The sequence below is a fragment of the Mesorhizobium sp. M1322 genome (genome assembly GCF_040318085.1).
GTDB lineage: Bacteria > Pseudomonadota > Alphaproteobacteria > Rhizobiales > Rhizobiaceae > Mesorhizobium.
In genome coordinates, this window is the sequence record NZ_JAMYLP010000018.1 from 1 (window position 1) to 55,928 (window position 55,928).

Annotated in this window: 49 protein-coding genes and 5 pseudogenes (1 of these 54 running past the window's edge); 23 read left to right on the forward strand and 31 right to left on the reverse strand. The window is 63.2% G+C overall.

Going from position 1 to position 55,928, the window contains the following annotated elements:
• Positions 1–377 precede the first annotated feature (377 nt).
• Positions 378–1,376 carry an aldo/keto reductase gene (locus NKH12_RS09455; RefSeq protein ID WP_352952862.1) on the reverse strand — a complete coding sequence of 333 codons (999 nt, stop codon included), beginning with the start codon at positions 1,374–1,376 and terminating at the stop codon, positions 378–380.
• A gap of 96 nt (positions 1,377–1,472) precedes the next feature.
• On the opposite strand from NKH12_RS09455, the pseudogene NKH12_RS09460 reads away from it, so the two are divergent.
• From NKH12_RS09460 to NKH12_RS09480, 5 genes and pseudogenes are all read left to right on the forward strand, one after another.
• Positions 1,473–2,361 (forward strand): annotated as a pseudogene (locus NKH12_RS09460) (LysR family transcriptional regulator).
• A gap of 46 nt (positions 2,362–2,407) precedes the next feature.
• Positions 2,408–2,986, forward strand: coding sequence for a cytochrome b (locus NKH12_RS09465; protein WP_352952863.1), 579 nt, complete (start codon positions 2,408–2,410; stop codon positions 2,984–2,986).
• Between the two features lie 70 nt (positions 2,987–3,056).
• Entirely contained in the window at positions 3,057–3,635 is a 579-nt protein-coding gene (locus tag NKH12_RS09470) for a YceI family protein (RefSeq protein WP_352952864.1), read from the forward strand.
• A 242-nt stretch (positions 3,636–3,877) separates the two neighbouring features.
• Complete coding sequence (locus NKH12_RS09475; RefSeq protein WP_352952865.1) at positions 3,878–4,864, forward strand: Gfo/Idh/MocA family protein; 987 nt, start codon at positions 3,878–3,880, stop codon at positions 4,862–4,864.
• Positions 4,865–4,963: 99 nt separating this feature from the next.
• A pseudogene (locus tag NKH12_RS09480) lies at positions 4,964–5,125 on the forward strand (FAD-dependent oxidoreductase); the annotation flags it as partial.
• 97 nt (positions 5,126–5,222) lie between these two features.
• Here the strand turns inward: NKH12_RS09480 and NKH12_RS09485 are convergent.
• The 7 genes from NKH12_RS09485 to bcoG form a co-directional block, all read right to left on the reverse strand.
• A complete protein-coding gene (locus NKH12_RS09485; RefSeq protein WP_352952866.1) occupies positions 5,223–6,164 on the reverse strand; it encodes an alpha/beta hydrolase in 942 nt (313 codons plus the stop codon).
• 219 nt (positions 6,165–6,383) lie between these two features.
• Complete coding sequence (locus NKH12_RS09490) at positions 6,384–7,166, reverse strand: carnitinyl-CoA dehydratase (RefSeq protein ID WP_352952867.1); 783 nt, start codon at positions 7,164–7,166, stop codon at positions 6,384–6,386.
• Positions 7,159–9,237 carry an acetate--CoA ligase family protein gene (locus NKH12_RS09495; RefSeq protein ID WP_352952868.1) on the reverse strand — a complete coding sequence of 693 codons (2,079 nt, stop codon included), beginning with the start codon at positions 9,235–9,237 and terminating at the stop codon, positions 7,159–7,161. Before NKH12_RS09495 ends, NKH12_RS09490 begins: the two co-directional genes overlap by 8 nt.
• A 3-nt stretch (positions 9,238–9,240) precedes the next feature.
• A complete protein-coding gene (locus NKH12_RS09500) occupies positions 9,241–10,404 on the reverse strand; it encodes an acyl-CoA dehydrogenase family protein (protein ID WP_352952869.1) in 1,164 nt (387 codons plus the stop codon).
• Between the two features lie 4 nt (positions 10,405–10,408).
• Positions 10,409–11,482: a carnitine 3-dehydrogenase gene (locus tag NKH12_RS09505; protein WP_287099694.1), complete on the reverse strand. Its 1,074-nt coding sequence runs from the start codon at positions 11,480–11,482 to the stop codon at positions 10,409–10,411.
• A complete protein-coding gene (locus NKH12_RS09510; RefSeq protein ID WP_352952870.1) occupies positions 11,479–12,108 on the reverse strand; it encodes an HD domain-containing protein in 630 nt (209 codons plus the stop codon). Before NKH12_RS09510 ends, NKH12_RS09505 begins: the two co-directional genes overlap by 4 nt.
• A gap of 28 nt (positions 12,109–12,136) precedes the next feature.
• Positions 12,137–13,048: a 3-dehydrocarnitine:acetyl-CoA trimethylamine transferase BcoG gene (gene bcoG, locus NKH12_RS09515; protein ID WP_352952871.1), complete on the reverse strand. Its 912-nt coding sequence runs from the start codon at positions 13,046–13,048 to the stop codon at positions 12,137–12,139.
• A 125-nt stretch (positions 13,049–13,173) separates the two neighbouring features.
• Here bcoG and NKH12_RS09520 point away from each other — a divergent pair, with 125 nt between their 5' ends.
• Positions 13,174–14,154, forward strand: coding sequence for a GlxA family transcriptional regulator (locus NKH12_RS09520; RefSeq protein ID WP_352952872.1), 981 nt, complete (start codon positions 13,174–13,176; stop codon positions 14,152–14,154).
• A 61-nt stretch (positions 14,155–14,215) separates the two neighbouring features.
• Here the strand turns inward: NKH12_RS09520 and NKH12_RS09525 are convergent, their stop codons facing one another.
• On the reverse strand, positions 14,216–14,467 hold the full coding sequence (locus tag NKH12_RS09525) for a hypothetical protein (protein WP_352952873.1): 252 nt from the start codon (positions 14,465–14,467) through the stop codon (positions 14,216–14,218).
• 143 nt (positions 14,468–14,610) lie between these two features.
• Positions 14,611–15,936 carry a xylose isomerase gene (gene xylA, locus NKH12_RS09530; protein ID WP_352952874.1) on the reverse strand — a complete coding sequence of 442 codons (1,326 nt, stop codon included), beginning with the start codon at positions 15,934–15,936 and terminating at the stop codon, positions 14,611–14,613.
• Positions 15,937–16,049: 113 nt separating this feature from the next.
• On the opposite strand from xylA, the gene NKH12_RS09535 reads away from it, so the two are divergent.
• Entirely contained in the window at positions 16,050–16,412 is a 363-nt protein-coding gene (locus tag NKH12_RS09535; RefSeq protein ID WP_352952875.1) for a nuclear transport factor 2 family protein, read from the forward strand.
• A 29-nt stretch (positions 16,413–16,441) separates the two neighbouring features.
• On the opposite strand, the gene xylB is transcribed toward NKH12_RS09535, so the two are convergent.
• The 3 genes and pseudogenes from xylB to NKH12_RS09550 form a co-directional block, all read right to left on the reverse strand.
• A complete protein-coding gene (gene xylB / locus NKH12_RS09540; protein ID WP_352952876.1) occupies positions 16,442–17,896 on the reverse strand; it encodes a xylulokinase in 1,455 nt (484 codons plus the stop codon).
• Between the two features lie 80 nt (positions 17,897–17,976).
• Positions 17,977–19,298, reverse strand: a pseudogene (locus NKH12_RS09545) (tetratricopeptide repeat protein).
• A 10-nt stretch (positions 19,299–19,308) separates the two neighbouring features.
• A complete protein-coding gene (locus NKH12_RS09550) occupies positions 19,309–19,932 on the reverse strand; it encodes a LysE family translocator (RefSeq protein WP_352952877.1) in 624 nt (207 codons plus the stop codon).
• A gap of 208 nt (positions 19,933–20,140) precedes the next feature.
• On the opposite strand from NKH12_RS09550, the gene NKH12_RS09555 reads away from it, so the two are divergent.
• The 5 genes from NKH12_RS09555 to NKH12_RS09575 all read left to right on the forward strand — a co-directional run bounded on the left by NKH12_RS09555 (position 20,141) and on the right by NKH12_RS09575 (position 24,671).
• Positions 20,141–20,908 carry a L,D-transpeptidase gene (locus NKH12_RS09555; RefSeq protein WP_352952878.1) on the forward strand — a complete coding sequence of 256 codons (768 nt, stop codon included), beginning with the start codon at positions 20,141–20,143 and terminating at the stop codon, positions 20,906–20,908.
• A 117-nt stretch (positions 20,909–21,025) separates the two neighbouring features.
• Positions 21,026–22,192: a diphosphate--fructose-6-phosphate 1-phosphotransferase gene (locus NKH12_RS09560; protein ID WP_352952879.1), complete on the forward strand. Its 1,167-nt coding sequence runs from the start codon at positions 21,026–21,028 to the stop codon at positions 22,190–22,192.
• 33 nt (positions 22,193–22,225) lie between these two features.
• Positions 22,226–22,951, forward strand: a complete 726-nt coding sequence (locus NKH12_RS09565) for an MBL fold metallo-hydrolase (protein WP_352952880.1) — start codon at positions 22,226–22,228, stop codon at positions 22,949–22,951.
• Positions 22,952–23,316: 365 nt separating this feature from the next.
• Positions 23,317–23,928 (forward strand): molybdopterin-dependent oxidoreductase, encoded by a 612-nt coding sequence (locus NKH12_RS09570; protein WP_352952929.1) that lies wholly within the window; start codon positions 23,317–23,319, stop codon positions 23,926–23,928.
• A complete protein-coding gene (locus NKH12_RS09575) occupies positions 23,925–24,671 on the forward strand; it encodes an FAD-binding oxidoreductase (protein ID WP_352952881.1) in 747 nt (248 codons plus the stop codon). Before NKH12_RS09570 ends, NKH12_RS09575 begins: the two co-directional genes overlap by 4 nt.
• A gap of 118 nt (positions 24,672–24,789) precedes the next feature.
• Here NKH12_RS09575 and NKH12_RS09580 read toward each other — a convergent pair whose 3' ends face one another.
• Together NKH12_RS09580 and NKH12_RS09585 are read right to left on the reverse strand one after the other, a co-directional pair.
• Positions 24,790–25,905 carry an FAD-binding oxidoreductase gene (locus NKH12_RS09580; RefSeq protein WP_352952882.1) on the reverse strand — a complete coding sequence of 372 codons (1,116 nt, stop codon included), beginning with the start codon at positions 25,903–25,905 and terminating at the stop codon, positions 24,790–24,792.
• A gap of 23 nt (positions 25,906–25,928) precedes the next feature.
• A pseudogene (locus NKH12_RS09585) lies at positions 25,929–26,891 on the reverse strand (SRPBCC family protein); the annotation flags it as partial.
• A gap of 328 nt (positions 26,892–27,219) precedes the next feature.
• Between NKH12_RS09585 and NKH12_RS09590 the strand changes: the two are divergent.
• From NKH12_RS09590 to NKH12_RS09600, 3 genes are all read left to right on the forward strand, one after another.
• The gene (locus tag NKH12_RS09590; protein WP_352952883.1) at positions 27,220–27,423 is read left to right on the forward strand and encodes a DUF680 domain-containing protein; all 204 of its coding nucleotides are present in this window, start codon (positions 27,220–27,222) and stop codon (positions 27,421–27,423) included.
• 93 nt (positions 27,424–27,516) lie between these two features.
• On the forward strand, positions 27,517–27,741 hold the full coding sequence (locus NKH12_RS09595) for a DUF680 domain-containing protein (RefSeq protein WP_352952884.1): 225 nt from the start codon (positions 27,517–27,519) through the stop codon (positions 27,739–27,741).
• A 72-nt stretch (positions 27,742–27,813) separates the two neighbouring features.
• Positions 27,814–28,032, forward strand: coding sequence for a DUF680 domain-containing protein (locus NKH12_RS09600; RefSeq protein ID WP_352952885.1), 219 nt, complete (start codon positions 27,814–27,816; stop codon positions 28,030–28,032).
• A 97-nt stretch (positions 28,033–28,129) separates the two neighbouring features.
• Here NKH12_RS09600 and NKH12_RS09605 read toward each other — a convergent pair whose 3' ends face one another.
• From NKH12_RS09605 to NKH12_RS09625, 5 genes are all read right to left on the reverse strand, one after another.
• Positions 28,130–29,242 carry an ABC transporter ATP-binding protein gene (locus tag NKH12_RS09605; RefSeq protein ID WP_352952886.1) on the reverse strand — a complete coding sequence of 371 codons (1,113 nt, stop codon included), beginning with the start codon at positions 29,240–29,242 and terminating at the stop codon, positions 28,130–28,132.
• Between the two features lie 25 nt (positions 29,243–29,267).
• Complete coding sequence (gene bglA / locus NKH12_RS09610; RefSeq protein ID WP_352952887.1) at positions 29,268–30,932, reverse strand: beta-galactosidase BglA; 1,665 nt, start codon at positions 30,930–30,932, stop codon at positions 29,268–29,270.
• A gap of 4 nt (positions 30,933–30,936) precedes the next feature.
• The gene (locus NKH12_RS09615; protein ID WP_352952888.1) at positions 30,937–32,091 is read right to left on the reverse strand and encodes a carbohydrate ABC transporter permease; all 1,155 of its coding nucleotides are present in this window, start codon (positions 32,089–32,091) and stop codon (positions 30,937–30,939) included.
• A 1-nt stretch (position 32,092) separates the two neighbouring features.
• Positions 32,093–33,106 (reverse strand): carbohydrate ABC transporter permease, encoded by a 1,014-nt coding sequence (locus NKH12_RS09620; protein ID WP_352952889.1) that lies wholly within the window; start codon positions 33,104–33,106, stop codon positions 32,093–32,095.
• A gap of 237 nt (positions 33,107–33,343) precedes the next feature.
• Positions 33,344–34,699, reverse strand: a complete 1,356-nt coding sequence (locus NKH12_RS09625) for an ABC transporter substrate-binding protein (RefSeq protein WP_352952890.1) — start codon at positions 34,697–34,699, stop codon at positions 33,344–33,346.
• Positions 34,700–35,060: 361 nt separating this feature from the next.
• Here NKH12_RS09625 and NKH12_RS09630 point away from each other — a divergent pair, with 361 nt between their 5' ends.
• Positions 35,061–36,083 (forward strand): substrate-binding domain-containing protein, encoded by a 1,023-nt coding sequence (locus tag NKH12_RS09630; RefSeq protein WP_352952891.1) that lies wholly within the window; start codon positions 35,061–35,063, stop codon positions 36,081–36,083.
• A 277-nt stretch (positions 36,084–36,360) separates the two neighbouring features.
• Entirely contained in the window at positions 36,361–37,251 is an 891-nt protein-coding gene (locus NKH12_RS09635) for an ankyrin repeat domain-containing protein (RefSeq protein ID WP_352952892.1), read from the forward strand.
• Positions 37,252–37,813: 562 nt separating this feature from the next.
• Here NKH12_RS09635 and NKH12_RS09640 read toward each other — a convergent pair.
• The 6 genes and pseudogenes from NKH12_RS09640 to NKH12_RS09665 form a co-directional block, all read right to left on the reverse strand.
• Entirely contained in the window at positions 37,814–38,653 is an 840-nt protein-coding gene (locus tag NKH12_RS09640) for an alkaline phosphatase family protein (RefSeq protein ID WP_352952893.1), read from the reverse strand.
• A gap of 8 nt (positions 38,654–38,661) precedes the next feature.
• A pseudogene (locus NKH12_RS09645) lies at positions 38,662–40,315 on the reverse strand (ABC transporter ATP-binding protein).
• Positions 40,315–41,139: an ABC transporter permease gene (locus NKH12_RS09650; RefSeq protein WP_352952894.1), complete on the reverse strand. Its 825-nt coding sequence runs from the start codon at positions 41,137–41,139 to the stop codon at positions 40,315–40,317. Before NKH12_RS09650 ends, NKH12_RS09645 begins: the two are co-directional and overlap by 1 nt.
• A gap of 10 nt (positions 41,140–41,149) precedes the next feature.
• Complete coding sequence (locus NKH12_RS09655) at positions 41,150–42,109, reverse strand: ABC transporter permease (RefSeq protein WP_023796836.1); 960 nt, start codon at positions 42,107–42,109, stop codon at positions 41,150–41,152.
• 16 nt (positions 42,110–42,125) lie between these two features.
• Positions 42,126–43,715 carry an ABC transporter substrate-binding protein gene (locus NKH12_RS09660; RefSeq protein WP_352952895.1) on the reverse strand — a complete coding sequence of 530 codons (1,590 nt, stop codon included), beginning with the start codon at positions 43,713–43,715 and terminating at the stop codon, positions 42,126–42,128.
• Positions 43,716–43,872: 157 nt separating this feature from the next.
• On the reverse strand, positions 43,873–45,858 hold the full coding sequence (locus NKH12_RS09665; protein ID WP_352952896.1) for a CocE/NonD family hydrolase: 1,986 nt from the start codon (positions 45,856–45,858) through the stop codon (positions 43,873–43,875).
• Between the two features lie 186 nt (positions 45,859–46,044).
• Here NKH12_RS09665 and NKH12_RS09670 point away from each other — a divergent pair, with 186 nt between their 5' ends.
• On the forward strand, positions 46,045–46,293 hold the full coding sequence (locus tag NKH12_RS09670) for a BrnT family toxin (RefSeq protein WP_352952897.1): 249 nt from the start codon (positions 46,045–46,047) through the stop codon (positions 46,291–46,293).
• Positions 46,280–46,591, forward strand: a complete 312-nt coding sequence (locus NKH12_RS09675) for a BrnA antitoxin family protein (RefSeq protein ID WP_352952898.1) — start codon at positions 46,280–46,282, stop codon at positions 46,589–46,591. The genes NKH12_RS09670 and NKH12_RS09675 overlap by 14 nt, the downstream gene beginning before the upstream one ends.
• 10 nt (positions 46,592–46,601) lie before the next feature.
• On the opposite strand, the gene NKH12_RS09680 is transcribed toward NKH12_RS09675, so the two are convergent.
• From NKH12_RS09680 to puuE, 4 genes are read right to left on the reverse strand one after another with little or no spacing between them, the layout of a single operon-like run.
• Positions 46,602–47,195: a nucleoside deaminase gene (locus tag NKH12_RS09680; RefSeq protein WP_352952930.1), complete on the reverse strand. Its 594-nt coding sequence runs from the start codon at positions 47,193–47,195 to the stop codon at positions 46,602–46,604.
• A complete protein-coding gene (locus tag NKH12_RS09685; RefSeq protein WP_352952899.1) occupies positions 47,195–47,698 on the reverse strand; it encodes an ureidoglycolate lyase in 504 nt (167 codons plus the stop codon). Before NKH12_RS09685 ends, NKH12_RS09680 begins: the two co-directional genes overlap by 1 nt.
• Positions 47,695–48,543 (reverse strand): bifunctional allantoicase/(S)-ureidoglycine aminohydrolase, encoded by an 849-nt coding sequence (locus NKH12_RS09690; RefSeq protein ID WP_502910772.1) that lies wholly within the window; start codon positions 48,541–48,543, stop codon positions 47,695–47,697. Before NKH12_RS09690 ends, NKH12_RS09685 begins: the two co-directional genes overlap by 4 nt.
• A 45-nt stretch (positions 48,544–48,588) precedes the next feature.
• Complete coding sequence (gene puuE, locus NKH12_RS09695; RefSeq protein ID WP_352952901.1) at positions 48,589–50,022, reverse strand: allantoinase PuuE; 1,434 nt, start codon at positions 50,020–50,022, stop codon at positions 48,589–48,591.
• Between the two features lie 174 nt (positions 50,023–50,196).
• Here puuE and uraH point away from each other — a divergent pair, with 174 nt between their 5' ends.
• The 4 genes from uraH (at position 50,197) to xdhC (ending at position 55,465) form a co-directional block, all read left to right on the forward strand.
• Positions 50,197–50,571 carry a hydroxyisourate hydrolase gene (uraH, locus tag NKH12_RS09700; RefSeq protein WP_352952902.1) on the forward strand — a complete coding sequence of 125 codons (375 nt, stop codon included), beginning with the start codon at positions 50,197–50,199 and terminating at the stop codon, positions 50,569–50,571.
• Positions 50,572–50,574: 3 nt separating this feature from the next.
• Positions 50,575–52,056 carry a xanthine dehydrogenase small subunit gene (xdhA, locus tag NKH12_RS09705; protein WP_352952903.1) on the forward strand — a complete coding sequence of 494 codons (1,482 nt, stop codon included), beginning with the start codon at positions 50,575–50,577 and terminating at the stop codon, positions 52,054–52,056.
• A complete protein-coding gene (xdhB, locus tag NKH12_RS09710) occupies positions 52,056–54,404 on the forward strand; it encodes a xanthine dehydrogenase molybdopterin binding subunit (protein ID WP_352952904.1) in 2,349 nt (782 codons plus the stop codon). The genes xdhA and xdhB overlap by 1 nt, the downstream gene beginning before the upstream one ends.
• A 65-nt stretch (positions 54,405–54,469) precedes the next feature.
• On the forward strand, positions 54,470–55,465 hold the full coding sequence (gene xdhC / locus NKH12_RS09715) for a xanthine dehydrogenase accessory protein XdhC (RefSeq protein ID WP_352952931.1): 996 nt from the start codon (positions 54,470–54,472) through the stop codon (positions 55,463–55,465).
• A 57-nt stretch (positions 55,466–55,522) separates the two neighbouring features.
• Here the strand turns inward: xdhC and NKH12_RS09720 are convergent, their stop codons facing one another.
• Positions 55,523–55,928: the 3' end of an LLM class flavin-dependent oxidoreductase gene (locus NKH12_RS09720; RefSeq protein WP_352952905.1), read on the reverse strand. It continues 860 nt past the right edge of the window; only the last 406 of its 1,266 coding nucleotides appear in the window; its start codon lies off the right edge, out of view; the stop codon is at positions 55,523–55,525.

Sequence of the window (55,928 nt, forward strand, 5' to 3'; positions counted from 1 at the left end):
ATATCAACCGATCCATTACACCCAAGGCTGCCTCCAAAAGCAGTCTTGAATCATGCTACGGTCAAAAAGGGAATCCTAAGAGTCCACACCACCTAAGGCGATGGACCATAGAGGCCTGACATGTTGGCGGGACAGCGCCCCCCTCTGTCCTGCCGGACATCTCCCCCACTTGGGGGGAGATTGGCAGCTTCGCCGTCTGGCTCATCTTACAGCGTTGGTAGTTGGCGAAAGCGGAGGAGATCTGATCTCCCCCCTTGTGGGGGAGATGTCCGGCAGGACAGAGGGGGGCGCTGTCCCGCCAACATCTCGCAATCTTCTGCACCGCCGTATTCGAAAAAGAGACGCCGAAGTGCCCTCGGTTGTCTCTGAGTCGCCGTTTATCCGTTGACCAGCGCCAGCATCTCTTCGGTGTAGCGCTTGCCGGTGACCTTCTCCGGCGACAGGGCGTCGCCGATGGCCGCCACCTCGGCCTGGCTCAGCGCAATCTGTGCCGCTGCCGCATTCTGCTCGAGATGGCGGATCTTGCGGGCGCCTGGGATCGGCACGATGAAATCGCCCTGATGCAGCACCCAGGCGAGCGCCAGTTGCGCCGGCGTCACGCCCTTCGCCGCCGCCATTGTCTCCAGCGTGGCGATAACAGCCGCATTGGCCGCCATGGCGTCGGCCTGGAAGCGCGGCAGAGTGAGGCGCCAGTCGCCGGCGCCGAGAACCTCTGGCTTGTCGATGGTGCCGGTCAGCAGGCCGCGGCCGAGCGGGCTGTAGGGGACAAAGCCGATGCCGAGCTCGCGGCAGACGGCAAACACCTCTTCTTCCGGATCGCGGCTCCACAGCGAATATTCGCTCTGCACGGCTGATATCGGATGCACGGCATGCGCCCGGCGGATGGTCGCCGCACTCGCCTCCGAAAGGCCGAGCGCGCGCACCTTGCCTTCGCGCACCAGCTCGGCCATGGCGCCGACCGTATCCTCGATCGGGACATTGGGATCGACGCGATGCTGGTAATAAAGGTCGATCACCTCGGTGCCCAGCCGCTTCAATGACGCTTCGGCCACCACCGCCTTGACGTGTTCGGGGCGGCTGTCGACACCGGCCATCCGCTCGACGCCGTTGCGCTCTTCGAGAATCTTGAAGCCGAATTTCGTCGCGATCGTCACCTGGTCGCGCACCGGCTTCAACGCCTTGCCGAGCAGGATCTCATTCTCGTACGGGCCATAGACCTCGGCGGTGTCGAAGAAGTTGACGCCGATATCGACGGCACGGTGCAGCGTGGCGATCGCATCCGCCTCCGGCTGGCCGCCATAGCCGAAGCTCATCCCCATGCAGCCGAGGCCGACCGGATAGACGTCAAGTTCATTTCCAAGCTTGCGGGTTTGCATCACGCGTCTCCTTGTTGTGATGCGGCAGAGATAGCGCCTTGCAACGCGTTCGATAATCGGCTCTCATCCGCACGGGCTGTTCTAAAGAATAGATCAATGAGCCGAACTCACCTCTCACAGCTTGCAGTGTTGGCAACCGTCGCCCAATGCGGCAGCTTTCGCGGCGCGGCCAGGGAACTGGCCATTGCGCCCTCCGCAGTCAGCCACGCGGTTTCAAACCTGGAAGCGCGTCTTGGCGTGCGTCTGCTGGCGCGCAGCACGCGCAGCGTCGCCCCGACCGAGGCAGGCGCGCAGCTGCTCGAGCGGCTGAGGCCGGCGCTGTCGGAAATCGATCTGGCGCTGGAATCGGCGGTCGAGGCGCGCGACCGGCCGGCCGGCAACCTCAGGCTGACCGTGCCGCGCACCGCAGCCCATCTGGCACTGACGCCGCGGCTCGGCGCCTTTGCATCGGCCTATCCGGACATCGTGCTGGAGATCGTCATCGAAGACCGCTTCACCGACGTAGTCGAAGGCGGCTTCGACGCCGGCGTGCGGCTCGGCGAGAGCCTGCAGCGCGATATGATCGCGGTGCGCATCGGGCCAGACCTTCGCGGCGCCGTCGTCGGCGCGCCATCCTATTTCGCAACCATGCCCAGGCCGCACCATCCGCACGATCTCGCCGGTCACCGTTGTCTCCGCTTCCGCTTCTCCAGCGGCATTCTTTACCGCTGGGAATTCGAGAAGGACGGCGAGGAGATCGAGATGGCGGTGCAAGGGCCGCTGATCCTCGACGAGGACCATCTGATCGCCTATGCGGCGGTCGACGGCGCCGGCCTCGCCTTCGTGTTCGAGGATTATGTTCGCGATGCCATTGCCGCCGGCAAGCTCATTCGCGTGCTGGAGGACTGGTGCCCGCCGTTCGACGGTTTCTTCGTCTACTATCCAAGCCGCCGCCAGATGCGGCCGGCGCTCAGGGCCTGTCGATTTCTTCAAGACGGCGGGATAGACTGTCGGCAGTGGAAGAAAGCCGGGGCCGCGATCGTTTGCTGGCCATGCCCGCATTGATCACAAACGACACCACCCGCTATGGCTGGGCGGCAATCGTCCTTCACTGGCTGATCGCCGCGATCTTCATCGGCCAGTTCGTGCTCGGCGTCGTCATGATGCGGCTGTCCAGCCAGCGCACCGCCTTCGAACTGATCCAGCTGCACAAATCCTTCGGCTTTCTGCTGCTCGGGCTGGTGATCCTGCGCATCGCCTGGCGTGTCGGCAATGCGGTGCCGGCGATGCCGCGCTCGGTCGGACCTTTCGAGCGCCGCGTGGCGCCACTCGTCCATTTCGCGCTTTACGGCTTTCAGCTCGCGCTGCCTCTGTCCGGCTGGGCGCTGGTGTCGGTGTCGATGCTGGAGATCCCGAGCATGCCGTTCAACCTGTTCGTCATGCCGGACCTGCCGCTCGCGGAATCGGACCCGGCGGAAAGCTTCTGGAGCTCGGCGCATTGGTATCTCGCCTATGCCGGCATCGGACTTGTCGCCTTGCATATCGCCGCGGCGCTGCGCCATCATTTCTCGCTGACGGACACGGTGCTGACGCGCATGATCACGCCTTCGTCGGATCACAGCGCGGAATAGGGTGGGCGGTTCATTCGTTGATGGAGCGAGGGCGCTAAAAAAGCGTTGCCTCCAAAAAAGGGTCACGCCCATGGTTGCGCGCATCTTCGGATTTGCGGCGGTCGCCACCTGCCTTGCCATGCCCGTTTTCGCTGCGGTGGCGCTCAGCGACGCTGCCGGCAGCTACACGATCAGCCCGGCCGGTTCCAGCATCCGTTGCTCCGTCGGCAAGGTCGGCGGCGGCGGCGGGGTCGCCGGCGCCTTCGCCCGCTTCAAGGGCAGCATCCGCATCGACAACAGCAATGTCGGGCGCTCCCAGGTCAATATCACCATCTTTCCCGAAAGCGTCGGCACCGGCCAGAGCCGCGTCGACGCCTTCCTTCGCTCCGACGCGGTGTTCGACGCCGCCAACAACCCGGAAATCCAGTTCCGCTCGACCAGCGTGAAACGCACCGGCGACACGTCAGCCGTCGTCACCGGCCGTTTGACGGCGCGCGGCAAGACCTTTCCGGAAAAATTCACGGCCGAGCTCGCCGGCCTCAAGGCTGGCACGATCAGATTCCACGTCACCGGCAAGGTGCTGCGGTCGCGCTACGGCATGGATGTCGGCACGCCGATCTATTCGAACGTCGTCGACTTCGACATGACGCTGACCGGCAGGCGAGGTTAGCTTCACCTTCGCGATTGGCAGAGACACCTCTCGCATCGTCATCCTGGGGCGGAGCAAGGAGCGAAGCGACGCGGCGCAGACCCCAGGATCCATGCCGTTACGACAAGGCGTTGCGACGGCCCAGAATCGTTCCGCCGCACGCCTTGGCGACGGTCGACTCGCGGAAAAACTAGCGTCTCTGATTGGCTTTTCCCCGGATTTCAGGCAAACCTCGTCGTCTGCAATCGAGAGGGAGAAGCCTGATGTTCCGATGGGGTGTTTTGTCGACGGCCAAGATCGGCCGCGAGCATCTTTTGCCTGCAATGGTCGAAGCGGAGAACGGCGTGCTGTCGGCGATCGCCAGCCGCGACCTGTCGAAAGCCCGTGCCTTGGCCGACCGTTTCGGCGCGCCCCATGCCTTCGGTTCCTATGACGAGCTGCTCGCATCCAAGGACGTCGATGGCGTCTACATCCCGCTGCCGACTGCGCAGCATGTCGAATGGACCGCCAAGGCGATCGAAGCCGGCAAGCATGTGCTGGTCGAGAAGCCGCTGGCGCTCGATGCCAAGGACATTCCGCCGCTGATCACGCTGCGCGACGCCAAAAACGTGCTGGTCTGCGAAGCCTTCATGGTCGTCTACCACCCGCAGTGGATCAAGGTTCGCGAGCTGATCGCCAGCGGCGCCATCGGCCGGCTGCGCCATGTCCAGGGCGCGTTTTCCTACTACAATGTCGATCCCAAAAACATGCGCAACCAGCTCGACCTCGGCGGAGGCGCGCTGCCCGACATCGGCGTCTACCCGACGGTGTCGACGCGCTTTTCGACGGGCAAGGAGCCGCTGCGCGTCCAGGCGACGATCGAGCGCGACAAGACGTTCGGCACCGACATCTATTCTTCGATCCGCGCCGATTTCGGCGACTTCGAATTGTCGTTCTATCTGTCGACGCAGATGGCGGCGCGGCAGGTGATGGTGTTCCACGGCGAGAAGGGTTTCATCGAGGTGCTTTCGCCGTTCAACGCCGGAATCTATGACCACCATCGCGTCGAGCTGCACAACCAGAACCATAGCGAGGCGCAAGTGTTCCGCTTCCCCGGGATGCAGCAATACCGGCTCGAGGTCGAGGCGTTCGTGCGGGCGGCACAGGGCGGCACTGACCGCGTCTTTACGCTGGAGGAATCGGTGCTCAACCAGAAGGTAATCGACGCCATTTTCCGCGCCGGCGAGAAGGAAGGCTGGGAGGCGGTCTGACAACCAAGCAGGTTCCGCAAAAGTGTCCCGCGGTTTTGCGACAAGAACCTGCGACAAACCAAAGAATCAAAGCCGGGAGGAGAGCCGGGGGAGGAGAGAATGGCTGACAATGCCGATGTGATCATTGTCGGTGCCGGCCTTGCCGGCCTCGTCACCGCGGCGGAACTGGCCGAGGCAGGCAAGAAGACCATCATCGTCGACCAGGAGCCGGAACAGTCGCTCGGCGGCATCTTCCTTGTCGATTCGCTCATGGTACGCCGCGCTGGAAGGCACGTTTCTTGGCGGCTGCATTTTTTCCGGCCGCAGCGCCGGCCGGGCGGCCGCGCGTGGAGCAGCGTGAAACTTGGATGGCTATCCCTCACCAGATCCATTCGCCCCGTCCCAGAGCCGACACCGCGTCGACGATCCGGGCAAAACTCGAGCGCGCACGACCGACCGTGTGTCGGGCCCTGAGATAACCATGCACCAGTCCCGGCTCTTCGAACCAGTAGCCGTGGCCGTCCGCCGCGACGACGCGGTCGCGATACGCCTCGCCGTCCGACGACAGCGGGTCGCATTGCGCGGTGATCAGCACGGTCGGCGGCAGATTGGCAAAATCGGCGTCGGCCAGCGGCGACAGCGTGAGGTCGCCGGTGCGGTCTTCGCCGCCGGTCCTGATATTCGTGTAGAAATCGAGGTCGCGCACGGTCAGCATCGGCGCCTCGGCATGGGTCACGTAAGAGCCTTGCGAGCGGTCGCCGCCAAGGCCGGGATAGATCAGCACCTGGCCGATCGGCTTTCGTGCATGGCCGCGCGTTGCGTGGCTGACCGCAGCGGCGAGATTGCCGCCGGCGCTGTCGCCGCAAAGCAGGATCGGGCGCTTGTAAGTCGTCGCCGCCCATTCGAAGGCGCTGATGGCATCGTCGAAGGCGGCCGGATGAAGATGTTCCGGCGCCAGCCGGTAGTCGACCGAAACCACTTCATAGCCGGTGCGGGCGCAAACCTCGGCGCAGACGTCGTCATGGCTGTCGAGCCCGCCGAGGATAAAACCGCCGCCATGGAAATAAAGCACCATCGCCGCCGCTTCCGGCGCCGGGATGCGATAGATGCGGATCGGGATGGGATGCGAGGGCGTGACAATGGCGGTGGTTTCCGCCGTAACGTTGTCTGGGTGGCCGACAGAGAATTCACGGCACATGCGGTCGTAGATGTCGCGCTGCTGATCGATCGTGTAGTCGATCGTATCTGGCGGATAGTAGGAGTTGGTCCGCTCGATGAAGGCCCAGGTCTCGGCGTCGATCAGGGTTATGTAGTCTGTCATGAGTGCTGGACAAGCTGCCAAGGTTGAGCCCAGGCACCCCCCTCTGTCCTGCCGGACATCTCCCCCTCAAGGGGGGAGATTGGCAGCTTCGACCTTGCAGCCCATCTTGCAACGTTGGAGATTGGCGAAAATCGAAGCGACATCCGATCTCCCCCCTTGAGGGGGAGATGCCCGGCAGGGCAGAGGGGGGTGTGAAGGAACGCCATCATCTCAGCAGTGTCACTTCCCCTTCCATATCGGCTCGCGCTTCTCAGCAAAGGCGCGAAAGCCCTCGAGATTGTCCTCCGAGCCGTACAGTGCGTCAACCGTCGGCAACTGACGCCGCGTCACCCGGTTCATCGCGTCCTGGAAGGTGAGCGATTCGGCGACCCGCGCCGTCTCCTTGATTGCTGCGAAGACCAGCGGCGGCCCGCCGGCCAGCAGCCGGGCGATCTCCCAAACCCGGTCCTCCAGCCTGTCCTTCGGCAGCACCTCATTGACTAGGCCCCAGCGGTGCGCCTCGGCGACATCCATCCAGCGGCCGGTGAGCAAAAGGTCCATGGCGACGTGATAAGGGATGCGCTTCGGCAGTTTGATCGTTGCCGCGTCAGCCAGCGTGCCGGCACGGATTTCGGGCAGCGCGAAGGAAGAATGATCCGACGCGTAGATGAGGTCGCAGGACAGCGCCAGCTCGAAGCCGCCGCCGACTGCCATGCCGTTGACGCAGGCGATGACCGGCTTGTTGAGATCGCGCAATTCCTGCAGTCCGCCGAAGCCGCCGACGCCATAGTCGCCGTCGACCGCATCGCCGCCGGCCGCGGCCTTGAGGTCCCAGCCGGCGCAGAAGAACTTGTCGCCGGCAGTCTTGACGATGGCGACCCGCAGATCCGGATCGTCGCGGAACGCCTTGAACGCTTCGCCCATCAGCCGCGAGGTTTTCAGGTCGATGGCATTGGCCTTGGGCCGATCGAGCGTGACTTCGAGGATCGTGCCCTCGCGGCGGGTGGTGATGACGTCAGACATTCTTTTTCTCCCCAAGCACCAGCAGCGCGTCGGCGATCCAGGCGCCTTTGCCTTGCGCGCAAACGATCAGTGGGTTGATATCGAGTTCTTCGATCTCGCCGGCATTCTGCTGCACGAAGGCGGCAATTCCCGCGATGGCCTCGATGGCCGCCGCGACATCGGCCTTGGGCCGGCCGCGATAGCCTTCGAGCAGCGGGAACAATTTGAGCCCGCGCAACGTCGCCTCGATGTCGTCGCGCGTCGCAGGCAGCATCAGCGTGACGCTGTCGCGCAGCAGTTCGACCAGCACGCCACCGGTGCCGAGCGTCATCACCGCGCCGAACATCGGGTCGCGGGTGAAGCCGACGAGCAGCTCGGCGACGCCGTCGCGCACCATGCGCTCGACATAGAGGCCGGTGCCGAGCGCATCGAGATCATGGGCCGCGGTGCTGACGGATTCGGCATCCCTGAGGTTGAGCCGCACCGCGCCAAGCTCGGATTTGTGGGTGACGCCCAAAGCCTTCAGCGCAACCGGAAAACCAAGCGCCATCGAGGAGATGACCGCCTCGACCGCATTGCCGGCGCGTTCGCCTCTGGGCACGGGGAGCCCGGCCTCGATCAGCCGCGCTTTCGCCTCGGCCTCATCAGGCGTGACATGGTCGCCGGCAGGCGCCCCGGAAGCGGAGGTGTCGATCGGCTGCGCCTGCGGCTCGCGCCAGGCCCAGCCGATGAAGGCTGCCGCCTGGGCGGCTTCCATGGCTTCGGAAATGCCGAACAGAGGCACCATGCCGCGTGCCATCAGCCCAGCGGTGTATTCCTCGGGCAGGTTCTCTGGCAGCGAGGACACGATCGCGCCCTGCGCCTTGTTGGTCTTCAGCGCCGATTCGAAGGCGCGCAGGGTCGTCCACCAGTCGGTGTCCGAGCAGCGGTCGGGACGCGGGAAATCGAGCACCAGCATGTTGAGGTCGAAACCGCCCGACACCATGGCGGTGAAGGTGGCGGTCATCGCCGGCTCGTTGTTCCAGATGAAGGTGTGGTAGTCGAGTGGGTTGGCCACCGCAACCAGCGGCCCGAGCGTCGATTTGACGTGGGCGCGGTGCGTGTCGGTCAGCGCCGGGAAATTCACCCAGCGGCTTTCGGCGCTGTCGGCCATGACGGACGCTTCGCCGCCCGAACAGCTCATCGACGACAGCCGGTAGCCGGGCAGGGGGCCGGTGACGTGCAGCAACTTAAGCGCCTCGATGAAGGCCGGGATGGAATCGACGCGGGCGATGCCCAGCCGCCTCAGGAAGGCGCCCGAGGCGGCATCCGACCCGGCCAGCGATGCCGTGTGCGAGACGGTCGCTTGCCGCGCCTGCTCGGAGCGGCCGACCTTCATGGCGATGATCGGTTTCTTCAACTCACGCGCCCGCGCCGCTAGTTTTTCAAAGCCGGCTACCGCATCGAAGGCCTCGATGTGCAGGCCGAGCGAAGTGACGCGATCGTCCTCGATCAGGCCGAGCGCCATTTCGGAAAGGCCGGTCTGTGCCTGGTTGCCGGCGGTCATCAGAAAGGCGATCGGCAGGCCGCGCTTCTGCATCGTCATGTTGATGGCGATGTTGGACGACTGTGTGATGATGGCAACGCCGCGGCCGCCCTCGGCAAGCCTGATGCCGCCATGCTGGTCGGGCCACAAAAGCGCGCCGTCGGCATAGTTGATCAGGCCGTAGCAGTTCGGCCCGATGATCGGCATCCGGCCCGCCGCGGCGACCAGTTCGGCCTGCAGCCGCTCGCCATGCTCGTCATAGGCCTCGGTTTCGAGGTAGCCGGCGGCAAAGCAGACGGCGCCGCCGGCGCCGCGTTCGGCCAGCGCCTTGACCACCTCGATGGTCAAATGCCGGTTGACGCCGACAAAGGCGGCGTCGGGGGCGCCGGGTAGATCGGCTACCGAACGGTAGGCCTTGCGGCCGGCGACTTCGTCTTTGCTCGGGTGCACCGGCCAGATCTCGCCGGCAAAACCCATCTTGATCGATTGCGCGACGACGGCAGCCGCCTGCGCGCCGCCGAAGACTGCAATGGAGCGTGGACGCAGGAGACGTTCAAGTCTGTGCATTGATCAGGCTCCGAACGGGCGCAGCAGCGCCCGCGAAATAATGTGGCGCTGGATTTCCGAAGTGCCTTCCCAGATGCGCTCGACACGGGCGTCGCGCCAGATGCGTTCAAGCGGCAGGTCGTCCATCAGCCCCATGCCGCCATGGATCTGGATTGCCTCGTCGGCGACGAAGGCAAGCATTTCGGTGGCCTTCAGCTTGGCCATGGCCATGTCCTGATCGGTGACGGTGCCCTGATCGTACTTCCAGCCGGCTTCGAACACCATCAAATCGGCAGCCTTCAATTCGGTCGCCATGTCGGCGAGCTTGAACGACACACCCTGGAACTTGCCGATCTGCTGGCCGAATTGCTGGCGCTGCGCGGCGTACTCGATGGCATGGCCAAGCGCCCGCTCGGCCCGGCCGAGACAGGTGGCGCCGACCTGCAGGCGGGTTGCGCCAAGCCACGAATTGGCAACGTCGAAACCCTTGTGTACTTCGCCGAGCACTTGGGCTCCGGGCAGCCGGCAATCGTCGAATTCAAGGATGGCGTTGGTGTAGCCGCGATGCGAGACGTTGCGGTAGCCGTCACGCACCATAAAACCCTTGGTGCCCTTGTCGACAAAGAAAGCGGTGATCTTCTTGCGCTTGCCGCCCGGCGACTCCTCTTCGCCCGAAGCCATGAAACAAATCGCGAAATCGGCAAGGTCGGCATGGCTGATGAAATGCTTGGTGCCGTTCAGCACCCAGTCGTCGCCGTCCTGCACCGCGGTCGCCTTCATGCCGCGCAGATCGGAACCGGCGCCCGGCTCGGTCATCGCCAGGCAATCCCATTTCTCGCCGCGAATGCAGGGATAGAGGTATTTCTCGCGCTGCTCCGGCGTGCCGGCCAGAAGGATGTTGGAAGGCCGCGCCACGCAGGTCCAATGCAGCGCGTAATTGGCGCGGCCGAGCTCCTTTTCGTAAAGCAGCCAGGTCACCGTATCGAGCCCGGCGCCACCGACTTCAGTAGGCATGTTGGCGGCATAGAGGCCGGCTGCGATCGCCTTGGCCTTGATCTCCTCGATCAGCTCGCGGCGCAGCACGCCGGTGCGCTCGACCTCGCGCTCATGCGGGTAAAGCTCATTCTCGACGAAGGCGCGCGTCGTCTCGACGATCAGTTTCTGTTCCTCGGAGAGCCCAAAATCCATGGTCTCAGCCTTTCTTCTTTTTCTTCGGCTTTTCAGCCTTGGCCTTTTCGGCCGCCTTGGAGGCGGTGGGCTTTTTTGCCGCAAGCTTGGCGAGTTGCTTGGTATAATCCTTGTGCAAGGCGCCGGCGCCCCAGCCCTTGCCTTTGTTCTGCTTCGACAGCGCCTCCATGATCGCGACCAGATTGTCGTCGCGGATCTTTTCGAGCTCGCGGATCGACAGCCCATGCGCCTGGTCGTCCGACTGGGTGGCGATCAGGTCGACCAGCTCGTCGTTGAATTCCGGCACATCCATCAGCTTGGTCCATGGCCATTTCAGGCACGGCCCGAACTGCGCCATGAAGTGGCGCATGCCGGCCTCGCCGCCGGCGACGCGGTAGACCTGGAACATGCCCATCTGCGCCCAGCGCAGGCCGAAGCCATAGCGCATGATGTCGTCGAGTTCCTCGACCGTGCAGATGCCGTCCTTGATCAGCCACAGCGCCTCGCGCCATGCCGCCTCCAGCAGGCGGTCTCCGACAAACGCCTCGATCTCCTTGCGGATCACCACCGGCTTCATGCCGATCGAGGCGTACATCTCCTTGGCGACTTCGATCGCCTCGGGAAAGGTCTGCTCGCCGCCGACGATCTCGACCAGCGGCAGGAGGTAGACCGGGTTGAACGGATGGCCGACGACCAGCCGCTCCGGATGCTTCTTCATCGCGACCTGCATGTCGGTCGGCTTGATGCCGGAGGTCGAGGAGCCGACGATGGCATTGGCCGGCGCATAAAGGTCGATCTCGGCCAGCACGCGATGTTTCAGGTCGAGTCTTTCAGGCACGCTTTCCTGGATGAAATCGGCATCGGCGACGGCGTCGGCGATGGTCTTGGCAAAGGTCAGTTTGCCCTCTTTTGGGAGGCCGTCGGGCAGCATCTGCTTGTAGGCGCGGCGCGCGCCTTTCATCACTTCGCCGACCTTGCGCGCGGCTTCGGGGTCGGGGTCGAAAATCGACACGTCGATGCCGTTCAAGAGCAGCCGCGCCACCCAGCCGGCGCCGATGACGCCGCCGCCGATGGCAGCCGCCTTGGTGATGATGCTCATGCGGAGGCTCCGGTTCTTGTCCTGGCTACCTCCAGGTCGATGAGAGGCACGCGCTCGCCGGCGCGGATCACGGTGGGGTCATAGGCCCTGCGCGCAAACACTTCGAGCACGAAAGGCCGGAAGAAATCGATCGGCAACGTGTCGTAATCCGGATCGAAGCTCGACTGGTCCCAGCGCTCGCAGAACTGGTCGCAATCGTCGAAATAGGGATGGCCGGCGAAACGGTCGCGCGCATGGGGATTGCCGCCGAGATGGTGGGCGTAATAAAGGCGCTGGAAATCACCGTGCTTTTCCACCACCCAGGTGCATTGTTCGCGCACGAAAGGTTTCAGGATCGAAGCTGCATATTCGTCGTGATTGTAGGGTGCGTAGATGTCGCCGATGTCGTGCAGCAGCGCGCAGGCGATCCAGTCCGTATCGGCGCCGTCGCGCCATGCGCGCGTTGCCGCCTGCAGCGAATGGCCGAGCCGGGTGATCTTATAGCCGGACAGGCCTTCGTCGAGCTGGACAAGCGCGTCGAGCAGCCGTTCGCCGGTCTTCGCCGCATAGTCGATCTCGTGCTCGGTGAGGAAGGCGTAGTCCTCGCGGTCGCCGTCCTTCATGGCGGTGAATTTCACGGTCTTCATCGACGGCTCCTCCCAACCGGATCCCTTCTCAAAGCGGCGCGCGCTTCGTCAGATTGAGCTTCTTGCGCACCTCATCCGGGCCGATGACCCTTGCGCCCATGTTCGACACGATGCTGACCGCCCGCTCGACCAGCTGCGCATTGGTCGCCAGCACGCCCTTGTCGAGCCAGAGATTGTCCTCGAGCCCGACGCGGACATTGCCGCCGGCCAGCACCGCGGCGGCGGCATAGGCCATCTGGTTGCGGCCGATGGAAAACGCAGACCAGGTCCAGCTCGACGGCACATTGTTGACCATAGCCATGAAGGTGTTGAGATCGTCAGGCGCCCCCCATGGCACGCCCATGCACAATTGCACGAGAGCATCCGCATCCAGCACCTTTTCCTCGACAAGCTGCTTGGCAAACCAGAGATGCCCGGTGTCGAAGGCCTCGATCTCCGGCTTGACACCGAGCGCCGTCATCATGCCGCCCATCGCGCGCAGCATGCCGGGCGTGTTGGTCATGACATAATCGGCCTCGGCGAAATTCATGGTGCCGCAGTCGAGCGTGCAGATTTCCGGCAGGCACTGGCGCACATGCTCCACGCGGTTGGTGGCGCTGCCCATGTCGGTGCCTTTTTCGTTGAGCGGCAGCGGGTTTTCCGGCGAACCGAACACCATGTCTCCACCCATGCCGGCGGTCAGGTTCAGCACCACGTCGACGTCTGCCGCGCGGATGCGCTCGGTTACCTCGCGATAAAGGTGCACGTCGCGGCGCGGCTTGCCGGTTTCGGGGTCGCGCACATGGCAGTGGACGATCGCCGCACCCGCCTTTGCCGCATCGATGGCCGAATCGGCAATCTGCTTGGGCGAACGCGGCACATGCGGGCTACGGTCCTGCGAGCTGCCGGACCCGGTCACGGCACAGGTAATGAAAACCTCACGGTTCATTGCAAGCGGCATGGATTTTCCTCCCAATCGGCACAGACGGTCCCGACCAACACGGCTCAATCAAACATGGGCCCGATCGACCAGACGGCAACAATGCCTGACTTGCCGGAAACTGTTTTGCGTTTTACGAAGACCATATGATGAAAAGCGAAAAACCGTCGATCTTTTGCGCCGAGCGCTCGCCGCTCAAGGTGACGCTGCTGGTGTTTTCCGGGTCTTCTATCATGTGCGTGGCATCGGCCGTGGATCCGCTGCGCGCCGCCAACCGTATTGCCGGCGAGACGCTATTCGATTTCAGGCTGGTTTCGGTGCCCGGCGAAGCGCCGGGCACCACATGTGGCCTGCCGGTTGCGGTCAGCGGCCGCTTCGACGCGGCGGATACGACCGACATGCTTGTCGTGGTCGCTGGCTTCGGCACGCAGAACTATGCCACGTCGGCACTGCTTTCCGGCCTGCGCCGGGCGGCACGCGCCGCACGCGCCTGCGGCGGCGTCGAGGCCGGCACTTGGCTGGTGGCCCGCGCCGGCCTGCTGGAAGGGCGCAGCGCCACCACGCATTGGGAGGACATGGAGGATTTTTCCTCGGCCTTTCCAGGCGTCGATGTCCGCCCCGACCGCTATGTCATCGACGGGCCGGTCTTCACCTCCGGCGGCGCTTCGCCGACCTTCGACCTGATGCTGCATCTGATCCGCACGCGGCTCGGCATGGCCGTCGCGCTCGACGTGGCAAGCGTCTTCATCTACGACCAGGCGCGGGCGGCGACCGACGCGCAGCCGCTGGTCTCGCTCGGCCGCTTCGACGGCTACGATCCGCGGCTGGCGCAAGCCATCCGGCTGATGGAAGCCCATGTCGACCAACCCTTGACCATCGCTGCTGTAGCGAAGCGTGCCGGGGTGACGGCGCGAACGCTGGAAAGCATCTTTCGCAAGTCGATCGGCGAGACGCCGGGCGCTTATTATCTCAGGCTGCGGCTGGGTGCGGCGCGCCGGCTGGTGGTCGACACGCGCGTGGCCATGGCCGATATTGCCGGGCGAACGGGGTTTTCGTCCGCCGCGGCATTTTCCAGGGCGTTTTCAAGAGCTTTCGGCGAAGCGCCGGTCAGGCTGCGCAGGGGATAGTGCATGTCGCCCAAAAGTGCGTAGCGGTTTTGGGGTGACGACATGCATAGACAAAGGTGGATTAGGCAGCATCCTGGCGGCCGCTTTTGCCGTCGATATGCGAGCGCATCTGTCTCGCAAGATGGGTCTCGAAGCGGCTGGCGACCGCGCGATCCCATTCGTTTGCACTCCGCGCACCATGCTTCGGATGCGGCAGCGCCATGAGCCGGTCGATGATCGATCCGGCCTCGCCAGATGAGAGCAGGGCGTCGATTTCGCGTTCGTGCTGCATATCGTTTCGCCTCCTTCTTTCTGTTTCCGCCACGAACCACATATACAAGATTCGTGACGGCTGTTTGAAGGCAAGAGCGAGGCGATTGAGGGGCGGCGCGAGGCAAAACCTTGTCGTCGGTTCCGCCCTCGCGCAAAGCTGTTCCGGTCCGGTGGGTCTATCAGGAGACCCGCCGGTCCGACACCTCAGACGTACCGGTTGACGATATTCTCCAGCAGTTCCTGGCGGCCGGATCTCGGCTGCGGCTCGATCTTGTTCTTGACGACGCGTTCGGTGATCTCCTCCAGCGTCCGCTTGCCGGCAAGCATCGCCTTGGCCTCGGCCGAGTTCCAGCCGGCATAGCGCTCGGCCAGCGAGGCGGACAGCGCCTTGTCCTCGACCATGCGCGCGGCGGCCTTGAGGCCGCGGGCACAGCAATCCATGCCGCCGATATGGCCAATCAGCAGATCCTGCGGATCGAGCGATTGCCGGCGCAGCTTGGCGTCGAAATTGGTGCCGCCGCTCTTGAAGCCGCCGGCCTGCAGGACCTGGTAGTAGGCCAGCGCCATCTCCGGCACATTGTTGGGGAACTGGTCGGTGTCCCAGCCCGACTGGTAGTCGTTGCGATTCATGTCGATCGAGCCGAAAATGCCGAGCGCATTGGCCAGCGCCAATTCATGCTCGAAGGAATGGCCGGCCAGGATGGCATGGCCCTGCTCGATATTGAGCTTAACCTCCTTCTCCAGCCCGAAGCGCTTCAGGAAGCCGTAGACGGTGGCGACATCATAGTCATACTGGTGTTTTGTCGGCTCCTGCGGCTTCGGCTCGATCAGGATGGTGCCCTTGAAGCCGATGCGGTGCTTGTAGTCGACGACCAGGTTGAGGAAGCGGCCGGCCTGCTCCTGCTCGCGGGCAAGGTCGGTGTTGAGCAGGGTCTCATAGCCCTCGCGGCCGCCCCACAGCACATAGTTCTCGCCCTTCAGCCGTTTGGTGACGTCGATGCAGTGTTTTACCGTTGCTGCCGCATAGGCGAAGACGTCCGGGTCGGGATTGGTGGCGGCGCCCGACATGAAGCGGCGGTTGGAGAACAGGTTGGCCGTGCCCCAAAGCAGCTTGACCCCGGTCTGCTTCATCTTCGACGCAAAGTAATCTGATATCTCGTCGAGGCGCGCGGCACTTTCGGAAAAATCTTTTCCTTCCGGCCGCACATCGGCGTCGTGGAAGCAGAAGTAGGGGGCGCCAAGCAGCGCAAACATCTCGAAGGCGACATCGGCCTTGAGCTTGGCCAGTTCCATCGTATCGGTGCCGCCGGCCTTGGCAAACCACGGCCGGTCAAAGGTCTGGCCGCCGAACGGATCACCGCCCGGCCAGGCGAAGGAATGCCAGTAGGCGACGGCAAAGCGCAGATGGTCTTCCAGCCGCTTGCCGGCCACAACCTCATCGGGATTGTAGAACCGATAGGCGAGCGGATTGGTCGAATCCGGTCCCTCGTATTTGATCTTCTGGATGTCGCCGAAAAAGCCGCTGGTCATGATTGTCTGCCCTCTCGCATGGTTCTGTCCTGATTACCTCAGGCGTAATTGGTTTCGCGCTGGCGCTGGATGAAAACGGTCATGTCAAAGCCACTCAACAAAGGAGACAGACCATGACCGACCTCAACACGATCGCCGAAAATTACATCACTGCCTGGAACGAGAGCGACGCCGGGCGCCGGGCAGCCTTGCTCAAGGCGACCTTCACCGAGGACGTCAGCTACCGCGATCCGATCATGCAGGGCGACGGCCATGATGGCGTCGCCGCACTGATCGACGGCGTTCAGCAGCGTTTTGCCGGCTTCCGGTTCTCGCTGAAGGGCAAGCCGGACGGCTTTGGCGACACGATCCGCTTCTCGTGGAATCTCGGGCCGGAAGGCACTGATTCCGTCATCGAAGGCACCGACATCGGTGTCATCGAGAATGGTCGCCTGAAAAGCGTCATCGGCTTTCTCGATAAGCTTCCGGCACAGTGACTCAGGCCGCGGCGGGGGTGGGAAACCACTCACGCCGTGGCGACCTTGATGGCCGGATAAAGCAAGCGGTAGCGCTGATAGGCCTCCGCATAGGCCTCGCTTAGTGCGGCGACCGGTTCAATGGTGGCGTCGGTTGCCGGCGCCGTACATACTCTGAGCGGATCGGCACCTGTCGCCGCGATCATGCCGAGTCGGGCCGCACCGAAGGCTGCGCCGAAATCGCCGTCGGCGGGGATGTCGACCGGCAGGCCGAGCGCGGTGGCGATTGCCTTCAGCCAGTAGCGCGAGCGCGAGCCGCCGCCGATCGCCGTCACCCGCGTCAGCTCCGTGCCGGCCTTGGCCAGGGCTTCGAGGCTGTCGCGGAAGGCGAAAGCCACGCCCTCCAGCACGGCCTGGGTCAACACGGTGCGGCCGGTTTCATGTGCAAGACCGGTAAATGAGCCGCGAATGGCCGAATCATTGTGGGGCGTACGCTCGCCTGAGAGATAGGGCAGGAAGGACACGCCGGTCGGCGCCTTCAGCGTATCGCCGAGCTCGGCGGTCAGGTCGCCGGGGCCTTTTCCAGAAATCTCCGACAACCAGTTGAGCGAATCGGTTGCCGACAGGATGACGCCCATCTGGTGCCAGGTGTCGGGCAGCGCGTGGCAGAACGTATGCACCGCGCTTTCCGGGTTTGGCAGATAGGACGCATTGGCAGCGAACAGCACGCCTGACGTGCCAAGCGAGACGAAGGCCTGGCCGGCTGCGACCGTGCCCATGCCGCAGGCCGAGGCTGCATTGTCGCCGGCGCCGCCGGCGATCGGGATGCCGGCCTGCATCCCCCATTTCGAGGCCAGTTCGCTGCGCAAGGTGCCGGCCTTTTCATTGCCTTCGACCAGCGACGGCATCTGGTTCTCATCGAGCGACGTGGCGGAAAGCAGGTCGGATGACCAGCCTCGCTTGCCGACATCGAGCCAGGACGTGCCGGCCGAGTCGGACATTTCCGAAATATGCTCGCCGGAAAGCCAGAGCCGCAGGAAATCCTTCGGCAGCAAGACCTTTGCCACTTTGGCGAAAACATCCGGCTCGTTATTTTTCACCCAGACCAGCTTCGGCGCGGTGAACCCGGGGAAGACGATGTTGCCGGTGAGTTTGCGAAAGCGCGGATCGGCGTCGAGCTTGGCCGCCTCGGCATGGCTGCGCGTGTCGTTCCACAGGATGCAGGGGCGCAGCACCTGGTCGCTGGCATCAAGCAAGGTGGCGCCGTGCATCTGGCCGGACAGGCCGATGCCTTTGACGGCGGCGAGCTGTCCTGAATAGGAAGCCTTCAGCTCGGCGATCGCTTCCTCGCAGGCGCGGATCCAGTCGGCGGGGTTTTGCTCGGACCAGCCGGGATGCGGCCGCGACACGTCGAGCGACGCGTGGCAGGAGCCGATGACGGTCTGCCCGGCATCGATCAAAAGCGCCTTGACGCCCGACGTGCCCAGATCGAGGCCGAGATACATAGTATCCTCCCAATGCCATTAATTTTTTCGGATCTCGAAAAAATCTGACTGGCAGTTTTTAAGACAAGATCCGCCTCCGGTCAATTCTCCGACAAATCGGCAGCGCGTCGCGAAAACAGCGCCGACAGCGGGCTGTCCGGCCGCGCCAGCGCGCGTTCCGTGGCAAGCGCCCTTGCCAACGGATGGTCACCGGACCGCAGCGCCGCCTCGATCAGCGTCAGGTCGATGACGTCGCGCTGCGCGTGGCTGCCGCCGAAGCGGTGGGCGATCGCCCGGATGGGGCGTATCAGACGCACCGTCTCGGCATAATTGCCGTCGCCGAATGCCTTGATGGCGAGCGTCAGCGGATGGCCGACGTCTCGCGTGAAGGCGGCGTTGTCGTCGTTTCCGCGCATGGCCTCGCGCTGCGCCTCGAGCAAGGTGCGGGCCGGCGCTTCTTGGCCAGCGCCGACAAAGGCCATCATTGCGTGGGCATCGTTGAAGGCATAGTTGCCCGCGCTGGCCTTGGCCCAGTTGGCGGCAAGTGCTGCCCAGCGGTCGCCGACATCGACGCCGCCGAGATGCAGCCGCCACAGGATCGCCGAAGCGTCGACCATGTTGAGCGCCAGCGTCGAGCGCTCGCCAAAAATCGGGCCGTCATAGAGCGCCAGCACCTGGCCGGCCTCGTCGAGATCATAGTGGAACAGCGCCAGATGCCACCAATTGTGCACTTGCAGGAAGCTTTCCTTCGTCCACGCCTCGGGGTTGGCGCGCATCCAAGCGATGCCGTCCTTTGCCGGCTCTGCATTTCCATGACATGGGCGACGGCGTGCTGCGCCCAACCGTCGCGCGGCTCGATGTCGACTGCCATGCGGCCAAGCTTTTCGGCGCGCGCATAGTCGCCCATTTCCTCCAGCCCGAACGCCTGCATGCCGAGTATGGCGTGGTAGCCCGGCATGCCGCTCTGCCAGGACGGCAGCGCGCGGCCGATGCGGTCGCGCAGCATGCGGGCATTGCCGGTGAAGAAATCGATCTGGTGCCCGGTCTGCAGCGCTAGCGCATCGAGCGGAAACTCGATGGCGATATCCTCGAGCAGACGGGCGGCTTCATGCCAGCGTCCTGCGGCAAGATGGCCGAGTGCTGTGACATGCGCCTGTTCGCGCGCCGTCGCGGCAAGCGGCAGTGCTGCCTCGTGGCATGTCCTGGCCACGGCTGTCGCCTCGCGCTCGGTGGCGAGGCCGAAAAGATAGCCCTTGAACACATGCGCCATGACGAAGCCGGGATCCGCGGCGATGGCGCGGTCGACCGAGCCGACCGGATCGCCGATGAAGCATTGCAGTTCGCGCACAGCCTGGCTGTAGGAGGAGAACGCGGCCTCGGTCGCACCCGAAAATGTCAGGCCGAATGCATCCCTGACTGCCATGTCATGGTCCTCAATTGCCCGAGCGCATCGCCACCGTGGCGATGCCGGCGCCGACCAGCAGTGTGCCGCCGGTGCGGTTGAAGATGCGGATCGCCAGGGGATTACGCACGACGTTGCGCGCCCTTGCCGCGATCAGCGCATAGCCGAGGGCATTGGCGAAGGCGAGCGCCAGGAAGGTCGTTTCGAAGATCAGCATCTGCGTCCAGAAATCCGCGTGCCGGTCGAGGAACTGCGGCAGGAAGGCGACGAAGAAGGTGATGCTTTTCGGGTTGAGCGCGGTGACCAGCCAGGCATGCGCCATCATCTTGGCCGACGACACCGCGTCTAGGCGCGGCTCGGCCTTGAGCGTGCCACCGGCGCGAAACAGCTTTATGCCGAGATAGATTAGATAACCGGCGCCGACCACCTTCAACAGCGTGAACACGGTGGCCGACGCCGCCAGCAGCGCGCCGATGCCCAGCATCGACAGCGTCATCGCCGTGAAATCGCCGAACGCCACGCCAACCGCCATTGGCAACGCGGTGCGCCAGCCCTGGCCCAGTGCATAGGACACCACCAGAAGGATGGTCGGGCCGGGAATGACAAGAAGGATCGTCGAGGCGGCGGCAAAGGCGGCCCAGTTTTCGAAGGACATGTTCGTCTCCTTGAGCTCAAAGAAAAGGATAAATCCTTGGGCTCGCAAAGATGTAAAGGGGCGACATCGAAAATATACGGCACACGACGGCTCGGCCAGGAAGTTAAGGTCGGGCAACAGTTCTTCACGCTTTTTCAACCATGATCGGTGAAAATGCCCTCTATTCGGCCGGACCGTGTCTCCCGCCGACAGCGTAGGGTTTGGGTAAATGCGTGAGTTGCCGCAAGGTCTGACGCCGCCGTATAATGGCGACGAAATCGAAATTTCCGAAATCCAGCTTTCCCGCCGCGCGGTGTTGTCCGGCGCCGGTGCGCTGGCGCTGCTCGGCGTTGCCGGCTGCAGCCAGACGCTCGACCTGTCGGCGCTGCAACTCGACGGCGTCACCACCGGCGCGATCACCCCCGTTCGCCCGAGCATCAGCGTCGACAAGAACATAACCAGCCCTGGTGTGATGTATGCCTCCGTCACCGACGGCGGCTTCACGCTGCCGGAAGTGCCCTATCTCAAGGTCAAGCCGGAGTTCCGTCGCCAGATCGTCGTCGACCCGACCGGCGAGCAGCCCGGCACCATCGTCGTCCATTCGCAGGAGCGGCTGCTCTATCTGGTGCAGCCCGGCGGTGACGCGATCCGTTACGGCGTCGGCATCGGCAAGGAAGGCTTCCGCTGGTCCGGCCGCGCCAACATCCAGTACGGCAAGGAATGGCCGACCTGGACGCCGCCGGCCGAGATGATCACGCGAAAGCCGGAACTGGTGAAATGGCAGGCCGGGCAGCCCGGCGGCCTCGACAACCCGCTCGGCGCGCGCGCGCTGTACATCTATCAGAACGGCCAGGACACCGGCTACCGCATCCACGGTTCGCCCGAATGGTGGAGCATCGGCCAGGCGATGTCGTCGGGCTGCGTTCGCCTGATCAACCAGGATATCATCGACCTCTACAGCCGCGTCTCCAGGAAGAACCCGGTCGTCGTCGTCTGAACTCCCGGTCATCTTCTGAATTCATAGCGGCCGTGGCGGCCGCTCGACTCTCCCGTTGCGTGATCTCGCAAGACAGGCGAATGTGCCTGCAATTCCACTGCTCGAGAGAAGTGAACAATGTCCGGAACTTTTGTGATCGCGCAAGGCGGCGGCCCGACTGCCGTCATCAACCAGACGATGGTGGGCGCCGTGCTCGAGATCCGCAAGCGCCATCCCGGCGCCAAGGTTTTAGGCTCGATCCATGGCGTGCGCGGCATCCGTGACGGCAACTATGTCGATCTCTCAGCCATCGCCGATGACCGGCTGCGGCTGATTGGAGCAACGCCGAGCGCCGCGCTTGGCTCGACGCGCGATAAGCCGGATGAGGCCTATTGCGAGATCATCCTCAATGGCCTGAAGAAGGCCGGCGCCGACGCGTTCATCTATATCGGCGGCAACGACACGTCGGGCACCCAGCAGATCCTGACCGACGCCGCCGGCGGCAAGATGGCTTTCGTTCATGCGCCGAAAACCATCGACAACGATCTCGAGGAGAACGACCACACGCCCGGCTTCATTTCGGCAGCCGAGTTCGTCGCCGGCGCCTTCCTCTCGGTCGACCTCGACTTCCGCGCTCTGCCGGGTATCTATGTCGGCATCGTCATGGGGCGGCATGCCGGCTTTCTCACCGCCGCCGCCGCCGCATGGCAGCTTGACCCCGACAGCGGCCCGCATCTCGTTTACGTGCCGGAGCGTCCGTTCTCGGCTGCGGCCTTCATCGACGATGTTCGCGCCACGCTCGACCGCCACAAGCGCTGCATCGTTGCCGTGTCCGAAGGCGTCAGCACCGCCGACGGCAAGGCGCTGGTCGAAAGCCTTGTCCCGCCGGAGAAACTGGAGCGCGATGCCCATGGCAACGTCAAGCTGTCGGGCAGCGACCTGCCGGCCGCCCTCGAGCGTGCGCTGGCCGAAGGATTGCCGGGCAAGCGGGCGCGCGTCGATGCGCTCGGCTACATGCCGCGCGGCTATGTCGGCGCCATCAACGCCGTCGATGCGCAGGAAGCCTTCGATGCCGGCGTCTTCGCCGTTACGGTGGCTGAGCAAGGCGGCGGCTCGGTGGCGCTGCAATACGACGGCCAGAAAACCGTGCTGAAGAAGGTGCCGCTGAAAAACGTTGCCGGCAAGACCCGCCACATGCCCGACGATTTCATGCTGCCTGAGGTCAACCAGCTCTCCGATGCAGGAATGGCCTATCTGAAGCGACTGGTTCCCGAAAAATACCAGGTTGGAAAACCGTTCGTCTGATGCCGGCTCGCTTCTGATGCCGGAAATCTCGTGATGCTTGACTGGTTCAGCAAGACCGTCATCGACGCCGATACGACGATGCTCTCCGAGCCGTTCGTGCATGATTTCGTGCGCGCCAACATCTGGCATCTGCGCGGCCGCGACGTCGACCTGCTTGTCGACACCGGCATGGGGATTTGCCCGCTGGCGCCGGAGATTGACACGCCGGCCGGCAAGCCGCTGCTCGTCGTCGCCACCCATATCCATCTCGACCATGTCGGCTCGCTGCACGAATTCCCGCTGCGGACCGGGCCGAGGATGAGTGCCGCGCATTTCGACATCATGGACGACGCCGTCACCTACGCCCACATGTTCCACGATCTCGACGGCGCCGTTTCGAAGCTGCCGGCGCCCGGCTGGAAAGCAGCCGATTACAAGATTTTGCCGGCGCCGCTGACGCGAACACTTGACGAGGGCGATCTGGTCGACCTCGGCGACCGGCAATTCCGCGTGCTGCATCTGCCCGGCCATTCGCCCGATTCGATCGCGCTGTTCGACGAGGTCGATGGCCTGTTCTTCGCCGGCGACGCCATCTACGACGCCATGCTGATCGACGACCTGCCGGACTCCGACCGACCGGCCTATCGCCGGACGATGCAGCGGCTGCTCAATCTGCCGATCCGCATCGGCCACGGCGGCCACGGCCCGAGCTTCGACGCCAAACGGATGCGCGAGATTGCCAGCGGCTATCTCAGGCAGACAGACGGGATCGGCGCATAAGAGGCTTCGCTGGCCGGCAGCAGAGGCGGGGAGAAATGCGAGCTCGTGATCCCTGTCGGCAACTTTGTTCTTGCTTTGTGCCGGCAACTATGTTATCGTTTTCCGCATGGTACTGATCGCGCCAACAACCCGCCGCAAGGCGGGTTTTTTGTTTCAGGTCGGCGCCATTCCCTTCATCAAGGGCTCGGATCCAGCCATGCATCTGGCGAGCGGGCGACTTCGTAACATCATCTGGAAACTGCGATCGCCGCCTAGATGGGGGCTGTTGGTCCGGTCGGCTGCCTGCCAGGCGTCCGCCAAAATTCTGGTTGCCCGCCAGAGCATCTTTGAGAAGACTGGTGACCTCAAGCAAACGGATTGTCTCGATGGTCACCAGCGGCTTCTCTTCAGGACGAAAGCCCCCGACGGATGCGGATGCGCGCATCCCGCCGGGGCAGTATCTCGAGCAGGGATTCCCGGTGCTGTCGGCCGGGCCGACGCCGCGCGTGCGCACCGAGGACTGGTCGTTCACGCTCAAGCACGGACCGCGGCCGATCAAGAAATGGAACTGGACAGAGTTCAACGCGCTGCCTTTGACCAAGATGACCCGCGACATCCATTGCGTCACCGCATGGACCAAGTTCGATACGGCGTGGCAGGGTGTGCTGGTCGACGATATTCTGGCGGATGCCGGCATCGAGCCGCTGAGCCCCTTCACGCTGGCGCTGTCGTTCGACGGCTACACCACCAACGTGCCGACGAAGGATCTCACAGACGGCAAGGCGATGGTGGCACTGCTTTACGAAGGCAAGCCGATCACGCCGGACCACGGCGGCCCGGCGCGGCTGCTGGTTCCGCATCTCTATTTCTGGAAATCGGCCAAATGGCTGAATGGGCTGCAGTTCACCGAGCGTGACGAGCCGGGGTTCTGGGAACTGCGCGGCTATCACATTTATGGCGACCCGTGGCGCGAGCAGCGCTATACGGGCGATCCATGAGCGACGGGCCGGCGGCGCAGTCGCCCTGGCAGACCGTCACCATCCGACGCATCAAAAAGCGCACGCCGCGCGTCACCAGCTTTTTCCTCGAGCCGTCGCGGCCCTTCGCCTATCGTGCCGGGCAGCATGTCGATGTCAGGCTGACGGCGCCGGACGGCTATCAGGCGCGTCGCTCCTACTCCATCGCCTCGGCGCCGGAAGCCGGCGAAACGATCGAACTGGCGATCGAAAGGCTCGATGATGGCGAGGTCTCGCCGTTCTTCCACGATATCGCGGCGGTCGGCGACGAGGTCGAACTGCGCGGACCGCTCGGCGGCCACTTCGTCTGGTCCGACAACGACGGCGGCCCGCTTCTGCTGGTCGGCGGCGGGTCCGGCGTGGTGCCGCTGATGGCGATGATCCGCCATCGTGCCGCGCTGAAATCGGCGGTGCCCGCGGCGCTGGTGTTTTCCGCACGAATCTGGGACGAGGTGATTTTTCGCGACGAGCTGATCGACTTCCACGATCGCCGGGACGGCTTCGATCTGGTGTTGACGCTGATTCGCAAGCCGGCCCGGCGCCCGGCGGACTATTCGCGGCGGGTCGATGCCGCGATGATAGAGCAATCGATGGTGCGGCTGCCCGCGCCGCCAAGGTTCGCCTTTGTCTGCGGCTCGAATGCCTTCGTGTCGGCCGCCGCTCAGGCGCTGATGGATGCCGGCGTTCCGGCAAGCCTCATCCGTACCGAGCGCTACGGGGTTTAATGCATGTCGCGCAAAAGTGTGCAGCGGTTTTGCGATAACGACATGCATAAAAAACAACAACCTAAAGCGCGTCGCACAAGGCCCGGCCAAACGCGACGCGCTTTACGCACCCCGTCGGTCAGGCCTCGATCTCGAGCGCCGACAGCGGCCTTGAACAGCAGGCGAGGATAAAACCGTCGTCGATCTCGTGATCGAGGATACCGCCATTGTGGCTCATCTCGACTGTGCCCGAGACCTTTTTCACCTTGCAGGTTCCGCACAGGCCGAACTCGCAGGCTGCGGGAATTCGTACGCCCGAAGCGCGCGCCGTCTGCAGCACGGTCTGGCCGGCAACGCAGTCGGCATCGACATCCGAAAGCGAAAAGCGGATCGGCGTTGCGGCCTCAGCAGGTATCTCGACCCCGCCCTCTGCCGGCCCACCCTCTGCCGGCGAACCGAACGGGGCCGGAATTTCCTCCACCCCTGGGGCCGCAAAGCTTTCCTGATGATAGTTGGCCATGTCGAAGCCGGCGGCCTCCAGCATCTGCTGCACGGCGCGCATGAACGGGTCGGGGCCGCAGCAGAATATTTCGCGCTCGCGAAAATCGGGCGCCAGCAGCGGCAGCCGTATCGCGTCGATCCGGCCCATATGGCCGAACCAGCCCTCACGGCTGGAGCGCTCCTCGATCATGAAGCCGAGCGTCAGGCCCGGCATGCGGCTGCCGAGCAGCTCGAGCTCCTTGCGGAAGATGATCTCCTCGGGCTTTCGTGCGCAGTTGACGAAGCCGACATCTGTCCATGGCGCGCAGTCGTTCAGCCAGCGCAGCATCGACATCATCGGCGTCACGCCGGAGCCGGCCGAAATGAACAGATACTTAGCCGCGGGGTGGCTGTGCAGCGAAAAGTCGCCGGTCGGCCCATAGGCTTTCACGTGAACGCCGGGTTTCAGATGGTCGAACATCCAGCGTGTGCCGAGGCTGCCGGCCTGCCCTTTCACCGTCACCGCGATCGAGAACGGCCTCGACGGTGAGGACGACAGCGTATAAGTCCGCATCAGCGGGCCCTCAGTGGTCGGCAGTTCCAGCGTCACGAACTGCCCCGGTCTGTAGCGGAACCAGGTCTGGTTGTCGGAGCGGAAGGTGAAGGTCTTCACGTCAGGCGCCTCGTCGCTGACGCCGATCACCTCCAGCACCTGGAGCCTGTCGTTCCAGGGCGCCATCTCGTCGAGGTGGCGGTAAAGGCCAAGGTCCGTCATCGCATTCATCCCCTTGATCTCGCTCAGGCGACGCTGCGCAACGCCGGCCGGCCGCCCTCAGCAAGGCGCGGCCCGATGAAGGAGGCGTACCATTCGACGAACTGGATGACGCCGCCCTCATGCAGTTCCGAATAGGGGCCGGGCTCGTAGGCCGGCGACAGGATGCCGAAGGCGTTTTCCTCGACGATGCGGCGGTCCTGATCGTTGGTCTCGGTCCAGACATGGGTGAGCTCGGCGAGATCGTAATCGACGCCTTCGACTGCGTCCTTGTGGACGAGCCATTTGGTGGTGACGGCCGTTTCCGTGGCGCTGATCGGCAGCACACGGAAGGTGACGGCATGATCGCCGAGAATATGGTTCCAGGTCGTCGGATAGTGATAGAGCAGCAGCGAGCCGATACGGTCGGTCGAAACGCTGTCGGAAAGGTTCCTCTTCACCGCGCGTCTTCCCGTCATCGTATAGCTGACGGCGTCGCGCAGCAGCGGCGCGCGGGTGGCGCGATACTGCCCGGCCGGATCGATGCGGAACTTGCTCGGCAAGCCCGCCGCCTCACATTTCGCCCAGTGCGCGAGCATCTCCGGATCGCTGTCGGCGCCCTGCACGCCGGTCACGGTCGGTGCTTCCGGGAATGTCTTGCACAGTTCGGGGTGGTTGCCGGCGCAATGGTAGCACTCGCGGTTGTTTTCCCAGACGAGCTTCCAGTTGCCCTTCTCGACGATGGTCGATTCGAAGGCGATTTTTGCCTCGCGCAGCCGGTGCGGCAGGAGGTAAGGCTCGATCATGGCGCGCATCGGCGCGAAATCGGCGGGCTCCTTGGCCAGGCAGATGAAGATGTAGCCACCAACGCTTTCGCAAGCCACCGGCTTAAGGCTGAACTGGCTCTTGTCGAAGCCATCCGCCATCTGCCTTGCGAACAAAAGCCGGCCATCCAGCTCGTAGGTCCACTGGTGATAGGGGCAGACGAGCTTCGCCGTTGTGCCTTTGTCGGCGGCTTTTTAAGCCGCTTCTAAAATCGAACCGAACGGTTCGTTTCTGTTGACAATGAGTGCATGACACTGTGAACGCAGGTCCGGAAATCCGTCAAATGCTCGAATGGCGCCTTTGGCATAAGCTTTTGAAAACAAAACGTAAAATGATGCCGGCAAAAGCCTCTGGTACAATTTCAAGGTGTAGATTCTTGGTCCACACGGAACAACTTCGTGATTGGCATCTGCCAGATGGCCTTCCCACATCGGGGCTGTCCGAACGACGCGAATTCCTCCCAAGACACGCCGGCCAGACGGACGGAAAACTTAAGATACTGGAGTACTAAAAATGAAAAAGATTGCTCTTACTGCCGTCGCCGTTCTGGCCATCACCGGCAGCGCCTTTGCTGGCAGCGACCATTATGGGTCCGCCGGCGCCAACCAGCCAACCGCTGCGGTCGACAGCTCGTACACGGCTTCCATTCAGAAGCCGGCTCACGCTGAAAAGCCCGTTGTCCACGGCGCCGACCGCAACCTTTTCGGCAACAATTAACAGCTGATCCCAGACCATGATCCCGAAAAATGGAAACCGGTTTTCGGCGGCCAGTCCGCCGCTCGCGATCTGACAAATCCAGGAGTACTAGAAATGAAGAAGATCATTCTTGCCACCGCCGCCATTCTGGCCGTCTCCGGCAGCGCTTTTGCCGGCAGCGACAATTATGGATCGAACGGCGCCAACCAGCCGGCCGCTGCGGTCGACAACAGCTCGTACACGGCCTCGATTCAGAATTCTGCTTCGGCGCAGAAGCCGGTTCCGGCTGACGAGAAGCCCGTCCACGGCAGCGACCGTAACCTCTTCGGCAACAACTAATGTCGATCCCAACAGCAGCGGCGGCATTTGCCCGCCGCGCTGGTGGAACACGAAAAATCCAGGAGTACTGAAATGAAAAAGTTCGTTCTTGCCACCGCCGCCGTTCTGGCCGTCGCCGGCAGCGCTTTTGCCGGTAGCGACAACTATGGATCGAACGGCGCCAACCAGCCGGCCGTTGCGGTCGACAGCTCGTACACGGCTTCGATCCAGAATTCGGCCCCGGCGCAGAATCCGGTTCCGGCTGACGAAAAGCCTGCCCACGGCAGCGACCGCAACCTGTTCGGCCGCTAACAGTGACCTGAATGCACAACAGCGGCGGGCCTTGCCCGCCGCTGTTGTTTTTTTGCCTTCGCCAAACTGCCTGTATCCAGCAGTTAGGCTGCCGCCCTCAGGCTGCCTTTGCTTCCGCCTTGTGGAGTGTGAAGGAATGTCCGTCGGCATCGAAAATATGCAGGTCGCCGGCATCGGCATTCAACCGCAGCGCAGCACCTCGCTTGACCTCGACATTGCCGGGCAGCTTGGTCACCAGCGGCAGGTCGGCGCGGCCGATGTCGACATAGACGAGCTGAACCTCGCCGAGCTGCTCGACATAGTCCACTGTCCCCTCGAAAAGATAATCCGCGCCGGTGGCGATCATCAGATCCTCCGGCCGCACGCCGAAGCTGACCGAAGCGCCCTTCACTGACGCTGGCGTGGCGATCGGCACCGTCGCCCTGCGCCCGCCGACATGACTGACGATGGTCGGGTCGCCTGATTTGTCGATCGTCGCCGGCAGGATGTTCATGGCCGGCGAGCCGATGAACTGGGCGACGAACAGATTGCCGGGTCTCTTGTAGAGCTCCATCGGCGTGCCGACCTGCTCGATATGGCCCTCCTTCAGCACGACGATGCGGTCCGCAAGCGTCATCGCCTCGACCTGGTCGTGGGTGACGTAGATCATCGTTGTAGCCGGCATCGACTCCTTGAGCTTGGCGATCTCGATGCGCGTGGCGACGCGCAGTGCCGCGTCGAGGTTCGACAGCGGCTCGTCGAACAGGAAGACCTTTGGGTTGCGCACGATGGCGCGGCCGATGGCGACGCGCTGACGCTGGCCGCCTGACATCGCCTTGGGCAGGCGGTCGAGATATTTGGTCAGCTGCAGGATTTCCGCCGCCTGGCGCACCCGCTTGTCGATCTCGGCCTTGCTCTCCTTGCCGATCTTCATCGAGAACGCCATGTTGTCGTAGACGGTCATGTGCGGATAGAGCGCATAGGACTGGAACACCATGGCGATGCCGCGCTTCGACGGTGGCACGTCGTTGACCACCTCGCCATCGATCCTGAGCTCCCCGGAGGTGATTTCCTCCAGCCCGGCGATGGACCGCAGCAAGGTCGACTTGCCACAGCCCGAAGGGCCGACGAAGACGATGAACTCGCCCGACTTTATCTCGAGGTCGATGCCGGGGAGAATGTTGAGATTGCCGTATGATTTCTTCACTTGCCTTAGCGTGACATCGGCCATGGATTCCCTCCAGTGAATTGCAAATTCAATTGACACGCCCGAACCAGGCGCCGTAGCCGCCGAGGCGGATAGAGCCGACGCCAGTCTGTCCCGAAAACCCGTGCCCCGGCAAGGGTTGCAGCGAGCGTCCGCCGAGATCGATTTCGGCCGGTCGGCTGCCGAGATTGAAGGCGCAGACGATCTGCTCATTGCCCTCGCGGCGCGTGAAGGTGACCGTATCGCCCTGGCTTTCGATGAAGTCGATTTCCCCCTTAGCCAGCGCCGGATGCAGACGGCGGAAGGCAAGAAAGCGCCGGTAATGTTCGAGCAGCGAGCTGTCGTCGCCCTGCTGCACATCGACCGCTAGCGAAAGGTGCTTGGCGGGCACGGGCAGCCAGGGCTTTGCCTTGGAGAAGCCGCCATTGCTGTCGGCGCCATTCCAGACCATCGGCGTGCGGCAGCCGTCGCGACCCTTGAATTCCGGCCAGAAGCGGATGCCGTAGGGGTCCCGCAGATCCTCGAATTGCAATTCCGCTTCGCCAAGACCAAGCTCCTCGCCCTGATAGATGCAGACCGAGCCGCGCAGCGACATCAGCAGCGCCGAGATCACCTTGAGATAAGCGGTCCGGTCAGCCTCGCCCGCCGCCCAGCGCGAGGCAGTGCGCATCACGTCATGGTTGGAGAAGGCCCAGCACGACCAGCCGTCGCTGGCGACCTTGCCGAAGGCTTCCAGCACCGAACGCACCTTTGTCGCGCTGATCTTTTCGGGGGCCAGGAAGTCGAACGAATAGCACATGTGCACGCGCTTGCTGCCGGCGGTATACGCCGCCACCACCTCCAGCCCGCGCTGTGAATCGCCGACTTCGCCGACCGCGGCCGCAGCCGGATATTCGTCGAGCAGGGTGCGGAAGCGTTCGAGGAAGCCGAGGTTTTCGGGGCGGCTCTTATCGTAGAGATGGTCCTGGTAGTTGTAAGGGTTGACGGCAGGGGCGGTCTGGTCGTTGCGCTGTTCGGGCGGCAGCGGCGGATTGTCCTCCAGGCCCTGGCTGTGGAAGTAGAAATTGATGGTGTCGAGGCGAAAGCCGTCGACGCCGCGCTCCAGCCAGAAGCGGGTGACATCGAGCAGCGCATCCTGGACCGCGCGGCTGTGGAAGTTGAGATCGGGCTGCTCGGCCAGGAAATTATGCAGGTAATATTGCTGGCGGCTGGTGTCCCACTGCCAGGCCGAGCCGCCGAAGATCGACAGCCAGTTGTTGGGTGGCGTGCCGTCGGGCTTGGCGTCGGCCCAGACATACCAGTCCGCCTTCGGGTTGGCTCGGCTCGAGCGGCTTTCCCTAAACCACGGATGGATGTCGGCGGTATGCGACAGCACCTCGTCGATCATCACCTTGAGCCCGAGCCTGTGCGCCTCGGCGCTCAAGGCATCGAAATCGGCCAGCGTGCCGAACATCGGATCGACGTCGCAATAGTCTGATACGTCGTAGCCGAAATCTTTCATCGGCGACTTGAAGAACGGCGAGATCCAGATGGCATCGACGCCGAGTGCCGCGATGTAGGGCAGCCTGCTGATGATGCCCCTGAGGTCGCCGATGCCATCGCCGTTCGAGTCCTGATAGCTGCGCGGATAAATCTGGTAGATCACGGCACCTCGCCACCAGTCGCGGTCGACGGCGAGGTCGGGTTTCAAGGTCGCCTTCACAGCGGATTGCATGATCTCAACCTCCCTTCACCGAGCCGGCGAGCAGCCCGCGGACGAAATAGCGCTGCAGCGAGAAGAACACGATCAGCGGCACGACAATGGTGATGAAAGCCGATGTCGTCAGGATCTCCCAGTCGCCGCCGCGCGAGCCGAGCAACGCGTTGAGCTTGGCGGTCAGCACGATCTGGTCGCCCTCGGTACCGAGGAAAACCATCGCGACCAGCAGGTCGTTCCACACCCACAGGAACTGGAAGATGGCGAAGGAGGCCAGCACCGGGAACGACAGCGGCAGCACGATCTTGACGAAGATCTCGAAATCGCTGGCGCCGTCGATGCGCGCCGATTCCATGATTTCGCGCGGCAGGCCGGCAATGTAGCTTCTCAGGAGATAGATAGCGAAGGGCAGGCCGAAGCCGGTATGCGCCAGCCAGATGCCGAGATAGGTTTTCGACGGCACGCCGAAGAAGCTGCCGACGCCGTTATAGAGCTTCAGCAGCGGGATCAGCGACATTTGCAGCGGCACGACCAAGAGTCCGATGATGACCGCGATGAGCAACGCCCGGCCGGGAAAGCGCATCCAGGCCAGCGCATAGGCCGCGAATGCCGCAATCAGGATCGGGATGACCGTCGCCGGAATGGTGACGGTCAGCGAATTCATGAACGAGCGGCCGATGCCTTCCGAAAACAGCACCGTATTGTAATTGTCGGTGGTGAATTTCGGTGGCGCCGACGAGGCGTAGTAGACGCGCTGGCCGCGCTCGCCCTCAAAGGGCTTCGTTGAGGTCATGACGAAACTGCCGTCGGCGTTGAGCTGCAAGGTCTCGCCGTCGCCGAGATCGGCTGTCGTGCCGGCGGGATATTGCGTCGGCGCCGACGATTTGACGCCGAAGGCGCTGATGTCGCGGGCCGGATCGTCACCGAAGATGTTGCCCTCGAGGACGAACTTTCCGGCCCTCTCGACTTGCGCCGAGGCGGGTGGCAGCCGGCCCGCTTCCGTCTGGGTGGAACTGGCGAACGAGTTCCACCAGCCCGAGGCGATGATCTGATCCTTGTCGCGCAGCGACGAGACGAGAATGCCGAGCGTCGGCACAGTCCAGATCGCGACGAAGATGAAGACAGCGATATGGACGCCGAAACGGCTGGCAAAGGACTTTCCGGTCGAGACAGTCATCTCAATGTCCTCCCGTTTCTTTGTTGGCCTGGCGGATGTTCCAGATCATGATCGGAATGACCGCGATCATGATGATGATGGCGATGGTGGCGCCGCGGCCGAAATCGCCGCCGCCGCGGAACATCCAGTCGAACATCAGATTGGCCAGCACCTGGCTGTTCCATTGGCCGTTGGTCATGGTCAGCACGATGTCGAACACCTTCAGCACCAGGATGGTGATGGTGGTCCAGACGACGGCGATCGTGCCCCAGATCTGCGGCACCATGATCTTCCAGAAGATCTGGAACGGATTCGCGCCGTCGATGACGGCCGCTTCGAGTGTCTCTTCGGGAATACCCCGCAAGGCAGAGGACAGGATGACCATGGCAAAGCCGGTCTGGATCCAGATCAGGATGATCATCAGGAAGAAATTGTTCCAGAACGGCAGCGATATCCAGACCTGCGGCTGGCCGCCGAAATACTGGATGATGGCGTTGAGCAGGCCGATCTGCGTCTGGCCAGCGCCGCGATACTCGTAGATGAATTTCCAGATGACGCTTGCGCCGACGAAGGAGATGGCCAGCGGCAGGAAGATGAGGCTCTTGGCGATGGTGCCCCACCAGATCTTGTCGGTAAGGACGGCGATGATCAGCCCGAGGAAGGTGCAGGCGGCCGGTACGACCGCCAGCCAGATGATGTTGTTGAGGATGGAGTTGCGGAACTCGCGGTCGCCGAACGCCCATTCATAATTGGCGAAACCGACGAAATTGGCGCCGCCGCGATCGAGGAACGACAGCCTGAGCGTCTCCACGACCGGGTAGATCAGGTAGATGGTGAGGATGATCATGGCCGGGCCGACGAACAGCCACGGCCGGATCATCCCCTGCCGGCGCAGATTGTCGATGGCCGCAGCACCTGCAACGCCGCGCGACGGGAAGATGATGTCCACCAATTTGTTGGCGCCCCAGAAATAGGCGACGCAGCCGCCGACGCCGACGACGATGACGAATATGGCCGAGAAAATCTGAGCCGCCACAGGTCCCTCCCTCCGCGCATGACCCGCCGGTCGAGAATGGCTTTGGCGACGGGATCATGGGCCGATTCAGTTGTTTGGAATGCGACCGGATGCAAGGCAGGTTCTACTCTTGCTGGTCGCGCGTCATGCCGGAATGTGCTCATAAAAATCGCTGCGGCGCGGGCCGCTGGTCGGATCCGGGCCATTGAGGCCCGGATCCATTCAGGATCGGCAGTCCGAACGTTCAACCGGGGCTCCCTATTTGATCGCGTCCCAGCTCTTCTGGATGTCGGTGGCGACATCCTGGGCGGACTTGCCGCCGACGAGATCGATCATGCCGGTCCAGAAGGCGCCGGCGCCGATCTTGCCCGGCATAAGGTCGGACCCGTCAAACCGGAAGGTCGAGGCTTCGGCAAGGATTTCGCCCTGCTTCTTCAGCGCGTCGCTGGCATAGGCGTCCTTGTTGACCGATTTGAACGGCGTCACGAAGCCACCCTGGGCCATCCAGATCTCATGGGCGAGCGGCATCTTCAGGAATTCGATGAACGCGCGGGCACTCTTGCTATCCTTGGTGATCATAGCCAGCGTGCCGGCGCCGAGCACCGGGGTGCCGAGGTCGGGCTTGGAAGCGTAAGGTGGGAAGTAGAAGAAGTCGGCGTCCTGGCCGATCTCAGTGCCTTCCGGGAAGAAGGTCGGGATGAACGACGCCTGATGGTGCAAATAGCATTTCGGCGGCACCGAGAAGAGGCCCTTCGGGCTGTCGCGGAAGTCGGTCGCCGCCACCGCCTTGGCGCCGCCGTCGACCATCTTGTCGTCGGTCGCGATCTTGCCGAAAATGTCGATGGCGTTGACCACCGCTGGATCGTTGAACGGAATCTCGTTCTTCACCCACTTGTCGTAGGTCTCGGGCATCTGGGTGCGTAGCATGATGTCCTCGACCCAGTCGGTCGCCGGCCAGCCGGTGGCGCCGCCCGAACCGAGCCCGATGCACCATGGCGTGCCGCCGTCGGCGATGATCTTCTTTTCAAGCTCGGCGAGCTCTTCCTGCGTCTTCGGCACCTCGTAATCGGCTTCCTCGAAATTGTCCGGCGAGTACCAGACCAGCGATTTCACGTCGGCCTTGTAGGGGAAGGCGAAGAAGCCCGGCTTGCCGTCTTTATCCTTGAAGGTGCCGAGATCGACCCATGACTGGCCGGCGCCGTAATTGTCCTTGATCCAGCTGGCGGTGTCGTCGCCGAGCGGCGTCAGCAGGCCCTTGGACGCCAGGTCCTGGATCAGGCCCGGCTGCGGCAGCACGGCGATGTTGGGCGGGCTGCCGGCCTGCGTGTCGATGACGATCTGCTGTTCGTAATTTTCCGATGAGGAGTATTTGATCTCGGCGCCGGTGGCTTCCGAGAAATAGTTTAGAACGGTGCGGATGAGGCCCTCGTCCTCGCCGCGCCATGGCCCGAAGATCGATAGCGTCTCGCCCTTGAGGTCGACCTTCTTGAGCTCTTCGTAGTTCGCCCAATTAAAGCGGGGGTCTTCGCCCGGCTTGAACTTCAGTTCGGCTTGCGCCGGCGCGCCCAGGACGAGCGTGACAAACGCGGCGCCCAGCAGAAGCATTTTCTTCATCGGTATTCCTCCCAGTGGTCACGAACACTCGGACGAAACCTCCATCCCGTCCGCCGACGCCGCAGGACTGTGACTCATTCGGAAAGGAACCGCAACCTTTCGAAGAGTCTTCCAAAGCGCTTTGGCGCTCCCGATCACGCCACTGAATCCATCAGAAGTCAAGAGCGGGCGGTAGGCTAATCGATTTAATTTCACGCATGAAAGGCAACTAAAGTGCGCTGCAGCATGCTTTTGGCGCTGAATCAGCAAATTTTGCTTCAAACTGGTCGGAAACGGTGCTTATGGTCTTTGCATGCAGCAGCGCTGCCAGTGGCGGTCGGCGACCCCCTGTTAAAAGCGCTTTGAGGCTGGGAGGCCTTCGGTGAACCTCAAACAGCTTTCCCACATGCTGGCGCTTTCGCAGACAACGGTAAGCCGCGCGCTGAACGGCTACCCCGAGGTCAATGAGGAAACGCGCCGGCGGGTGATCGACGCCGCCAAGCGCCACGGCTACCGCCCCAACCCGAGTGCGCGCCGGCTGGCTACCGGCAAGACCGGGATGATCGGTTATGTCTTGCCGACCGGGACGACCGTCGACATCGACCCGCATTTCGTCGAATTCCTCTCAGGTCTCGGCGACTACGCCCGTTCGCACGAACTCGACCTGGTGCTGTCCCCGGCCGATGCCGACGATCAGGAGACGACCTACCGGCGCATCGTCGCCAACCGGCAGGTCGACGCCGTCTACATCTCCTCCCCGAGGCCGGTCGACCGGCGGGTGGCGCTGGTCAGCACGCTCGGCATCCCGTTCATCGTCCACGGCCGCAGCGACGGGCTCGATTTCGACTACCCCTTCACCGACATCGACAATGAGGGCGCCTTCCACGAGGCGGCACGGCTGCTCGTCCAGCTCGGTCACCGGCGGCTGGCGCTGATCAACGGCGACGACCGCGAGACTTTCGCCATTCACCGCGAGCGTGGCGTGCGTCGGGCGCTGGCGGCGAGCGGCCTGGTGCTTGGCGAAGGCCATGTCTGTTCCCTCGCCATGACCGAGGAGAACGGTTACCGCGCCGCCAGGCGCTTGCTTGAGCAAAGCGATGCACCGACGGCGATCGCCTGCTCCAGCCTGATCATGGCGCTCGGCGTCGTGCGCGCGGTGCGCGATCTCGGCCTGACCATTCCCGGAGACCTGTCGCTGATCGCCCATGACGACGTCTTCCCCTGGCTGAAGCCGGAGAATTTTTCGGTGCCGTTGTCGACGACGCGTTCGTCGATCCGCTTGGCCGGCGCGCGCGTCGCCGAGCGGCTGGCGGCGCGGATTGCCGGATTGGAGGAGGGCGCCCGCGGCGAAGTCTGGCCGGTCGATCTGGTGGTCAGGGGATCGGTCGCCGGCGCACCGGGTTAGGGGGTCGAAGCACAATAAATCTGGCCAAGGGAGTTCCAACCATCCCAGTCACCCCCGGCACTTGCGCGACGGCGAAAGTGACGTGGATGGGAACCTTTCGGCCCGTTACCAAACGGCTAGTAAGGACATGGCCGGTCTTCCTGAAAACTTTCATTCTTTCAACGGCTGCCACCATTCATTGAGCCATCGATGGCGTGGTTGCGATCAGGCGTTCGTGGTATACTTTTGCCGTCTTGAAACCGTGACGCTTACTGCGGTTTGCCTTGGGAGATGCCAAATGCGCGTGTCCTTGCTCTTCATTCCACTGTTGCTTGTACACATCCCGATCGTATCGCATGCCGCGGACATTCACGATGCCGCAATGAACGGCGATGTCGCAGCGATCACGGCTGCGCTCGATGGAGGCGCCGGCATAGATGAGAGTGATGGAACCGCAACGCCGCTCTATTTTGCGGTCTGGATGGGCCACATCGAAGCGGCAAAACTGCTCATAGAACGTGGTGCGGACGTCAACGCCCAGACGACTGGGGGGCCCCCGCTGATGGCGGCTGTAGGGACAGGCAAGATCGATCTGTTAAAGCTGTTGCTGGAGCGGAACGCAGATCCAAATTCCAACCGTGGTGGTGAATTCGCCCTTCATGTCGCCGTCACTCTCGGTTGTCTCGACTGCGTGAAGGCACTGGTCGAGTCCGGCGCGGACGTGAATGCCAAGACAATGGACGGCAAGACACCGCTCCATCTGGCAAAGCGCAGCGGGCAACGCGAAGTTGCCGACTATCTCATGTCGCACGGCGTCGTCTTGCCAACACCAGCCCCGATCTCGATGAAGTTGGCTTCTGCCGATGTCGAGAAAGACCGAACCTACTTCACCCGCCGGTGTACTAGTTGCCACAACCCCGAGCCACAGGGAGGGAACAAAATAGGACCCAACTTGTGGAACGTCGTCGGCCGCGACAAGGCATCTATGGCAAATGTGCGTTACTCCGACACCTTGCTGGGCTGGGAGGGTGTATGGACGTACGAGGACCTGAACAGATATCTCTTCGGGCCCATGCTCACCACGCCGGGCGTCAAGATGGAGACGCCTGGTGTCCCGGACGAGAGCGAACGGGCCGACCTGATCGCGTACTTGCGCACACTCAGCGACAACCCGATCCCGCTGCCCTGAATCGATGACCTCTTGCTCCGAGCGGGTCGTTCTTCGCAGCGAGTAGATATGGTTGGGCTCGCGCCGCAGGGTGCGGCCGTCGGCGGCAAGCTGCGCCAGGCACGAGGCCATCGGGAATACCGAAGCGCATCAGCGTGGTGCCGAGCAGCCATGTCGAGACTTCCGAGCGCCCCTCGAAGCCGGCACGGTCGCCCTTCGCGACCCGGCCGACAAGCGCGCGATCGGTTTCCGTCGCTGCCGTCATGGCCGGTCGAGCCGCCTGGCTCCTGTCTGCTCTGTCGCTGATCGGCCCAAAAAGGTCCACCGCTTTCCGCCTAGGATTAAGGCTAGCCGAAGAGCGGCGACGTTGCCAGAGTGGGCTTTCCTTCTCCCCTTGTTGTGGGAGAAGGTGGCCGAGCGAAGCTCGGTCGGATGAGGGGTGTTGGACGGATCGCTACACGGAAGGAATAAACGCTCCAAATCCCCAAATATTTTAAAGCCGAGTTTCTCCCAACACCCCTCATCCGGCTCGGTGCTGCGCGCCGATCCACCTTCTCCCACAAGGGGAGAAGGGGAACCCCGTTCAGTCGAGAAACGGCCTAGCCTTCATCGTGGCCGGCGCCGGCACGCCGAGGCGCGCAAGCACTGTCGGCGCAAGCTGCAGCTGGTCGAGCAGCGTATCGGCCTCCGGACCCTTGCCCTGTCCGAAATAATACAGAGCAAAATCCTGCATCTCGTCGTCATGGCCGCCATGATGGCCGCGATCGGTCTGGCCGTGATCGGCGGTGACGATCACTTCGTAGCCGGCTTCCCGCCAGCGCGGCAGGAAGGCGGCCAGCATCCCGTCCATCGCATAAACGGCTTGGTCCATCTCATGGCAGTCGTGGCCGAAGCGGTGGCCCATCGAGTCCAGCGTGCAAGTGTGCAGAATGCCGTAGTCGATGCCGTGGCGTCTGGTCAGCATCGTCAGCGTCGCGAACAGGTCGAGGTCGCTCGGCGTCATCTGGTTCCTGGCATTGTAGCCCGTCATGGTGTGGAACCGGCCATGCGTGATCGGCCCGCCCGGCTCGTCGAACTCGATGTCCTCGACCAGATCGAACGGATAGGCACGGAAGAATTCGGACCAGTAGGAATGGGTGACCGCGCCGGTCTTGCCACCGGCCTTGCTGACCTCGGAGAAAATATCCGGCTGCTCGACGCGGAACCGGTTCTCGTTGGTCAGGATACCATGCACCTGCGGCGCCACGCCGGTGTGGATCGAGGCATAGCAGCTGGCCGATGTCGATGGCAGCACGGAGCGCATCTTCCAGATGCGCGCTTCGCCCGATTGCACCCAGCCTTCGAGATTGCCCATCAGCCGGCGCCAGTTCCGATAAGGCACGCCGTCGAGGATGATCAGCAGAAGTTTTTTCTTCAGCGCCACCGGGGTATCTAATTCCCCGCGCTGGCCATGCGCCGTCCCTTGATGGCCTTTTCCAGCCAGCCGATCTCCATTTCGGGGACCGAGGACAAGAGAAGATCGGTGTAGGCATCGAAGGGGGGCGCCAGCACCTGGCTCTTCGCGCCGTAGCGCACCACCTCGCCGCGATACATCACTGCAATGGAATCGGCGATCGACTTCACCGTGGCGAGGTCGTGGGTGATGAACAGATAGGCGACGTTTTCCTCCTTCTGCAGCTCGAGCAGCAGCTTGAGGATGCCGTGGGCGACCAGCGGGTCGAGCGCCGAGGTGACCTCGTCGCAGATGATCAGCTTCGGCTTGGCGGCAAGCGAGCGGGCGATGCAGACGCGCTGCTTCTGGCCGCCGGAAAGCTCGGCCGGGTAGCGGTCGATGAAACCCTTGCCCATTTCGATCTTGTCGAGCAGTTCGGCGACGCGGGCGTCACGTTGCCTTCCACGCAGACCGAAATAGAATTCGAGTGGCCGACCGATGATGGTGCCGACGGTCTGGCGCGGGTTCATCGCCACGTCGGCCATCTGGTAGATCATCTGCAATTGCCGTAGATCCTCTTTCGGCCGATCGGCAAGCCGGTTGGCGAGCGGACGTCCATCGAAGGTGACGGTACCTTGTTCGGGCGGCAACAGGCCGGTGACGGCGCGCGCCAGTGTCGATTTGCCGGAGCCGGACTCGCCGACCACCGCCAGCGTCTGGCCCGGATAGATGTCGACCGAGACGTTCTTCAGCACCTTGATGTGGCTGCGGCCATAGGCGGCGGTGATGTTCTTGACCGACAGGAACGGCGTCGTGCCGGGCTTCTGTTCCTGGTGCTCGATCTCATGCACCGAGACCAGCGCGTTGGTGTATTCCTGGCGCGGTTCCTTGATGATCTGGCGGGTGCCGCCCCATTCGACCAGCCGGCCGTGTCGCAGCACCATGATTTCGTCCGACACCTGGGCGACGACGGCAAGGTCATGGGTGATGTAGAGTGCTGCGACATGAGTGTCGCGGATGGCGTCCTTGATCGCCGCCAGCACGTCGATCTGCGTCGTCACGTCAAGCGCCGTGGTCGGCTCGTCGAAGACGATCAGGTCGGGCTCGGAGCACAGCGCCATCGCCGTCATCACGCGCTGCAGCTGACCGCCCGACACCTGGTGCGGAAAGCGCTCGCCGATGCGTTCGGGGTTCGGCAGGCTGAGCTTCTTGAACAGCGCAATGGCGCGTTTTTCGGCCGCCGCCCGTGTCGCCGTGCCATGCAGCAGCGTCGCCTCGACCACCTGATCCATCAGCCTGTGCGCCGGGTTGAAGGCGGCGGCAGCCGATTGCGCGACATAGCAGACCTCGCGGCCGCGCAGCTTGCGAAAGCCCTCCTTGCCGCCCTTGAGGATGTCGCGGCCGTTGAGGATCACCTCGCCGCCGGTGATGCGCACGCCGCCGCGGCCATAGCCCATCGACGCCAGGCCGATGGTCGACTTTGCCGGCGCCGGACTCGCCGATCAGGCCGAGCACCTTGCCCTTCTCGAGCGTCAGCGAGACGTCGTGGACCAGCACGATGTTCTTCGGCGGCTCGCCCGGCGGGAACACGGTGGCCTCGATGCGCAGATTGCGGATGTCGAGCAGCATGGACTTTGCTCGCTGGTCAGCCATCACCCGCGCCCTCCCTTCAGGCTTGTCGTGCGGTTGAGCACCCAGTCGGCGACTAGGTTGACGGAAATCGCCAGCATGGCGATCGCCGCCGCCGGGATGAGTGCCGCCGCTATGCCGAAGACGATGCCGTCCTTGTTTTCCTTGACCATGCCGCCCCAGTCGGCGCTAGGCGGCTGCACGCCGAGCCCGAGGAAGGACAGCGTCGACAGGAACAGCACGGCATAGATGAAGCGCAAGCCGAGTTCCGAAACCAGCGGCGACAATGCATTGGGCAGGATCTCGCGGAAGATGATCCACCCGCTGCCTTCGCCGCGCAGCTTGGCCGCCTCGACGAAATCCATGACGTTGATGTCGACGGCGACCGCCCGCGACAGGCGGTAGACGCGGGTCGAGTCGAGAATGCCCATGACCAGGATCAGCGTCACCAGATTGGTCGGCAGCACCGAGAGCACGACGAGGCCCATGATCAGCGTCGGGATCGACATCAGGAGATCGACGAGGCGCGACATAAGCGTGTCGAACCAGCCGCCGAAAACCGCCGCCGAGAAGCCGAGGATGGCACCAAGCGAGAAGGACAGCGCGGTGGCCAGCACCGCGATGAACAGCGTGACGCGGGCACCGTAGATCATGCGGGAAAGAAGGTCGCGGCCGAGATTGTCGGTGCCCAGCCAATGTGTCGCCGACATCGGTCCCCAGACATCGCCGACGATCTCGCCATTGCCGTACGGCGCGATCCACGGCGCGAAGATCGCCGCCAGCACGAACAGCGCCGTCAGCACCAGGCCGATCAGCGCCGGGATGGGGATGCGTTTTATGTCGAGCATGCCCGCTCCCCTATTTCGGATGTCTGAGACGCGGATTGGCGACGATCGCCGCTATGTCCGCAATGATGTTCAAGCTGATGTAGACGGCGGCGAAGATCAGGCCGACCGCCTGCACCACCGGCACGTCGCGCTTGGTGACGTGGTCGACGAGATATTGCCCCATGCCCGGGTAGACGAAGATCACCTCGACCACGACGACGCCGACGATGAGATAGGCGAGGTTGAGCATGACGACATTGATGATAGGCGCAATCGCATTGGGGAAGGCATGCCTGCGGATGACGGCGAAGGCCGAGAGTCCCTTGAGCTCGGCGGTTTCCACATAAGCCGACTGCATGACATTGAGGATCGCGGCGCGCGTCATGCGCATCATGTGGGCGAGCACCACCAGCGTCAGTGCCGCCGCCGGCAGCATGATAGCCTGCATGCGCTCGCCGAAAGGCATTCCGTCATAGACGGTCGAGATGCCGGGAAAGATCTGGTACTTCACGGCAAAGAAATAGACGAGCACATAGCCGATGAAGAATTCGGGAAACGATGTCGAGGCAAGCGCCAGCCCGGAGATCAGCTTGTCGACCCAGCCATTGCGGTAACGCACCGCAATCAGGCCAAGAATGATCGCCAGCGGCACGGCCACGACCGCCGCCCAGAAGGCGAGGAACAGCGTGTTCCACAACCGCCCCTTGATCGACGTCGCAATATCCTGCCCGCTCGACATCGCGGTGCCGAGGTCGCCGGTCACGACGCCGCCGAGCCAGCGGAAATAGCGGATAAAGGCCGGATCGTTGAGGCCGAGCTGCTCGCGCAGATTGGCGAGCGACTCAGGCGTCGCCGACTGTCCGAGGATGGCTTGCGCGACGTCGCCGGGCAGGATCTGAGTGCCGGCGAAGATCAGGACCGATACGGCCAACAGCAGGAGGATGCCCAGCGCAATGCGCTGGGCCACCAGTTTCACGATGGGTGAGGACATATCCGCAAGGCCGGGCTCAGGCTTCGAGCCAGCACTTTGCCAGAGCGTACCCGTTCATCAGCTCCTGATGCGGATCGTCGACCCAGCCGGCAACCTTGGCGCCCGTCGCATCGATGAACTGGTTGAACATCGGCAGGATCAGGCCACCTTCGTCGCGGACGAGCATCGCCATGTCGCGATACATCGCCTTGCGCTTGGCTTCGTCGAGCTCGGCGCGGGCCGCCAGCACCATCTTGTCGAACTCGGGACGCTTGAAACGCGTGTCGTTCCAATCGGCCGTCGACAGATAGGCGGTCGAATACATCTGGTCCTGCGTCGAGCGGCCGCCCCAGTAGGAAGCGCAGAAGGGCTGCTTGTTCCAGACCTCCGACCAGTAGCCGTCGCCGGGTTCGCGCTTGATCTCCAGCGTGATGCCGGCCTTGGCCGCGCTCTGCTGGAACAGCTGCGCGGCATCGACGGCGCCTGGGAAGGCGACGTCCGATGTCCTGAGCAGGACGGTGCCGTCATGGCCAGACTTCTTGAAATGGAACTTGGCCTTGTCGGGATCGTATTTGCGCTGCTCGATGTCCTCGGAAAACAGCGGATAGGCCGAGTTGATCGGGAAGTCGTTGCCGAGCGAGCCATAGCCTCTGAGGATCTTGTCGAGCATCTCCTCGCGGTCGATCGCCAGCTTCAGCGCCATGCGCAAATCGTTGTTGTCGAACGGCTCCGTGTTGCAATGCATGATGAACACGTAGTGGCCGGGTCCGGCATGGTTGCGGATGGTGACGCCGGGCAGACGCTTGATCAGATCGACGATCTTCGGCTCGACACGGTTGATCATGTTGACCTGGCCGCCCTGCAGCGCCGAGGTGCGCGCGGTGGCATCGTTGATGACGATGATTTCGATCTGGTCGGCATGGCCCATCTTGTCGGCCTGCCAGTAATTGGCGAAGCGCTCGCCGCCGTGGCGCACGCCGGGCTCGTTGGTGGTTACCTTGTAAGGTCCGGCCGAGATGCCGGCGTCAGCCTTGTCCTTGCCGCCATCGGGCTGGACGATCAAATGGTAGTCGCTGAGCAGATAGGGCAGGTCGGCATTGGCTTCCTTCAGCGTCAGCACGACTTCCTTGCCGCTGGCCTTGATGCTCTCGATGCCCTTCATGTAGCCGAGCGCGCCGGACTTCGACTTCTCGTCCGAATGGCGTTCGAGTGTGGCGGCCACGTCCTCGGCGGTCACCGTCTTGCCATTGTGGAATTCGACGCCGTCGCGAATCTTCAGCGTCCAGACCTTGGCGTCGTCCGACGAGCCGATCTCCTCGGCGATGCGGTTCTCGAGAGTGCCTTCCGGGGAAAGCTCGACGATCAGTTCGCCCCACATCTTGCCGAAGGCGAACGGAACCTGCGTCATGAACAGGGCCGGATCGAGGCTGTTGGTGGACTCGCCGCCGACCAGGCCGGCCTTCAGCGTGCCGCCCTTGACCGGACCCGCGGCGCGTGCCGCACTTGAAAGCAGCGAGTTGGCGAAGGTCGCGGTGACGCCGAGCGCTGCCGCCCGGCCGAGAAAATCACGACGGCTCAGTTTGCCGGATGCGACGCGCCGGCTAAGAAATTCCAGTTCGTTCCACATGTTGAGTTCCTCACTCTGTTGGTTCGACCTTATGGTCGTTTTTTTATGGTTTCTTGTGAGGAGAATAATGACCGCAAGGGAACGCCGTAAGCAAGACCGAATGCGACATGCCGTGGCGTAAATCGTACGTCGCATTTGGACCAATCCGCATAAGCGCTCAAAGCAGAGCGCGCGGGATTTTCTCTTCGAAATTGCGCTCGAAAACCAGTTTCTCACCTTCGTAGGCTTCGATTCTGGCGCTAACCATGAAGTTTTGCGCGTCGCACCGCATCTCGGCTGATGTTTCGGTGCGCACCGACCATCCATTTCGCGACAGCGTCTGGGTCCAGTGCGTCTTGCCCGAGGCCGACAGCGGATTGTCAGGATGGATCGCCCATGTCTCACGGGCAATGCTGCCGTTGGCGAGGCCATGCTCCAGATCGCGCACCTCGCCGAAATCGTCGACGATGGAAAGCGTGACGATTCCGGTCTTTTCGTCGCGATCGACATGACGTTCTGAATTGGCGGCGCGGATCGTTTCGGTTGCCCAGGGCGATGCTGCTTCTGGTGAAGCGAAACCGACTTCATCGCCTTGCGCCGGCGGGCGCAGCGGCAGCTTCAGCGTTGCCGCCGACAGGTCGAGCCGGACTGGCTCCGGCGATGGCCAGATCATCGGCCAGTAGGCGTTCGAAACGGCAATACGCAGGCGGTGACCTGATGGCACGCGATAAGCGCATTGGTCGAGCACGACCACGGCGCTGACGGTTTCGCCCGGCACCAGCGCTTCGGGAAATTCGTGCGAATTGTGGTGCGTCAGGTTGAGCACGCCGTAGGAGATCAGCTCCGATGCGCCGTCGGGATGCACGTCGCATAGCCGGATCGCGATGTTCGTCTGGCGCCGGTCCGCCGAGACCCGGACCCGCACCTCAGGCGCGCCGACAATATCGATCGCTTCGGTCAGCACCGGCTGGTCGAAACACACCGACAGCGCATCATCGGGGCGCTGATCGCCGGGCAGTTCCGGGCCAAAGGTAAAGGGAAAATATTCGCCGCCGGCGAGACCGCAGCTTTGCGGCGAAGCGACGATAGCCGGCTTGCTGCCTTCTGCAATCAGCTCGACTTCCTGCGTCTTGATATCAGGCGACGGCCACGCCGGTTCCGCCACCCAGCGGCCCGGCCGTTCGGGATGCCAGCGCGCGGGGCGGACGCTGTCCATGACATAGGCGCGGTAGGCGGGGTCGGCGTCGACGCCGGTGTCGATGCCCTTCAGCCAGCGGTCCCACCAGCGCAAGGCTTCCTGCAGGAAACCGATGGCGGGCTTTGGTGCCGCATAATGGGGGTATTTGTGAATCCAGGGACCGACGATGCCCTTGACCGGCGCCTCGATGTTCGTGGCGAGGTGGGAAATGGTGTTGCGGTAGCCGTCATGCCAGCCGCCGATCGACAGCACCGCAGCCTTGACGGCGGAAAAGTCCTCGCAGATCGAGCCGCGCTTCCAATAGGCGTCGCGATGCTGGTGCTTCAGCCAAAGCGGCGCCAGGAAGGGCTGGTTTTCCAGCCGGGTCAGCCACAGGTCGCGCCATCTGGTGTCGCCGGCCAGCAGCGGGTCCGGCGGCCGCGAGGAATAGGACAGCATTGTCGAGGCCCAGCCGAAATTCTCGATCAGCAGGCAGCCGCCCTTGTAGTGGATGTCGTCGGCGTAGCGGTCGACGGTCGAGCACAGGCTGATGACCGCCTTCAGCGCCGGCGGCTGCTTGGCTGCAGTCTGCAGGCAATTGAAGCCGCCCCAGGAGATGCCCATCATGCCGACATTGCCGTTGCACCAGGGCTGGGCCGCCGCCCAGGCGATCACGTCGCAAGCATCCTGCAGTTCCTGCTCGGAATATTCGTCGTCCATCAGCCCTTCGGAATCGCCATTGCCGCGCATGTCGACGCGAATCGAGGCGTAGCCGTGGCCGGCGAAATAGGGGTGCGTCAGCTGATCGCGAAAGATGGTGCCGTCGCGCTTGCGGTAGGGCAGATGCTCGAGGATCGCCGGCACCGGATCGTCGCCGGCATCGGCCGGCATCCACACCCGCGCCGACAGCCGGCAGCCGTCCGGCATGACGATGCCCATATCCGGAAACTCGACGACCTTGCGGGGAAATTCAGTGACAGTTTTCATGCGGGCTCTCCAGGCTGCCAGTGAGGCATGAAGCGCGTACGGCATGAAGTCAAACCGGCGACGGCCCATGTCGCTGCGACGACGATTGGGCGGGACCACACTCGGCTTCCATCTTGCGCCGCATCGTTAATTTATGTATTACGTTTATTTGCTTGGATCCGACGCACTGAGGATGGTCTCGCCTGAATGATTTGGGATGAGCCGAAGCGTGTGACGAACCTCGAAAATCGGGGTCTCGACTTCGCCAAACTCGATATTGAGTTTTTTGCGACCGCGATCGTCCTCCCAGCCAAAGCTGGCTGGCTCAAAGCGATTGGCGAACTCAGGGAGACTATTCTCGCCGTGATTTTCAGGCCGCTTGGTTCCGAAGCGATTTCGGTGATCTCGATGCGTCGTGCCAGCCGAAAGGAGAGGTCAGTATATGAGCAATCGTAAATCTCACATTCGACCGCTCACCGATGAGGAGGAAGCGGAAATCCAAAGACAAATTGCGGTTGATCCCGACGACGCGGAGGCAACCGACGAACAGCTGGCGCAAGCCAAGCCTTTCGCGGAAGTGTTTCCGGAACTTTTCGAGAGCATAAGGCGTGCGCGTGGCCGGCCGGCCGTGGAGAAGCCCAAGCAAGTTGTGTCCATACGTTTGGATCAGGATGTCATCAGCAAATTCAAGGCGACCGGCAAAGGCTGGCAAGCCAGGATAAATGAGGTGCTGAAGAAAGCGAAGGTAGGCTAGGCAACCCGCCTCAATTCAGCGGAATATCGTTCTCGGCCTTGCTTGCCTGGTAGGCGCCTGACAGTTCGTCGTAGCGAGCGGAGATTTTTCCGATCCGCGTTTCCAGCCGCTGGCGCTCGGCCTCGGGCAACGACCGCACCAGTCTGCGGATCGAAAAACTCTTCCAGTAGGCATTCTCGGCATTGTAGCCGCCGGGGTCGAGAGTGAAGACCTCCTTCAGGATCTTCAGGTCGTGCGGGATGGCAAAGCTGTCGCGCGAATCCTCGTGGCTGAACAAATAGTAGAAATTATCGAAGCCGGTCCAGGTGATTGCCGACAGGCAAAGCGAGCAGGGTTCGTGCGTGGCGAGGAAGATCGCGTCCTTGGTGTCGACGCGCTCGGCCTTCGGCATTTCGTAGAACCGCTTCAGGCAGTGCACCTCGCCATGCCAGAGCGGATTTTCCGTCTCGTTGTTGGTTTCGGCGAGCACCAGCGAGCGGTCGTCCTTTCTCAAGATCGCCGCGCCGAACAGCTTGTTGCCATGGGCGACGCCTTCGGCCGTCTTCGGCACGATGCCATGCTCGATGACGTCGAGCAGGCGGTCGATCAGCGAGACGTCGGCCATCATGCGGTCCCATTGGGAAGATCGATCTCGTAAGCGTGCGAGAAATGGCACTCTTCGAGGTTGAAGCCGTCGCCACCGCGATCGACGACGAGAAAATCCTGGACCTCGCCGATCGGCGTCAGCACGCCGTGCCATCGGTTGCGTGGGTAATTGACGCCTTGCCCAGGCGCGGTGATGAAGGCGTGCGGCTCACCCGGACCGTCTTGGCCATCATGGCAAACGACGACCAGGAACGGCCGTGGCGACAGCGGGATGAAAGCCTGGCTGCCGAAAGGGTGACGCTCGACCATGGTCAGCTTCAGCGGAAAATCGTACGGCGTGCCGCGCACCATGGAGATCAGAACGCGGGCATTCGGTCCCTGTGCCTCGGCAGTGGCGAGGTCGTGGTAGCGCTCGGTCTTGCCGCCATTGATCGGATAGTGGTTGTCACCGCCCATTTCGATGACGTCGCCGAATTCAGCGAAGTTCTCGCGGGTCAGCGGCCGCGCCACGATGCGGCTCATCGCGCGCGACTCGCGACGCCGGCGCCGCCAAGCTTGGCATGCCGGTTGACGTCCTTGTAGAGCAGGTAGCGGAATTTTCCGGGACCGCCGGCATAGCAGGCCTGCGGGCAGAAGGCGCGCAGCCACATATAGTCGCCGGCCTCGACCTCGACCCAGTCCTGGTTGAGGCGGTAGACCGCCTTGCCCTCCAGCACGTAGAGGCCATGCTCCATGACATGCGTCTCGGCGAAGGGGATGACCGCTCCCGGTTCGAGCGTGACGATGGTGACATGCATATCGTGGCGCATGTCCTCAGGATCGACGAAGCGGGTCGTCGCCCACCGACCGTCGGTGCCGGGCATCGGACTCGGTGCAACGTCTTGCTCGTTGGTGAAGAAGGCCTGCGGCGTATCGATGCCCTCGACGGCGTCGTAGGCTTTTCGGATCCAGTGGAAACGGACAGCAGCACCGCTCTCGTTGCGAACGGTCCACCCGCTGGCCGGCGGCAGGAAAGCAAAGCCGCCCGGCTGCAGGACATGTTTCTCGCCAGCCAGCAAAACGGTCAGCTCGCCCTCGACTACGAACAAGGCGCCCTCGGCGCCGGCATCCGGTTCCGGCCAATCGCTGCCGCCGCCGGGTGCGACCTCGACGATATATTGCGAAAACGTCTCGGCAAAACCCGAGAGCGGGCGCGACAGCACCCAGACGCGGGTCTTGTCCCAGAACGGCAAGGCGCTGGTGACGATGTCCTGCATCACCCCCCGTGGAATGACGGCATAGGCCTCGGTGAAGACGGCCCGGCCGGTCAGCAGCTCGCTCTGGCCGGGGTGGCCGCCATGCGGCGCGTAATAGGTTCGGTCGGCCATTTTCGTCATATCCATCAGTTCAAAGCCTATTGCGGGAGCCAAAACCTATTGCGGGAGCATGTCCTTGAGGCGAAACAGCGCGATGCGCTCGACCTGTTTGCAGGCGGTGTCGAATTCAACGTCGTGACTGTTGCCGATGCGCGCCTCGAACTCAGCCAGGATTTCCGCCTTGGTCTTGCCTTTCACCGCAATGATGAAGGGAAAGCCAAAGGAAGTAACGTAGGCGGCATTGAGTTTTGAGAACAGCTCGCGCTCCTCGTCGGTCAGTGCGTCGAGCCCGGCGGAAGCCTGTTCTCTGGCCGACTCCGCCGTTAGCCGCTTGGCCTGCGCCAATTTGCCGGCAAGGTCGGGATGGGCGTTGAGCACGGAGAGCCGCTCGGCCTCGCTGGCGCCGCGAAAGACACGGCACAGCGCATTATGGAGGCCGCCGGCGCTGTCATGCGCCGGGCCGAGTTCCAGTTCGTAGGCGCGCTCGGCGATCCACGGCGAATGCTCGAACACGCGCCCGAAAGCCTGGACGAAAGCCTCGAATTCCATTTTCGACGGGCGCAGCGCCGGCGGCCGGAACGCGTGGGTCTGTTGCCAGTGCCTGGCGATGTCGATGCGCCGCGCCAGCCAGACCCTGTCGTGCGATTTGACGTAGTCCACGAAGCGCTTCAGCGCCGCGACCCGGCCGGGGCGCCCGACGAGGCGGCAGTGCAGGCCGATATTCATCATGCGCGGCCGCCCTTCCTTCCCCTCGGCATAGAGCGTGTCGAAACTATCCCTGAGATAGGCGAAGAACTGGTCGCCCGAGTTGAAGCCCTGCGGCGTGGCGAAACGCATGTCGTTGGCGTCGAGCGTGTAGGGGATGATGAGCTGCGGCTTCACCGACCCGTCCGGCCCGTCATGCTCGAACCAGTAGGGCAACTCGTCGTCATAGGTGTCCGACACATAGTCGAAGCCGCCTTCTTCCGCCGCCAGCCGCACGGTGTTGATCGACGTGCGGCCGGTGTACCAGCCGGTCGGCCGTGCCCCAGTCACCTCGTAGTGCAACTGGATCGCCTGTTCCATGTCGCGGCGCTCGTCCTCCGGCGCATGGTCGCGGTAGTCGATCCATCTCAGCCCGTGCGAGGCGATTTCCCAGCCGGCCTCCTGCATCGCTGCGATCTGGTCGGGCGACCGCGCCAGCGCGGTGGCGACGCCATAGCAGGTGACCGGCACCTCAGCCTCGGTGAACAGGCGCAGCAATCGCCAGAAGCCGGCGCGCGCGCCATATTCGTAGATCGATTCCATGTTCCAGTGACGCTGCCCGGGCCAGGGTGCGGCGCCGACGATCTCGGACAGGAAGGCCTCCGAAGCCATGTCGCCATGCAGGACGCAGTTTTCGCCGCCTTCCTCGTAATTGACGACGAACTGCACCGCCACATGCGCCCCACCAGGCCATTTCGGATCCGGCGGATTGGCGCCGTAGCCGCGCATGTCTCGTTCGTACCGCATCGTCGCTCCTGCCGGATAGTGTGATCAGGATAGTCCAAAGGGCCGCTTGCGCATTCCCCCGAAAATTTTTGAAAGTGTTTTTGCAGCACTTCACTCGACCGGGACTTATGCATCGCCTTTAATTGGCGCACAATTCGTCAACATATTCGACCGTACCAGGAATGGGAGCAGCCAGTGGCGGAAACGTCGAAAGCCGAAGGCGGACGTCTGACGACCCATGTCCTCGACACCGCGACCGGCAAGCCGGCGGCAGGCCTGTCGATCGAGCTCTATCGCATCGACGGCGACATGCGGTCGCATCTGAAGACGGCGGTCACCAATGCCGACGGCCGCTGTGACGCGCCGCTGCTTGCCGACGCGGAATTCCGCACCGGCGAATATGAGCTGGTCTTCGCGGCCGGCGACTATCTGCGCCGGCAGGGATTGAGGCTGCCGGAACCGGCCTTCCTCGACAGCGTGCCGATCCGCTTCGGCATGGCCGAGCCGGTGCACTATCATGTGCCGCTGCTCATATCGCCCTACGGCTATTCGACCTATCGGGGAAGCTGAGACATGGCCGGGTTCAAGACACGTAATGAGATACGCTTCATCCTCAATGGCGAGGATATTGCGCTGACCGCGGTCGCGCCTGAGGAGACCTTGCTCGACTGGCTGCGCCTCGAGCGCACGCTACGCGGCACCAAGGAAGGCTGCGCCGAAGGCGATTGCGGTGCTTGCACCGTGTTGGTCGGAAGGCTGTCAGCCGGCCGGCTGGTCTATGAAAGCGTCAATGCCTGCATCCGCTTCCTCGGCTCGCTCGATGGCACGCATGTCGTGACAGTCGAGCATCTGCGCGGCGACGGCGATAAACTGCACCCCGTGCAGCAGGCGATGGTCGATTTCCACGGCTCGCAGTGCGGCTTCTGCACGCCGGGTTTCGTCATGTCGCTTTACGCCTTGTGGATGAGGGCGCCGGAGCCTTCGGATGCGGCCATCGAAAAGGCGCTGCAGGGCAATCTCTGCCGCTGCACCGGCTACGAGGCGATCGTGCGGGCGGCACGTGCCATCTCCAGCTATGGCAAGGCGGCTAAGGACCCGCTAGCGGCAGAGCGCGAGGCCATCACGGCCAAGCTTGCGGCCATGAAGGATGGTTCGCGTATCGAGATCGGCGCCGGCAAGCAGCGGCTGGTCGTGCCGGCCAATGTCGACGATCTCGCCGCCGTGCTCGACAAGGAGCCGGGCGCCACCATCGTCGCCGGTTCCACCGATGTCGGCCTTTGGGTGACCAAGCACATGCGCGAGATTTCGCCGGCGATTTTCATCGGAAATCTCGACGGGCTCTGCGCTATCTCCGAAGACAAGGGCATCATCTCGATCGGTGCTGGTGTCACCTACACCGAGGCGTTCTCGACGCTGGCGAAACGCATCCCGGCGCTCGGGCCGCTGTTCGATCGTATTGGCGGCGATCAGGTGCGCAATATGGGCACGATCGGCGGCAACATCGCCAATGGCTCGCCGATCGGCGACACGCCGCCGCCGCTGATCGCACTCGGTGCGCGGCTGACGCTGCGCCGGGGCAACAAGCGGCGGACGATCCCGCTTGAAGACTTCTTCATCGCCTATGGCAAGCAGGATCGGCAGCCGGGCGAGTTCGTCGAGGCCGTGCATGTCCCGGTACCCGCGAAAGGCACGAAGTCTGCGGTCTACAAGATTACCAAGCGTCGCGACGAGGACATCACCGCAGCACTTGGCGCGTTCCTGCTGGCGCTGGCCAGCGACGGCACAGTGGCGGACATCCGCATCGCCTATGGCGGCATGGCGGCAACGCCGAAGCGGGCTTTTGGCGTGGAAAAGGCGCTGCTCGGCAATCCCTGGACGGAGGCGACGGTCGAGGTGGCGATGGCCGAGTACGCCAAAGACTTCACCCCGCTGACCGACATGCGGGCGAGCGCCGAATACCGGGCGTTGGCGGCGCGGAACCTGCTGCTGCGCTTCTTCGCCGAGACCAGCGGCACCAAGGCACCGATTCAGGTGTCGCGCCACGAGGCGGCTTGATGACCACGCACGCTCCCAACCTTAAGGCGCAAAAAATTTCCGGTGGCGTTGCCACCGACCAGCGCCATGATTCCGCGCACAAGCATGTCCGCGGCACGGCCGTCTATATCGACGACATGCCGGAATCGGCAGGTACGCTGCATGGCTGCCTTGGGCTTTCGACGGCCACGCACGCCACCATCGCCAGCATGGACCTGTCGGCGGTACGCGCTGCGCCCGGTGTCGTCGACGTGCTGACGGCCAGCGACGTGCCGGGTGAAAACGATATTTCGCCGACCGGCCGTCATGACGAACCGGTGCTTGCCGACGGCAAGGTGCAGTTCTTCGGCCAGCCGATCTTCTGCGTCATCGCCGAAACCCGCGAGCAGGCGCGCCGCGCCACAACGCTGGCCAAGGTCGAATCCAAGGAATTGCCTTTCGTCACCGACATCGGTGTCCTCGATGCCAGGAAGGACAAGCTGGTCACGCCGCCGCTGACCCTGAGGCGCGGCGATGCAGCGGCTGCGATCAAGGCGGCGCCGCGCCGGCTGAAGGGAAAAATGCGCATCGGCGGTCAGGACCATTTTTATCTCGAAGGCCAGATCGCCATGGCCATCCCCGGCGAGGACCAGGACGTCACCATCTATTCCTCGACCCAGCATCCGAGCGAAATCCAGCACATGGTCAGCCATGCGCTCGGCGTGCCAAGCCATGCGGTGACGGTGGAGATCCGCCGCATGGGCGGCGCTTTCGGCGGCAAGGAAACGCAAGGCAACCAGTTTGCCGCGCTCGCGGCGATTGCTGCGAAAAAACATCATCGCGCGGTGAAAATCCGGCCTGATCGTGACGATGACATGATCGCCACCGGCAAGCGCCACGACTTTCTGGTCGATTACGAGGTCGGCTTCGACGACGACGGCAATATCCTAGGCGTCGATTTCATGTTCGCGGCGCGCTGCGGCTTCTCGGCGGACCTTTCAGGCCCGGTCACCGATCGCGCGCTTTTCCATTGCGACAACACCTATTTCTGGCCGGCGGTGCACGCGCAATCGGCACCGCTCTACACCAACACCGTGTCGAACACCGCCTTCCGCGGCTTCGGCGGGCCGCAAGGCATGGTCGGGGCCGAGCGTGTCATCGACGAGGTCGCCTTTGCCGTTGGCAAGGACCCGCTCGAGATCCGCAAGAAGAACTTTTATGGTACCAGCGACCGCAACATCACGCCTTATCACCAGACGGTCGAAGACAATATTATCCACCGCATCGTCGCCGAGCTGGAGGCGAGTTGCGACTATGCAAGGCGTCGCCGCACCATTGAAGCTTTCAACGCCAACAGCCGCTTCATCAAGCGTGGACTGGCGCTGACGCCGGTCAAGTTCGGCATCTCGTTCACCGCAACGCATTACAACCAGGCCGGCGCGCTGGTGCATGTCTACACCGACGGATCGGTGCATCTGAACCATGGCGGCACCGAAATGGGGCAGGGCCTCTACGTCAAGGTGGCGCAGGTTGTGGCGGAAGAATTCCAGATCGACCTCGACCAGGTCAAGATCACCGCGACGACGACTGGCAAGGTGCCGAACACTTCGGCCACGGCCGCCTCGTCCGGTTCCGACCTCAACGGTATGGCGGCGCAGAACGCCGCCCGGCAGATCAAGGAGCGGTTGACCAACTTCGCCGCCGAAAAATACCAGGTGCCGCGCGACCAGGTGCTATTCCTGCCCAACCGGGTGCGCATCGGCAACCAGGAAATCGCCTTCGCCGATCTCGTCAGGCAGGCTTATATGGCGCGTATCCAGCTTTCGGCGGCGGGCTTCTACAAGACGCCGAAAATTCACTGGGATCGCGACAAGGGCGAGGGCCGCCCCTTCTATTATTTCGCCTACGGCGCCGCGTGCTCGGAAGTGTCGATCGACACGCTGACCGGCGAATACATGGTCGAGCGCACCGACATCCTGCACGAGACCGGCCGCTCGCTGAACCGCGCCATCGACCTTGGCCAGGTCGAAGGCGGCTTCATCCAGGGCATGGGATGGCTGACGACGGAGGAGCTTTGGTGGGACGACAAGGGCCGGCTGCGCACCCATGCGCCGTCGACCTACAAAATCCCATTGGCCTCCGACCGGCCGAAGATATTCAACGTGACTTTGGCCGACTGGCCGGAAGCGAGCGAGCCGACGGTGCACCGCTCCAAGGCGGTCGGCGAGCCGCCGCTTCCCCTCGGCATGTCGGTGCTGCATGCGCTGTCGGATGCGGTGGCGAGCGTTGCCGACCACAGGATTTGTCCGCGCCTCGACCCACCGGCGACGCCGGAGCGGGTGCTGATGGCGATCGAACGGCTGAAGGAGGAGGCCAAGGCCGGCACGTGAATCCAGCCTCGGAGCGTGCAATTCAGGCCGAAAAACTCTATATTTCCCGACAGGGAATGCGAATGATGAACGCGAAAGTGCAAAGCCTGAAAGCCTTTCTTGCCGGCGCCGACCGGGGCGCCCTGGTCGAAGTGGCGGCAACGAAAGGTTCGACGCCGCGTGAGAAGGGCGCCTTCATGCTCGTCTCGGGCGCGGCAAGTTTTGGCACGATCGGCGGCGGCCAACTCGAATACATGGCAATCGACAAGGCGCGTCAGATGCTTTTCTCCCCCCTTGAGGGGGAGATGGCCGCGGAGCGGCCAGAGGGGGTCGGTAGAGGGAGCACGCGACCTAAGAAAATGTCGAGCACTGCCGCGGCGACCCCACCCGACGGCTTCGCCGCCACCCTCCCCTCAAGGGGGAGGGGTGTCAGCGCCACGCTCGACATCCCGCTCGGGCCGGAGATCGGGCAATGCTGCGGCGGCAGGGTCGAGGTGTTGATCCGGCTGGTCGATGCTGCGTTGGCGCAAGAGCTGATTGCGGCCGCGGAAGCCGAGGACGCTCAACTGCCGCATGTCTATATCTTCGGCGGCGGTCATGTCGGCCAGGCGTTGGCGTCGGCGGTGACCTTGCTGCCGGTCCGTGTCGTCGTTGTCGAGACGCGGGTCGAGGCGCTGGAGGGCATGCCGGACACTGTCGAAACCAGCCTGACGCCTATGCCGGAGTCGATGGTGCGGAATGCGCCTGCTGGCGCCGCCTTCGTCATCCTCACCCACGACCACGCGCTGGATTTCCTGATCGTCGCCGAGGCGCTGAAACGCAGGGATGCCGCCTATGTCGGCATGATCGGCTCGAAGACCAAGAAGGCGACGTTCAGGAGCTGGTTCCTGAAATCGGCGGACGGCAGCGAGGCGGAATTTGCCCGCCTCGTCTCGCCGATCGGCGGCGATGCGGTCAAGGACAAGCGACCGCAAGTGATCGCGGCATTTGTGGCGGCCGAGATCATGACGGCGCTGGCCGCCTATGCTGGCGCGCGAGCCGCTCCGCACCCCGCCTCTCGCGGCAAGGCAATGGCCGGCTGACGGCCAATATCCCACCGAGGTGCATTTTTGCGCAGGCGCGCTTCCGTAGCGTGCTGCTCACATCGGTAGTTTCAGACCCAGATGGTCGCGCAACGTGGTCCCTTCATAGTCCTTGCGGAACAGGCCGCGCCGCTGCAGCTCCGGCACGACAAGCGCGGCAAAGGCGTCGAGCTCACCGGGGAAATAAGAAGGCATGACGTTGAAACCGTCAGCCGCGCCGCCCTCGAATCGTGCTTCGAGCTCGTCGGCGATCTGAGCCGGCGTGCCGACGACGCGCCAATGGCCGCGCGCGCCAGCGAAATGGCGCGCAAGCTGGCGAATGGACAGGTTATCACGGCGTGACTGCTCGATGACGAGAGCCTGCCGGCTCTGCATGCCTTCGCTGGCCGGCAGCTCCGGCAACGGCCCGTCGATGGGGTAGCGCCACAGATCGGAAATGCTGAGATAGCTAGAAAGCAGCGCC

What these genes read in the sequence shown, in the direction of transcription:
- NKH12_RS09455 (WP_352952862.1), bottom strand. Translation starts at nt 1,376, where the DNA reads ATGCAAACCCGCAAGCTTGGAAATGAACTTGACGTCTATCCGGTCGGC.
- NKH12_RS09465 (WP_352952863.1), top strand. Translation starts at nt 2,408, where the DNA reads ATGCCCGCATTGATCACAAACGACACCACCCGCTATGGCTGGGCGGCA.
- NKH12_RS09470 (WP_352952864.1), top strand. Translation starts at nt 3,057, where the DNA reads ATGGTTGCGCGCATCTTCGGATTTGCGGCGGTCGCCACCTGCCTTGCC.
- NKH12_RS09475 (WP_352952865.1), top strand. Translation starts at nt 3,878, where the DNA reads ATGTTCCGATGGGGTGTTTTGTCGACGGCCAAGATCGGCCGCGAGCAT.
- NKH12_RS09485 (WP_352952866.1), bottom strand. Translation starts at nt 6,164, where the DNA reads ATGACAGACTACATAACCCTGATCGACGCCGAGACCTGGGCCTTCATC.
- NKH12_RS09490 (WP_352952867.1), bottom strand. Translation starts at nt 7,166, where the DNA reads ATGTCTGACGTCATCACCACCCGCCGCGAGGGCACGATCCTCGAAGTC.
- NKH12_RS09495 (WP_352952868.1), bottom strand. Translation starts at nt 9,237, where the DNA reads ATGCACAGACTTGAACGTCTCCTGCGTCCACGCTCCATTGCAGTCTTC.
- NKH12_RS09500 (WP_352952869.1), bottom strand. Translation starts at nt 10,404, where the DNA reads ATGGATTTTGGGCTCTCCGAGGAACAGAAACTGATCGTCGAGACGACG.
- NKH12_RS09505 (WP_287099694.1), bottom strand. Translation starts at nt 11,482, where the DNA reads ATGAGCATCATCACCAAGGCGGCTGCCATCGGCGGCGGCGTCATCGGC.
- NKH12_RS09510 (WP_352952870.1), bottom strand. Translation starts at nt 12,108, where the DNA reads ATGAAGACCGTGAAATTCACCGCCATGAAGGACGGCGACCGCGAGGAC.
- bcoG (WP_352952871.1), bottom strand. Translation starts at nt 13,048, where the DNA reads ATGCCGCTTGCAATGAACCGTGAGGTTTTCATTACCTGTGCCGTGACC.
- NKH12_RS09520 (WP_352952872.1), top strand. Translation starts at nt 13,174, where the DNA reads ATGATGAAAAGCGAAAAACCGTCGATCTTTTGCGCCGAGCGCTCGCCG.
- NKH12_RS09525 (WP_352952873.1), bottom strand. Translation starts at nt 14,467, where the DNA reads ATGTGGTTCGTGGCGGAAACAGAAAGAAGGAGGCGAAACGATATGCAG.
- xylA (WP_352952874.1), bottom strand. Translation starts at nt 15,936, where the DNA reads ATGACCAGCGGCTTTTTCGGCGACATCCAGAAGATCAAATACGAGGGA.
- NKH12_RS09535 (WP_352952875.1), top strand. Translation starts at nt 16,050, where the DNA reads ATGACCGACCTCAACACGATCGCCGAAAATTACATCACTGCCTGGAAC.
- xylB (WP_352952876.1), bottom strand. Translation starts at nt 17,896, where the DNA reads ATGTATCTCGGCCTCGATCTGGGCACGTCGGGCGTCAAGGCGCTTTTG.
- NKH12_RS09550 (WP_352952877.1), bottom strand. Translation starts at nt 19,932, where the DNA reads ATGTCCTTCGAAAACTGGGCCGCCTTTGCCGCCGCCTCGACGATCCTT.
- NKH12_RS09555 (WP_352952878.1), top strand. Translation starts at nt 20,141, where the DNA reads ATGCGTGAGTTGCCGCAAGGTCTGACGCCGCCGTATAATGGCGACGAA.
- NKH12_RS09560 (WP_352952879.1), top strand. Translation starts at nt 21,026, where the DNA reads ATGTCCGGAACTTTTGTGATCGCGCAAGGCGGCGGCCCGACTGCCGTC.
- NKH12_RS09565 (WP_352952880.1), top strand. Translation starts at nt 22,226, where the DNA reads ATGCTTGACTGGTTCAGCAAGACCGTCATCGACGCCGATACGACGATG.
- NKH12_RS09570 (WP_352952929.1), top strand. Translation starts at nt 23,317, where the DNA reads ATGGTCACCAGCGGCTTCTCTTCAGGACGAAAGCCCCCGACGGATGCG.
- NKH12_RS09575 (WP_352952881.1), top strand. Translation starts at nt 23,925, where the DNA reads ATGAGCGACGGGCCGGCGGCGCAGTCGCCCTGGCAGACCGTCACCATC.
- NKH12_RS09580 (WP_352952882.1), bottom strand. Translation starts at nt 25,905, where the DNA reads ATGACGGACCTTGGCCTTTACCGCCACCTCGACGAGATGGCGCCCTGG.
- NKH12_RS09590 (WP_352952883.1), top strand. Translation starts at nt 27,220, where the DNA reads ATGAAAAAGATTGCTCTTACTGCCGTCGCCGTTCTGGCCATCACCGGC.
- NKH12_RS09595 (WP_352952884.1), top strand. Translation starts at nt 27,517, where the DNA reads ATGAAGAAGATCATTCTTGCCACCGCCGCCATTCTGGCCGTCTCCGGC.
- NKH12_RS09600 (WP_352952885.1), top strand. Translation starts at nt 27,814, where the DNA reads ATGAAAAAGTTCGTTCTTGCCACCGCCGCCGTTCTGGCCGTCGCCGGC.
- NKH12_RS09605 (WP_352952886.1), bottom strand. Translation starts at nt 29,242, where the DNA reads ATGGCCGATGTCACGCTAAGGCAAGTGAAGAAATCATACGGCAATCTC.
- bglA (WP_352952887.1), bottom strand. Translation starts at nt 30,932, where the DNA reads ATGCAATCCGCTGTGAAGGCGACCTTGAAACCCGACCTCGCCGTCGAC.
- NKH12_RS09615 (WP_352952888.1), bottom strand. Translation starts at nt 32,091, where the DNA reads ATGACTGTCTCGACCGGAAAGTCCTTTGCCAGCCGTTTCGGCGTCCAT.
- NKH12_RS09625 (WP_352952890.1), bottom strand. Translation starts at nt 34,699, where the DNA reads ATGAAGAAAATGCTTCTGCTGGGCGCCGCGTTTGTCACGCTCGTCCTG.
- NKH12_RS09635 (WP_352952892.1), top strand. Translation starts at nt 36,361, where the DNA reads ATGCGCGTGTCCTTGCTCTTCATTCCACTGTTGCTTGTACACATCCCG.
- NKH12_RS09650 (WP_352952894.1), bottom strand. Translation starts at nt 41,139, where the DNA reads ATGCTCGACATAAAACGCATCCCCATCCCGGCGCTGATCGGCCTGGTG.
- NKH12_RS09655 (WP_023796836.1), bottom strand. Translation starts at nt 42,109, where the DNA reads ATGTCCTCACCCATCGTGAAACTGGTGGCCCAGCGCATTGCGCTGGGC.
- NKH12_RS09660 (WP_352952895.1), bottom strand. Translation starts at nt 43,715, where the DNA reads ATGTGGAACGAACTGGAATTTCTTAGCCGGCGCGTCGCATCCGGCAAA.
- NKH12_RS09665 (WP_352952896.1), bottom strand. Translation starts at nt 45,858, where the DNA reads ATGAAAACTGTCACTGAATTTCCCCGCAAGGTCGTCGAGTTTCCGGAT.
- NKH12_RS09670 (WP_352952897.1), top strand. Translation starts at nt 46,045, where the DNA reads ATGATTTGGGATGAGCCGAAGCGTGTGACGAACCTCGAAAATCGGGGT.
- NKH12_RS09675 (WP_352952898.1), top strand. Translation starts at nt 46,280, where the DNA reads ATGAGCAATCGTAAATCTCACATTCGACCGCTCACCGATGAGGAGGAA.
- NKH12_RS09680 (WP_352952930.1), bottom strand. Translation starts at nt 47,195, where the DNA reads ATGGCCGACGTCTCGCTGATCGACCGCCTGCTCGACGTCATCGAGCAT.
- NKH12_RS09685 (WP_352952899.1), bottom strand. Translation starts at nt 47,698, where the DNA reads ATGAGCCGCATCGTGGCGCGGCCGCTGACCCGCGAGAACTTCGCTGAA.
- NKH12_RS09690 (WP_502910772.1), bottom strand. Translation starts at nt 48,543, where the DNA reads ATGGCCGACCGAACCTATTACGCGCCGCATGGCGGCCACCCCGGCCAG.
- puuE (WP_352952901.1), bottom strand. Translation starts at nt 50,022, where the DNA reads ATGCGGTACGAACGAGACATGCGCGGCTACGGCGCCAATCCGCCGGAT.
- xdhA (WP_352952903.1), top strand. Translation starts at nt 50,575, where the DNA reads ATGGCCGGGTTCAAGACACGTAATGAGATACGCTTCATCCTCAATGGC.
- xdhB (WP_352952904.1), top strand. Translation starts at nt 52,056, where the DNA reads ATGACCACGCACGCTCCCAACCTTAAGGCGCAAAAAATTTCCGGTGGC.
- xdhC (WP_352952931.1), top strand. Translation starts at nt 54,470, where the DNA reads ATGAACGCGAAAGTGCAAAGCCTGAAAGCCTTTCTTGCCGGCGCCGAC.